The sequence below is a fragment of the Clostridioides sp. ZZV15-6598 genome (genome assembly GCF_020657705.1).
GTDB lineage: Bacteria > Bacillota > Clostridia > Peptostreptococcales > Peptostreptococcaceae > Clostridioides > Clostridioides difficile_F.
On sequence record NZ_JAGWCS010000021.1, the window covers coordinates 1 to 45,197 of the forward strand.

The following is a 45,197-nucleotide window of genomic DNA, read 5'->3' on the forward strand; positions in this document are numbered from 1 at the left end:
GTGATGGTATTATATATTTATTATTTATTAAATTAAAGTTATTATTGATGATACAATTATTTAAAGTTTCAAATCTGTATAGATAACACCCTTCAACTCTTGTAAATGTATTTCTATTACTATTGTCTCCCAAACCTAAAGTTCCATATCCATTGCTACCACACGCCCAGATACTAGCATCATTTTTGATTATAAATGTGCTACCAGCACCACATATTATTTCTTTAACATTATCTATATCAACTTTTATAAATACATTTCTATCAATAGTGTCCCCTAAGCCTAACTCCCCATAAGCATTTAAACCACATGACCAGATGGTGTTGTCATTTTTCAATATGAATGTATGATTCCTACCACATATAATTTCTTTAACATTATCTACATCCACCTTTGTAAATACATTTCTATCAATAGTGTCCCCTAAGCCTAACTCCCCATTGCTATTATAACCACATGCCCAGACTGTATTATCATTTTTAATTATAAATGTATAATTTTCGCCACTTATAATATCTTTAACATTATCAATTTCAGCTTTAGTAAATACTTTTCTGACAGTAGTATCACCTAGACCTAATTGCCCAGCAGAATTAAAACCACATACCCAGACTGTATTGTCATTTTTCAATATGCATGTATGGTTACCTCCACATACAATTTTTTTAACATTATCTATATCAACTTTTGCAAAGGCATCTCTCTGAATAGTATCCCCTAGCCCCAACTGACCATTAGAATTATTACCACATGTCCAGACTGTATTATCATTTTTAATTATAAATGTATGATATATCCCACATATTATATTCTTAACATTATCTATATCAACTTTTGTAAAAGTATTTTTATTATTTCTATTACTTAAACCTAAAGCTCCATATTCGCCTTGACCACATGCCCAGACTGTATTATCATTTTTAATTATAAATGTATGATACACCCCACATATAACATCTTTTATGTTGTCTATGTTGACTTTTGTAAAGGATTTTTTATTTTCATTATCACCTAAACCTAAAGCACCATAAGCACCTTGACCACATGTCCATAATGTATTATCATTTTTTAGTGCATAAGAAGAATATCCTGTTACCATTTTATAATTATTTACATTTTGGGGTAGGCTATTTTTTAATTCTATATCAACTTTTGTAAATACATATCTTTGGGTAGTGTTCCCTAAACCTAACTCCCCCTGTGAATTATCACCTGTGCAAAAAATCCCCCCATCTTTTTTAATTATAAATGTATGAGTACCTCCACATATTACATTTTTTACGTTGTCTACGCTGATGTAAGTAAATACTTTTCTGTGAGCAGTATCCCCTAGCCCCAACTGACCATTAGAATTATTGCCACACGCCCAGATACTAGCATCATTTTTCAATATGAATGTATGGTTACCCCCACATATTACCTCTTTTACGTTGTCTATGTTAACCTTTGTAAAAGTATTTGTACTAGTAATACCTTCTAAACCTAATTGCCCATAAGAATTTTGACCACATGCCCAGACTGTATTATCAGATTTTAATATAAATGTATAAGCTGCACCACATGCAATCTTTTTAACATTGTCTAGGCTAATCTTTGTAAATGCATTTCTTTGAGTAATACCTTCTAAGCCTAATTGCCCAGCAGAATTTTGACCACATGCCCAGACTGTATTATCATTTTTAATTATAAATGTATGATAACCTCCACATATTACCTCTTTTACGTTGTCTATGTTAACTTTAGTAAATACTTCTTTACGAGTACTATCTCCTAACCCTAACTCCCCATTGCTATTATAACCACATGCCCAGACTGTATTGTCATTTTTGATTATAAATGTATGGTGAATATCACATATTACATTCTTAACATTATCTATATTCACCTTTGTAAATACATTTCTTTGAGTGCTATCGCCTAAACCTAACCCTCCATAAGAATTATAGCCACTCGCCCAGATTGTGTTATCATTTTTAATTATAAATGTATGATTTTCGCCACATATAACATCTTTAACATTATCTACATCCACCTTTGTAAATACATTTCTGACAGTAGTATCACCTAGACCTAATTCTCCATTTCTATTATAACCACATGCCCAGACTGTATTATCAGATTTTAATATAAATGTATATTGACCCCCACATACTATTTTATCTTTTTTATTTATTATTAAATATTCACCATTATCTTTTAACAAATATGTGCCTATATTTATATTTACACTTTTGCTAAATCCTATATAATCATTATTTTTATACTCTTCAAAAGTTGTAAAATTATCTATATTATTAAGAAGGTGTTGACATCCTATTTGCCCTTTTTTATTATCACCTGTAAATAATATTTTATTATCAGTTTTTTTTATAAATGTATGATAATAACCACATATAACATCTTTAACATTATCTACATCCACCTTTGTAAATACTTTTCTGTGAGTAGTATCCCCTAGCCCTAGCTCTCCTTCATTATTATAACCGCATGACCAGATTGTATTGTCATTTTTAATTATAAATACATGATAACCTCCACATGCTATATCTTTAACATTATCTATATTGACTTTTGTAAAGGAATTTCTATTAGTAGTATCACCTAATCCTAAAGCTCCATGAGCATTGTAACCACATGACCAAATTGTATTATCATTTTTTATAACATATGTAGAATTATTAACTACAATCTTTTTAACATTATCTATATCAACTTTTGTAAATACATATCTTTGAGTAGTGTCCCCTAAACCTAAAGTTCCATTCGCATTGCTACCACATGACCAGATACTACTATCATTTTTGATTATAAATGTGCTACCAGCACCACATATTATTTCTTTTACATTATCTATATCAACTTTTGTAAAAGTATTTCTATTCTCAGCGTTACCTAAGCCTAATTGCCCATTGCTATTTAAACCACATGTCCAGATTGTGTTATCATTCTTTATTATAAAAGTATGATTGTTACCACATATGATTTCTTTAACATTATTTATATCAATCTTAGTAAATGTATTTCTTTGAGTAGTGTCGCCAAGTCCTAACTCTCCGTTATTATTATAACCACATGATAAGACACTTCCATCATTTTTTAATATGAATGTACTAGAATATCCACATGCAATCTTTTTAACATTATCTATATCTACTTTTGTAAATACATTTCTTTGAGCGTTATCTCCTAACCCTAACTGCCCCTGTGAATTATCACCTGTGCAAAAAATCCCCCCATCTTTTTTTATGGCAAAAGTGAAATTTCCTCCATATGTAATTTCTACAAAATCATAATTATCAAAATCTTTATCAAATTCATTAAAATATATGTCTGTATCTAAATATCTTCCACGTTGTAGAATTTTATTTTCTTTCATTAAATCATTCCTTTCTATTTAACTTCATAAGAATACTTTTCAAGTTCTATAGTATTTGTTCCAACCTCTGTACTGGTGTTTGAAATAGTTTCTATAAAATTATCATCTAGTTCATGTATGTATTTGACCTTATAACAAGAAAAAGGAATGTCTATTCTATTAAAAATAACATTCCCATCATTCCCAAATATTCTTTTTCTTTCTGTATCTAACCTCAATCCATAAATTGATAAAATACTTTTTGAATCTGTTAAATTATCATACCACTGACCTACTTCATCTACTGCTCCAGATTCTAATTCTAGGTAAATTAATATATCTAAAACTTTATTAGACAAAGTATCATATTTAGATTTCAAAGAGTCTATTTGCTCTTTTACATTTCCACCAGTTTCAAGAGCTTTTACACTAGCATCTAATTCATTTACTGCATCAGATATATTTTTAGATACTGTAGTTAACTCACTTGAACCTGTTTTATCTTGTATTAAATTTATTTTTTCTAAATTAGAAGCTATATTTGCTTTATTTTCATTTATTTTTTCTAAACTTTCAGATGCCTTCTCATCAATTTTTGCATCTGTTTTAACACTAGAATATGCACTATTTAGTGTTGTTATATTATCATTTATTGTAAACGGTGTGACTTCTTTATTGGTATTACCATTTACAACAGTCACTTTTACACTTATTGCTAATTCATTAAATATTTCTATTGTATTATTATCTATGATAGTATAAGAATTAGTCATACTCTTTTTAATTGCTTCATTAAGTATTGCTACATATATATTTTCTGTGACTAAGTTATGATTAACTATAAGTTTAAAGTATTCTTCATCAGCAATCCAATCAGATTCAGAATAAGATTTACTAAAAGCTATATTAGTTGCAGCCGAACTCATTTCAGCTATTTTTTCATATACTTTATCAAAATCATATGTAAATCTTTCTTTCAATGTATTTTTTTGAGTTCCATCGTAAGCTTCTCTTGTTTGTATTATTTCTCCTGTTGTATTTGTACTTTCCAACTCTTCAAATCTTTGTTCAAATTCAGTTAATTTATTAGATACAGTTGTTGTCATATCTGTTTTAGCAGTATCCACTTCAACAATCTTGTTGTCAACTTCAACTATTTTAGTATCTACTTCATTTATCTTATTATTAGTTTCAACTATTTTATCATCAATTTGTTTTTGTTGTTCTTTTAATTTATTATCTAGCGTTATATCAACCTCATTAAATTTTTCATCAGTTTTATCAATTAATTCTTTTTCCATTCTTTTTATAGAATTTTGCCTATCTATTTCTTGTGTTTTTCTTACTTCTTCATTTTCTTTTCTTACTAGTTCATTAGCTTCTCTTGTTTCTTCGCTTGTTTTTCTTACTTCTTCACTTTCTCTTCTTACTAGTTCATTAGCTTCTCTTGTTTCTTCGCTTGTTTTTCTTACTTCTTCACTTTCTTTTCTTACTAATTCATTAGCTTCTCTTGTTTCTTCACTTGTTTTTCTTACTTCTTCACTTTCTTTTCTTACTAGTTCATTAGCTTCTCTTGTTTCTTCGCTTGTTTTTCTTACTTCTTCATTTTCTTTTCTTACTAGTTCATTAGCTTCTCTTGTTTCTTCACTTGTTTTTCTTATTTCTTCATTTTCTTTTCTTACCAGTTCATTAGCTTCTCTTATTTCTTCCTGTTCTTCTATCAAATTTTCTAAATTTTCAACTCTAGTAACTAGAATATCATTGTCTTTTAAGACTTCTTTGACTTGACTTATTAATAATACTAAAACACCAAATTCATCTGCATTTTCAATATCATCATCATTTACAAGCCCTTCTTCTACTCTATAATAAAATCTTGGAGATTCTAAAGACCCCTCACTATTTATAGCCATAATTGTGAACGGGTTTATACCTGCACCCTTTAAAGCTTCTCTGGTAAGTGGGACTTCTACTTCTCCATCTTTTGCATTTAATATATTACATTGAGCATCTACCTTATTACCTGTATTCTTCCAAATATTTGCTATAACATCATAGTTACTTAAATCCATAATTTTTCCATTGTTTTTTAGCTGTACATTAATAAATGCTGTATTAATGTCATTTTCACTGTATATCATTTTTTTCACTACATTTTTTCTATTTTCGTACTCTGAAAAATCTATTTCTAAAAAATATTGTTTTACTTCATAGTCTCTGTTTCGCATTGTTCAACACCCTCTACATTTTCAGATAGTTTTTTAAGCGATATAATATTTTCTTCTAATTCTTTTATTTTTTTATCTTTGTCTTTTATTTCTATATCTTTTTGCATTGCTATACTCTTATAGAGCAACATATTAGACATACTCTTATTCAATTCTTCTTGTACATTCTCATACAGAATTTTAAAATCTACATCCATTTTTTATTCTCCTTTACTTTGTAATCCTATATTTTTTTCTAATTCTTTTATTTTATTTTCTAATTCTTCTCTTTTCAATACTTCTTCTTTTAACGCTGCTGCTATAATAGTTGTATATCCAGATACGCTAAATTTCAGCCCTTCATCGTTATAATCATAAACAAACATCTTACCAATTTTTGTATCTTTTATATCATTTGCTATAAATCCAATTTGTTGGTTATTCTCTTCTTCACTGAAATTTTTATAATTAAATGTAGCTATTTTTAAATCATTTTTTAAAAATTCCAGAAAAGGTGTTTCTATATTCATTGAGAAAGACCTTCTTTTTGTCATACTTATATAATTAATATTTTCCTTGAACCTGTTATCCGATGTACTTCTAACATCATCACACCTTAATGTATCGCAGTAAACATTTCTCCATGTGTTATAGCTTTGCCCTAAATCGGTTCGGCTTTGGTCTGGGAAGAATGAATATGGGTCATTAGTAAAACAAAATCTTGCATTTCCAGTTTTTATAAAAGCATCATCTTGTTTTACTTGTAACCTTACCTCTCCATCAACAAATATGTTTGCTCCATATCTGTTTATAAATAAATAGTTTTCATTATATTTTAATCTTACTGCACTTCCTTTTACAGCCCCATTGCTTTCTTGTGCATCTAAACATATAGTTGCACTGCTATCTTCAAACAGACGAATAATAGGGTCATGACCTCTTGGAGTTGTTAAGCAGTCACATGCTATAGAGCCATTCAAAATTGTTATCCCATCATAGTTAATAGTCACAGAAGCTGAACTTATTTTATTAAAAGCTATCCTTACACTATCATATTTTTGTTCTATTAAAGAACTAAATTCTCCTTTACTAACTTTTAATGCTATTTCATCAGACAATATTTTGATTTCAGATTTTATATTTTTTTCTGTTTCTTGTACACTCATAGTAATTTGATTAGATTTCATATTAAAATTCGCTAATTCTTCTGATATACTTCCACCTGCACCAAGCAAAATTATATTATCAATAACATTTTTTAATTCATTTATTTTTATATTATATTTAGAAAAAGCATTTATAACTAAAACCTTGTCGCTAGGAGTTGCGACACTATCTGCTATAGCTGAATTTATTACAGTTTTCAAATTGTCATGAGCTTCATTTAAAGCATTTTTAGCATTATTTATATTTAATTTTCCAGTTGTGTCAACATTTTTATCACATATTAAAATTACTTTTTCAATTTGCACGTATAGCAATTTTTTCTTATCATCAATAATAGTATTTTGAATATTTATTTCTGTTTTTTCTTCATTAGTTACTTTATCATCCTTGAAATATTCTGTTATCTTAGAGCTATACAAGCCAATTGCTGCATTTAATTCTATGATATTTTTATTAACATTTTCTCTTAGTTCATTTATTTCTTTATTATCTGTAAAATCTTTTCTAACACTTTTAACACTAGCGTCTATTTCATCAGATTTTAACTCTAATTTTGTTATATTTTCTTTTATCTTTGTATCTTCTTCTTTTAAATCTCCTATTGTCGTTTTTACTCCTGTTATATCTGTTTCTATAGAAACAAATCTTTTGTCATTTTCCTCATTTTTTTCATATAATCCATAAATGTGTTTTTCAATAGACTTTATAGAATCCCCATCAAAAGATATACTGAAATTTGAATCTTCACTTTGTGGAACTATATTATGCATACCATTTGTATTAGTTATTACAAGAAATTTCTCATTAGAATTATCAGATAAAATATCTGAATCTTCTAGTTCATAAGGATTCTTTCTATTCCAATATATATATTTCATACAAGAATATTTTTCTGCAACATTGTAAACTTCATCATAGTAATGCACTATTATCCCAGTTACACGAACATATGAAAAAGTAGGGCTATTATCTAATACAGCCAATAATTTTCACCCCTTTTTAGATATTTCTATTTTTTCTTATTTTATTGTATTTCTGTTGTATCAATAAGTATTTTTTAGACTCTAAAACTTGAAGTGACTCTTTTGCCATTTTTAGATAATCTGAGATAGTTTTTATATCATCATTTTTCAATTTTTTATTTGATAATTCTATTGTCAAACTATTAGGATTAAATTTTTGAGAGTAGCCTACAAAATATATTAGTTTTTTTATACTCTCTTTATAACTATAAAGTTCTATTACATCACCAAGTCCTAATATGCCATCCCAATGTTGCCTGCCATTATCTAAAATTCTATCTAAAAAATTTATTATATCTATCGACCATTCACTTGTTGGCTTACATTTTAATTCTAAAATTCTTTCACCAGCTTTTATTAAATCTTCAACTTTAATAAAAGCTGAATTAGTATATGTATCATAATACACAAACTCTTTCAGCTCTTCTAATAATTCATCATTAAATATTAATTTTCCACCTTCATCTGTTGCAGTTTCACGCTTACAAAGTAAATTTACATTATCTATACTTTTTCTTAGATTTTCAATTTCTTCTTCTAAATTTCTTACAGCAACTTCTAGTATTACTTTTTCATCATTTTTTTTAGTTATCTCTGCTATAATTCTAGCTAAATTAATATCATCTTTTGATGCTTCATATGCTCTCTTTTCACCTTGTAAACCTGTTATAAATGCATAAACAAGTTGTAATTCATTTTTTTTATCTGTCAATTCATTGCTTTTACTACTTTTTAAATCTGCTAATGCTCTCCAGTGTACTTTTCTTTTTTTTACCATTTCTTCATATACATTTATTGCTTCCATTAGTTCTGAACTCATTTCTCCATTTTCTATAAAGTAAGAATAATTTTCAATGTAGGGATACCCTGTTTCAGTAGCATCTATTATGTCCATTTCTTCATTTCCTTCAAGTTTCAACCTTGTTACTATATCATTTGTATTCAAAGTTTTTTCAATAGATTTTATGTAATTATCCTCCGTTAATGTTATTTTTACTTCATCTCCAAAACTATCTATATTATATAAATTAACTAGTTTATTGAAGGTATCAAATTCAATAACACAATTAAATTCTTCTTTTATATTTTTTGTAATAAAGTCATACCAATTTGTATTTACGCTTTCTTGCCATCTGATTTTTTCTTGTTTACTTCCATCTTCTAATACATCATATGCTATATCTTCATCTACATGACCTAGCTGCCATCCTGTTTCATTTTTCATGTAATCATTCAATGAAAATATTTCGTTTTCTTCCTCTGCTGTAAATAGCTGTATATTTATATTTTCTATGTTTATATCTACTTTTGATAATTTAATTTCTCTTGAATATGCTTTAACTACTTTACTTTTATAATTATCTTCTTTTATTTCTTTTATAACAAAATACTCTTTATTATTAATACATATAAATCTTTCGTTTTTAGTCATATCATATATAATATTTATTTTTCTTTTCAATGTATCTCTATCAAAAACATATTTTGTTATTGTAAATTCTAACTCGTCAATACCATCAATTTTCCTAGTCAGAGAATTTAAACAATATCTTGGTATTTGTCCAATTATATTTTTATTAACTTTATGTAGTGTTATATTATAATCTTTTTTAATTTCTTTTAAATTAATTTTCTCTCTTAAAATAAGTATCACCTCATTATTGATTAAGTTAAAACAGGATATTTTGACTTTATTGTTAGTTTACAATTACCTATAATTTTTAATTTATTTTCTCCTATTTTTAATCTTAACCAATTTCTATTACATTTTTCAAATCTACTTTTACCTTCTGTATTAATTACTGTACAATATAAATTATCTATTGTTACTTTTTCATTTTTTTCTATCCCTGCAATTTCAAATTGTCCATCTTCTATACTAGTATTTTTTATTATATTTACAGTAGATTCATCCCCTAGATTAGTTATTTCAAATATAGGCATATAATCTTCTTGCATATTACTTTTATTATTTATAATTATTTTTCTTTCAATATTTTCTTTTATTGTAATTGATTTAACATCTGATTTATAAGCAAAATTTGTAAATGGCTGGAATGTAACTTCAAGATAACCTTCCATATTATCAGTAAATTTCTTTGTTATTTTAGTTACTCTTACATAATAAGTAAGTTCAACATTATCTTCACTGATAAATTCTACAAAATCATCTGTTTTAATCCATGTGTAGATTTCTTCTATATCATAATCAGACCACCTTTTGGGAACATAATTTCCATCTACTAAACATATTTTTAATACTATTTCATTAGTATCTTTTTCCCCTTTAAAAAAAGTTGGATTATCATTATAACTTTTTACTTTTTCTATTGTTTCAGAGTACACAAATCCATAATCACTGAATATGTCATTATTTGATTCTGTAATCAAAATTACACTCATTGAATCACTAGTTCTTTTATTTAAAATAAATTTTTCTGAAATAAACAATTTTTATCTCCTTTTTTATTTAACAATTTCTTTTGCAAAATCATTTAGTGCTTCCTTTACAGTTTTATCAATAATTTTTTGTAAATCTGGTATGGAATCTTTTGTAGCATTTTCTATCACAATCAGCGGTTTACTAGGATTAAAAATAATTTGATTATTATTAGTAGTATTATTGTTTAGCATGCGACTAGTCGGTTGACTATATCTTTGAGAATTATAGTCTAAAGATTTTAAATTTGTATTAAATTCTTTTACTCCTAATTTTTCATTTATTTCTGCTATATTTTCCATTTTTTCAAGAGCTTCATCCAGTTTGTCTAGCCATTCAGTTTTTATTTTATCACCTGCGATAGTTAGACCATCTTGGTATTTGTTTATAAATTCAATCATGGTATCCTGTAAATCTTTTACATTACCATCTATATCCGTAAAAATTCCACTATCCAATACCTTTTTTACTATCTCCGCAAGCTTTGTATCAGAAAATTTTTCTTCAAGATTTTTGACTGTTTCTTCTACTTCATTTTCTAATCTTTCACTTTCTTTGTCAAACATATTATTTACTTGTTTATCAAGATTATCTTGCACTAATTTTTCTAGCTTTTTCTGCTCTTCTTGCAATTTTTTTTCTAAATCTTGTACTCTTTTTTGACCAGACAAACTTGTATCTTTTCTAGCTTTTTCTAAGTCTTTTTCTATTTTTGCAATAGCATCTTTTTGCTCTTTTTCATCATTCTTATAATTCATTTCTTCTCTTGCATCATTATAAGCTTTTTTCTCTTTATTAAGAGCATCTGTTCTTTTCTTTAATTCTTCATCAATTAATTTTTTTCTTTCTTCAACCTGCTTTTTATATATGTCTGTTATTTCTTTTTCTACATCTGTGATAGTGTTTAATTGTTCTTCATATAGCTTTTTTTGTTCTTCTTTTAAATCTGCTATTGCTCCAGTTATTCCTTCAAGCTCTCGTTGTGCAGATGGTATTTTTTCTAATAATAAATCTAAATACCCTTTTGCAAGTTCTTCCGCTTCTTCAAAATCTTTGTTTTCTTCTTTCAACTTTTGTAATTGCTGTATATAATTAGAAATATCTCCATTATCCCTAAATTCAAATCCTAATTTTTGTAATTTACCTTTAAGCTGATTTTGGACTTGTTTCATATACTCAGTTGTTTCAGTTAATTCTTTATTATACTTTTTTTGTAACTCTATTTTTTTCTTAATTATTTCTTCTTTTTCTTCTGTAGATGCATTTTTTAATTTTACATCTAACATATCTAATTCATTTTTCACTTGCTGAACATCTTTGTACATAGATGTCCATGTCGATTCCATGAATAATTTTTCTTGCTCTCTTTTTACATTTTTTATACTTTGTTCATTCTCTTTAATCTTTTGATTAAGTTCATTCCACTGACCTATGCACTCTGGTAAACTGGTTAAAGTAACCTTTATATATTCATCATAAAGTTTTTGTATTTCTTCCAGACTATTCTTTTCTTTTTCAGCTTTTTTTTGCAATGAATCACTATTCTTATCTTTTGCTTTTTCAGCTTTTTCTTCTAAGTCTGCAACTATTTTCTTTTTCTTTAATATTTCCTCTTCATAATTTGTTGAATTTCCGTCACTATTAAATTTTAGTCCTTTTTGTTCAAGTGCAGATTTATAATAATTTTTTTGTCTTATTAATTTATCTTCTAAATCTTTTTGTACCTCTGCCTGCTCTTTGTACAATTCATTTTGTTTTTGTAGATATTTTATTTTATCTGCATCAGTTGCATTTTCTGCTAACTTATCTAGTCTAGTTAATTCATTATTTATTTTTTGTAGTCTATTTTCTAATTCTTGCAATAAATTAACATCATATTTTAATGCTTCTGATATATCTTTCCCAGTTATTGCAATTGTTGTTGAATTAGTAAGTCCCCTCAATTGAGGTATTATATTTTCTCTTGTAGCTGGCATTGGCGAATCATTTAATAATGCAGGTGCAGGTATCGCTTTTTCTATTGGTAATGATGCAGGTTTCCCAGTCTCATTTTTTTCTGTTTTTTCTGTTGTTGTAACATTCTTATTAACTTGTACATTTGCTGTCATTGATGTTGTAAATGACCTTGCGTAACTAGCCTTATATGAATCTATCTTACGCATCAAGCCCGATATATTTTTAGCTGCTTGTGCTGTTTCTGCTCTAAATGTTGTTGTTATAGTTTTTCCACCATATTTACTTTTGTAACTAGCTACTTTTTTATCTAAACCAGTAACATTTTTAGCTGCTTGTGCTGTTTCTGTTTTAAATACTAATTGTTTAACTTTTACTTTACTAAATTGATTTATCTTTGTTATTAACCCACTTACATTTTTAGCTGCTTGTGCCGTCTTTGCTGTTATACTTATTTCATATTTACCGTTTCCTACTTCTTTTGCTTTAGTTGCTAATTGATTCAGTTGTTCAGCTGTACCTTCGACCCCTTTAGCTTCTACCGTCTGTACATGCTTCTTTCCATCATTTTTTGATGCTTCTTCATTTGTTTTTTTAGCATCCTTTTCACTTTTTTCAGCACCTTCAACTTTCATTTTTTGCGTAGAGGTCTGACCTTTATTTTTATCTACTTCTTGATTAGTACCCTCAGCTTTTTCTTTACTTTCCTCAGCACCTTCAACTTTCATTTTTTGCGTAGAGGTTTGACCTTTATTTTTGTTAGTTTCTTTATTGGTTTCTTTTGCTTTTTCTAAACCTTCTATTTTTATATTATATTTCTGTGCAATTTCTGGATTATCTTTTAAATATTTAATTATATCATCATAATTTTTTGCTTTATTAATCGCTTCTGTATTATCTAATATAAATTTCGTTCTAACATCTTCTGGTATTTTATCAAATATTTCTCCAACTAGTTTAACTTTATCAGAATTTATATCTCCATTTTCAATTGCAACATTAATTTTAGCTGATACTTTATCTTGTGCGAATTTATCTTTTATTTTTTGTTCAACATCATCTGTCTTGACATTTGATGTGTCAATTTCACCTTCTGTAATTTCCAAATCTTCTGTTACTTTTACTTTGTCACCTTTGAACAGCTTATCTGCTTCCGCCTGTAAATTATCAAAGTTAGGATTTTCTTGTTGTAGTTCAAACAATAAATCTGCTGTAAATTTTATAACTTCTTCCGAATTAGTTATATTTCCATTTGCATCTTTTTTTATTAAGCTATTTACAAAATTTCTAACATCTTCTGGTATGTTCTGGTCATTAGTAAAATCAATAACAGTCTGTATGTCTACCTCTTCTTTTCCTGTTATCTGTAGACCTTCAAGAGCAGCATTTAATGCTTCATATTGTTGTTGCACTGCAACAGCTAAACTGTCACCAGCTTCTAATTGCTGTCTGGTTCTATTGAACTTTTTAAGAAAAACATCTGTTGAATCACTAGTTTTTAAAAACTCTTTATCTAAAGTTGTTAGCAAACTTACCCAATCGCTGGATTGTGTTCCTGTTTTATCAGCAATAGTTTTAGCCAAATCTTGCATTTTTTTATTATAAGAATTTAAATTTCCATCTTTAGCTAATGCATTATTAGCTCCTTCAATTTCTTTTTTAACATCAGATAAATTTATTTTCCCAGCTGATGCTGATTTAAATAATTTATTCATAGCATTTTCTGCATTAGATAATTGTTCTTGTGTCTTTATTCCACTAAAATCTAAAATACCTTTTAGGTCATCAAACTGTTTTTTAGCATCATTATTTTCGCTAGACTTAAAACTACTACTAGACTTTACAGTAGCAAATACACCTTCTTCAATTTCTTGTGCTACTTTCTTAGCTTCTTCTAAACTTCTTTCATTTTCTTTTTGTGCATCTTGTGTCAATTTTTCTCTTTTTCTTAAATGTTCATTATATTTTTGTATATATTTTTCTCTGTCTTTGCCTTCTGAATTTCTTATTTTACCACGTAAAATTACACCATCTTTTTCTAACTTTGCAATATCATCATTGTACTTTTTTTGTGTAGTTATAATTTTTTCGCTATCTGTTTGGTATGAATCTGCTGCCTTCCCTGTAAGTTTATTACCATCTTTCCCTCTTTTACCAGCCTGTTTATCGACAGCAATTTCTGCATTATCCATTTTATCAAAATTTATAAGACGTTCTTTTTTCTCTATTGCTCTATCTAGTTCAGAACATAACTCTGTAGCTGAACCTTTCATTTTTAAAATTGGATTACCTTCCTCATCATATCCAGATATTAATTCTGGCATTATCTCAGCGATTTCTTTAGTTAATGTTTTTAACCTTTCAGCTTCTTCTGAACTTAATTTCGATTTGCCTTTTAACTTGTCATACTCTTGAGCTATATATCCAATTTTTTGTCGTGATTCTTCATAGCTTTTCTTTTCTCTATCTAATGTTTCAATATTCTTTTTTCTTTGTTCATATGCTTTACTATCTGCAACACTATAGTCATGTAAGGCTTTTGTAGCTAATACAATCCCACCTGCTGCTAACAGTGCAAAAGCACCTTGTAGAGTAAATAGCTTAGGAATTAAAGCTCCAACCTTTGCTGCTAATCCTCCAAAACCACTAGCCCCTAAAGCTGTTGTAGCTGCCTTAATTTGCCCCATTAAATTAGTTAAATGACTACTAACAATTATAAGTTGACCAAAAACCATTAAAACAGGTGCAAGTGCTACAGCTATAGCTGCCATTTTGACTATGTTTTGTTGGGAAGATTCTCCAAGATTAGTAAACCAGTTAGATAACTCAGTGATTTTTTGTATAAGACTTGCAAGAACTGGTTCCATTGCTTTAAATGCTTTTATTCCAGCACCTTCTAAAGCTGATTTCATATTTATAATTGAACCACCTAAATTGTCTTTCATGGTTGTAGCAACTTCCATCAATGACCCTTTAGAATTTTTCAAACTTTTTTCTAAATCGTCATATTCATCATTTACACCTGCCAGCAACTTCATTAATGTATCATATTGTGTCTTACCACCTATCATAGTTGCAAAACGTGTTCTTTCTTCTTCTGTTAATTTTGTTGTTTCATCAGATGTTACACCTAGTGCATTACTCATTTCTTTTAAAACTTTAACTGTATCTTTTTGTTTGCCCTCTGAATCAAATAAAGATATATTTAATGCATCTAACGCTTTTCCTGCTCGTCCATTTTCTCCTATTATATTTGAAAATACACTTATTAACGCATTTCCAGCTTCACTTGCTTTTGTTCCTCTATTAGCTAATATTCCAATTAATGCTCCAGACTGTTCCAATGGCATATTCAGATTTTTAAATATACCCCCTGCAACAACATATGCTTCTAGCATTTGTTGCATATTAGTATTAGATTTTCTTTGTGCTTGTGCTGTTATATCTAAATATTTAGTAAAATCTTGACTTGCAATTCCAGCACTTGCCATACTATCTGTAACCAAATCAGAACATAATGCTAAGTCCATACCACCAGCTTCTGCCGCCCTTAGAACAGGTTCTATCCTTGACAAAGATGTTTCTACATCCCAACCAGCAAGGCTTAAATATGTTAAACCATTCGCTGCTTGTGCTGCTGAAAATGAAGTTCTAGCTCCAAGGTCTTGTGCCTTTTCTTGTAGTTTTTGAAATGAAACACTACTTTTATCTGCAATTCCTGCTGTTGCTTGTAGTTTAGACATGCTTGTATCAAAGTTAACGCCTGCTTTTGCTGCTGCTATCCCTAACATCCCGAGTGGCATAGATACATACATACCTAGACTCATTCCAACGCTTTTCAAGTTTTGTCCAGCCGTTAGTAACGAGCGGCTTAACGTTGTGAAAGGCATTTGTCTAAGTTGTGCTGATAATCTTGTTATATTTGCACTAGTCTGGTTGAGTTCCGCTTGATAACCATTCAAAGCAGTTTCAGCTTGTTTTATTTCTATTTCTTGTTTATTATAAGCATCTTTTAATCTATATAATTCTTGTGTGAGTTGTTGTGCTTCATGTGAATTTTTACCATAATACGCTGCTACTTGGCTTAAAATACTTTCAGTTTTCCTAATCTCAGCACCAAGTTGTGCATGTTTTTGTTTATTTTGATTTAATTCATTATTTAATTTGTTAAATTCAGCTTGATATATTGCTAATCTAGCTTTATTTGATTGTATTTTACTTCCCAGCTGATTCATTTCATTCCCAAGTCTTTGAAAATATGACCCACTTTGTGCAAGTTCTGCCCCAAGTCTACCGAACTCTGATTCTGTTAATCTCGCTTGACTATTCAATCTACTCAGTTTTTGGTCAATAGTTAATGTTTTATTTCCAAGTTCTTGAAATTTTTGACCTGTTTGTGTTAATTCTGTTCTAAGTCTACTAATTGTACTTTTAGTTTGGTTTATATTACTTCCTAATCTACTTAACTTTTCAGCGTTTTTTTGTACAAGTTGAGCTTGTTTTTTCCATTCATTAGAATTTTTACCTAGTGTACTTTCTAAACTATCCAGCTTGGCTTTTTGCGTGGTTAAAGTAGATTGCAAACTTTTATACTGATTTTTTTGACTCTCTAATTTTTTATTATACAAATCAATCTGTTTTGCAAGCTTTTGCATCTTAGCACCAAGACCAACAAAACTATTTTCAAATTGTTTATTACCTTGTGCTGCTGTTTTAAATTCTCTATCTAAATTACCTATCTCTTTATTTATTGCACTGATTTGTTTAGTAAAGTTATTTGCTTCTAATGCTAACGTGACCGATAGCTTTTCTATCTCCTCTGACATTTAACCACCACCTTTTTTACATAAATTCTGTAGAATTAACAATCTCAACATTCTTTTTTTCTTTATCTACACCTTTAAATTTTCCATGTGCATCAAGTTGTGAAAATAATTTTTTTGGTGTAGTTTTTAAAAAATCTCGAACTGGTCTTTTTAATACTGTAGTCCACAAATATTCTAAGTACTCAAAGTCTCAATCATCTTGTTTTTCTTCTATATCCTCAATTTCATCTTCACCATTATTTTTTTCTTTTGCTGGCATAGCTTTCTCAAGTAACAAATTTAAATATTCATGTATTTTGGGCATTTCTCTAAACTTTAAATTTGTTATTATATCTTCTCTATTCAATTGTTTGTGACACCTTAATATAGACTGTATAATTAATTCATTTACCACCATAAAATCGCCTTTACCAACCCATTTCAAAACTTCTGGTACTGTCATAAAATCATTTCTTAACTTAAAAAAATGCTGTGTTTCTGCTATCGCTCCCATATCCAGCCTAGCATCATACACAACACTTTCTTCATTTAACTTAATTGTTATCTTATCATCTATCATATTTTTACCTTTCTGGAATTTGTATTTTTTTGAACCACTTATCTAAAATTTCTTTTTCTCCATTTTTTGTGTCCATCGAAAAAAAGGTTAATTTAAATTTTTTGTCAACAAACACATTAAAATTTAATTCTCTTTTACTACTACTTCTTTTTGCTGTATCTGTTTCAGCTAAAATACTATCTATATCAAAAATAACATTATATATACAGTAATAAATAATTGCTCCATCACGTCTTTTTCTTGTAAATAACAATCTTAAATTGTTTGGTTTTATACTATCTTCAACAACTATTCCATTTTTATATCTTTTAAAATTCCATATTAATTCTTCTTCATCTGCTGTTAATCCCAATAAATTCAGTTTCCCTGTGCCAGTTACTTTACCATAAAAAATTATGTTTTCATTTCCACCACATTTCATAATTTTGTAAGATTGTTTTAATTCTATACTTACAGAAATGCCACCTAATATTCTTTTAGGAACAGAATTTTCATCTATTTCACATAAATGTATGTTATCAAAACCATGTATAATTTTTTCTTTATAATTCATTTCTTCACCTTTAATTAAATATGGAGGGTTTATAAGCCCTCCATATTATTTTTATGATTCTGGAGTATTCTCCACTGTTTTTTTTGGAACTTGAACTGTTTTATACCAGTTTTCAATCATTTCTTGACTTACATTTTCATCTTTTGTATCTACTGTGTAATAAAAATAGTTTTTACCATCAACACTTGCTATAGCTGGTAATGAAGTAAAGTCTAATTCAACAATCTCCTTTTCTTTCTTTTCTTCTATCGTAGTAGCATTAATTCCGGTTGGTTTAAATTGTGTATTATATATTACATTTAAAATTTTCCCACCGTCTCTTTTTTGTTGTTCGAATAGAATCGCTAAGTTGGGCATTTGCATATTAGTAGACAGCCCCCATCCTCCAGACATATTATCTCCACCGAAAATTAATGCTTTTTCATCCATTAACAATCCCAAAGTTGACATTTTTCCAGAACCATTTGAAACATTCATATCGTTATCAACAGCCATATCGTCCGCATAAGTTATATCCTCATTTACCTCATATGTTGATTCGACTTTTTTTCCACCTAATATGGGAATTGGAACAGCAAAAGTTCCATCGTCGTTTACTTTTGCGACATGTATGTTTTTAAGACCAGATATTATTTTACTTTTATAATTTTTTTCTGCTTTTGGCATATTCTATTACCTTCTTCCTTTTTTATTTTTGCATAAAAAATGTGTCCAATTTGGACACCTCAACAATTTTATTATTATTCATCTTTTTCATATAAGAAGTCGAATGTTTTACCATAAAACTCGCCTTCTTTTCTATCTACTACTGATTTAAGATAAAAATCATTTTCTTTCATTTTATTTTTTATATCTTCATATAAATCAATATCACTAGGATTTTTGTACCAAAAAGATAATTGTATATTATATGTAGTAGCTATATAATCATCATCATACAAATTTTGTTCAAGTCTATTTTCATTGTAAATAGAAAAAATAACATACTTATCTTTCTTGCAATTGGCTTCCAAATAATAACAATTTATATTTAAGCTTTTCATTATTTTATGGATTAATTCATTTATCATTTTTTACTCCACATTTAACCTTTTAATGATTCTTTAAGTATTTCTTTTATTTTTGTACTTGCTTCTCCTATTTTCATTTTCCAAGCTTTTTGTATCCATCCATTTCCTGCCATCTTTTCAGTGCCATAATTTTGATAATACCCATATGTAGCTGACCTGTCTTTATTATGTGCTATTCCTATATCTACTTTTTTATCAGCTCCAGAACCTCTTTTATCAAAAACGCCTAGGGATTGCAACAGATTTCCTGTTAAAATAGGTACAGTCTCTTTCTGACCATTTAGAAGCACCTCTGAACCTCCATCTAATGCTTTGTCCACTACTTCATTACTTACTTTTTTCTCTAAATTTTCTAATTTCTGTTGTAATGTTGAAAAACCGTTTCATTCCATACTCATTTTATTCACATCCTACTAAGATACAAGTTTACATTTAAAGTCAACAAACGTATGTTTATTTTCAAAATCAGAAATATAAATTATATCATAATTTTTATTTTTATATTTAATTCTATATTTTTTAGTACTTTCTGCATCTTCTATTATCAATTTTACTTTTTCTGAATATCTTATAGTAAAAGTTACTATATTTTCGCTAGATGTAGCTTTTGCAGATATATATTCTTTACCACTTATAGCTTTAAAATCTGACCAACAGTTGTAATATACTTGCCAATCTTCAAGCGGGAATCCCATTTCATCTGTATCATTCTCAGAAATTTTTTCTATAGTTATTCTACAATCTAACATTTTCTTCTACTCTCTTTTCTAATTGCAATTGATTTATTATAGGGGTTATACCATATACAATTTCTGAATTTTTATTACTTACTATACCTTTATTATCATAAAAATGTAAAACTAGTTTCTTTATAGCTAAAAAATATAATTTATTTTCATAATCTTTTCTAACTCCTGCATTTTTCAAATATTCTTCGCAAGCTTCTTTCAGTTCTCTTATTTCCTGTTCTGAACAATCATCTAGCCTACAATATAATTTTATAGAATCTAGTATTTCACTTTCTTCCAACATGCCCACCTACTTTACTTCTTGTGTTTTTTTCATGCTTCTAGCTTTTAACATCTTAGTAATTTCTAGCTGACCTTCTCCTTCTGGAAGGTCTGGTCTAGGGTGTATTGCTTTTTACTGTCGCTAGTCTAAAAGCAGATTTCATTTTAATTTTATGGTCTAAATATGCAGTTAAAACAAAGCTTTCTATACCAGTTTTAACATTTTTATCTCTATCATAATACATTTCTAAATCATAATTGAAATGAGAATACCTAAAATCTCCTACTACTGGTATTGTAGCTAAATCACAAAAAATTACTGGCGCTCCTAATACTAATTCTGGTTGAGTTGTATACAAGCTTGAGTTTCCATTAGCTAAATTCTTGATTATTTTAAAATAATCAATTTTTCTCATAACAATACTAGCATTTTCTGAATAATCGTCTTCTAAATCTGCAAGACAACTTATTATTGACTCGAACATTGTGTCTTCCTCTATTGCTTTTATTAGAAATGGGTTTCCACTTTCTGTTGATTTTTTATAAAAAGAGGCTTCTGTTGGATTACTTATTTCAAAAGCCACCTTTTTTTCTTTTTTAGCTAAACCACTTTGTAATCCTGCATCCACAACTTGAACTAAATTTGTTTCTGTGCCTTTTAGAATTGTTTCTGTTATATCGCAAAAAACTTTAAATTTATTTCTACTAAAAGATACATTCGCTCCATCTGCTTTTAATTCTTTCGCTGATGCTGTATCTGAATCTAAGTAATCATCATCATCTAAAGAGAATGTAATTTTGGGTATTTCTAAATTAGTTATATTTGTCATTGTTGAAATTCCTCGCAATGGATTTTTTGCCAGTGGTTCATATAACAATTCATTTGTCATTGTAACAGGGAGCATTTTATTGCCTCCTCCAAGTGCTTCTCCATCCCCAAGTACATTTTTTATCTCTTTTGTTACTTCTTTGCCAGCCATTACATTTCTTATCAACTCTGCCTTTGCTTTTATTTTCTTGTCTTTTTCATTGTTACCAAAATTTTTATTTTTATTTTGAGCAGCAATTTTTTGAGCTTCTTTTTCATCCATTTCTTTTATTTTATTTTTTATACCTTCAAATCTTTCTTCCAAATCTCTTACTGTAGTTTCTTGTTCCTTTCTTTCTTGTGCTGTTGTTTTTACATCCACATACATATTTGTTAATTTGTCACTTTCAGTTTTTAATTGTGCTTTTACCCCTTCTTCCATCTGTTGTAACTTAAATCTATTCATTTCCATTATAAAATCACTCCTTATTTTGTTTTATTTTTTATTCTTTCTATTAATAATTTAGTTTCTTTACTCATGACTGGTAACATTGAATTATTATTAATCTCATTTATTTGATTCGGTATATTTCTGTACTTATTAAAATAGTCAGAAGAACATGCGACTGTATTTACAGTTCCTTCTAATTCTATTTCAAAATATCTAGCTGCTTCTTCTCCAGTTAACCAAGTTTCATTATTTATTAAATCATTTATTTCTTCTTCTTTGATATTTGATTTTGCTTTTGTCATATATACATTTAAAATTGATTTCTGACATGTGTCTAGTACCTCAATTTCTTTTTTAAAATCATCTGCATTGCCTCCACACCAACTTAAAGGTTTATGTATCATTAACAATGCATTTTCTGGCATAACAATACGATTACCAGCCATGGCAATTACACTCGCTATACTTGCTGCTAATCCATCTATATATGTAGTTATATTCGCATTGTATCTTTTTAATTGATTATATATAGCAAGTCCAGCGAACGCAGACCCACCACCAGAATTTAAATGTACATTTATGTTTTGTATTCCTTCTAACTCTTTCAAAAACTTACTAATATCGCTAGGACATTTATCATCCTCATAATATTCGCTTATCCAACTTTCAGAAACAATATCTCCATAAAAAAACAACTCTGCACTATTTTCATCTTGATTTTTTATTTCTATACTTCCAACATTCTTTAAATCATTAGATTGTAAATCTTTATTTTTTAATTCTAATATTTTATTTTTCATTTAATCACCTCCCCTCAAGTTATTTTTATTAGACAATAGTAAATGTAAATCTTTAATTTTTATTAAATCTCTACTTACCATCAAATCATCACCACCTTGTTTTGGAGGTCTATCTTCTAGTTCTCGTATTTCGTTAGGTGTTAATCCTCCACACCTAACCATTTTTTGGTAAAATTCGCCACGAGTTTTCATATCTGCTCTAGCAAATCCGCTTAAATTGAATTTGATTTCATATCTATTTCTATCAATAGTAGTTAAGCATTTTTTATTAAATTCTTGTTCATACATTCGTATAATTGGTAATATTGTATCAACTAAGTACTCTAAGTCTGCCTGTTCAGAACTTGAATATGTTTGTTTCCCAGCATATAACTTGTGTGCTGGCATGGTAAAAACTCTTGCCACCCTACTTACAGTTATTTCTTCAACTTCAAAAATTTTAGGGTCGATAAAAGATTTATTTTTTAACTCTTCAAGTGATTTTCCATTGTCTAAATATATAATTCCTTTGTCCATATAATTTTTAATCATTTCATGATATTCAGTTAATTTTTCTTTACTTAAATTACCAGAGATTTTAAAAGCATATTTAGCATCTATATTATTAGAAAGTTGTGCTAAACTTAATTCTTTTACTTCTCTATCATAATTCAAAGTGTTTTTTAAGACACTAATTGGACTTATTCCATGTTCTGAACCTTCTTTTATATGATTAACAGATATTATATGACTACTATGAAAATAGTTATCTCCATCTTTTGTCGATATTCTATACCATAATTCTTTTGTGTCTGTATCAAGAATAGGTGTTACAAAATCAGAATCTAATACCCAAATATCAGTTATGTTATCGTAATAATCATATTCTTTGATTGCATAAGCACTGCCTTTTGTATTTCTTATCACTTCCATTAATCTTATAAATTCAAACATAGTATCATTTTTGTTAAATCCATCTCTAAGCATACCAGCAATATAATGTTCGCTTGGTTTAACTTTTTCATAGCCATTTCTAAGACTAATCGGAACACTAGCAATTGAATTAGCTAACATTGTAATTGCTGCAAAGATAGTTTCATTACTTGCCAAAGTGTCATTGCAAAATGAAAATGGGCTGCTTTTATTTTTTTGTCCTATTTTTACACTTGGTGTTCCGAATCTTAGATTCCTTAACCAGTTCATTATTCCCACTTTTTCTTATTCTCCTTTAATTAATCTGGTACATATGCAATGTCCGCATTTTGTTTTACATCTTCAAAGTACATTTTCCAACCATCAACAACTGAATCTATTGGGTCTATTCTATTTTCTTGTTCTAATTTATCAACTTTTATTTCTCCAAAACTGTTTTTTGTTGTAGTTGCATTTATAGCACTCCATTTAAATAATTTATTTTTTCTATTATATAAAACTTGACCTGCTTTCATAGATAGTTTAAAGTCTACTGTTGCATCATTTAGTGACCTAGCACTTTGCGGTACATCTATCAAATCGCAACCTAGAAAATCTAAGTCTGATATAAAAGCACTTGCGTTGTGGTTATCATATGCACATTTTATTACATTTATTTCATAGTCTGTTAATATATCTTCTAAATGTTTTATTATAAATTTATAGTCTGTTTTAATAGCAAAAGCTCCTGTAGTTAGCGTTAAAAGCCCTTCATTAACCCACATTCGGTACGGTGCTTCATCTGTTTGTTCATGTTCGATAATTCTTAGTTCTGGCATAAATGAATGACTATAAATATAAACTTTTCCATCTTCAATAGGGAATATTAATGCTATAGAAGTTAAATCTCCACCACTTGACAAATCTATACCTAAATAACATTCTTTACCTCTCATATCTTCAAGAGTTAAGTCACATGCACATATTTCAAGCCATTTAGCATCAAGATATTTTCCATCTTTATATGTAACCCAAATATTTAACCACTTTGTCATGAAGTCCATGAGTTCGCTTCCACCTTTTTCTTTAGCATCTATTGCGACTTCACTCATTTTTGCAACTTCATACATGTTTATACTATCATCTTCATTTAAAAGTAATAATGGATTTGACTTTACCCAATTATGGTAATCCCATATATCATCCTCTTTGTCCATCTCAGCAATATATATAAATAAACTTTCTTTAGTTATAGCTCCAGATAATATTTTTTTACAAAAAGTATAATGTTCATAACAATAGCTGTTCAAATCAAAACCTGCTGTAGTTATAGCTAATATCAGAGCATTGTTGACTCTTCTTTGACCACCTAGAAGTAATTTATATACTTGATTAGTTTTATGTGCATGCAATTCATCTGGTATTGCTAATATCGAACGAAATCCATCCAAACTTTTTGTATCTCTTCCAATCGGTTTTATTGTTGTACCTGTCATTCCTGCAATTATTTCATAATCAGAACGTTTTATTTTATACATTTCTTTTAAATCTTCGTCTGCCAATATAAACTTTTCTATTTCTTCCCAAACAATTCTAGCTTGCTCTTTTTTGGTAGCTGCACAAATAATTTTCCCTTTTATATATGTAGAAAAATTACTTGTTTTTATACTTTTAGCTCCAGATAAAAAAGACTTTCCATTTTGTCTAGCAAGCTGGACATATGCTTCTCTAAATCTTACATATCCAGTTCTTTTTTCAATCCAACCTTCTAAACTGCCTAAAATAAAATCTTGAAATCCTCGTGTTTTTAAAGTTTGTACTTCATCGCCCTCTAAAATAGTAAGTTCATTGTAAAGGTCAAGTGCCTCTTCTGATGCTTCAACATCCCATTTATATTTAAACTCTTTTGTTTTACTTCTTTTTAAATCTTCTAAATGTCTTTTACATGCTAAAATAACACTTTCACCAGCTATTATTTTTTTAGCAACTACTTTTTTTGCATATTCTGTTACTCTATCCTTTTTTCTTTTTGACATTATGTTCCTACTTTTATGAATTTAGCAAATTTATTTTCCTTTGAATTTTCATTTTCTGGAACAACTAACTTTAATCTATCTGTAGTCGCTAAACCTAGTTTAGTAGAACATTTTAATATCAATTCAGCATATTTAAATTTCGCAGTTGCATAAGGACTTATTTTTTCTGTATCTTTTCCAGAAACAGTATGACCTGTTTTTTCTATATACTCTTTCAATTTAATATAATTACTATATGCATCACTGTACATCAAAACGATTGGTAGGTCTAAGTTATCCCATAAATCAATTTTTCCAGCTTCTTCTACTACTCTTGAAAACTCTTTATATGCTAAAATATCACTATTTAAATGTTCTGGGACTGTTACTAAATCATCTCTATCAAGTTTTATTTGTTTTTCTACATTTTGCCGAGTCTGTTTTTCTTTTTTAGTTAAATGTTTTTTAGTTGTAGATGTCATTTGTTTTTTTCTTCCCATTTTTACACCTCCAATCTTTTTAAATTTGTGCAAAAAAATAATAGCTATCAGCTATTTTCTAAAAATGATTTATTTTCTTGCAAGACATCCTGCATATTTTTTTACAAAAAAATCTTAAAAAGGGAAAATCTCCGTATATATATACCCCTGCTCGCTGTTTGAATCCCCTTTTCTTTTTTTCATAGGTAGGGGGGATAGTCTTATTCATTATATATTTTATGAAGTCTCAATATCTCTTTTAATTTCGCTTGAGTTTCTTTCTTTGTTATCTCATTTCTATCATATAATGCATGTATTTTTTTATGTGTTTTAGATGACAAAGGTACAAGATTATTTTCTTTTAATGAAAGCTCCTCAGCTTCTGACAACTCAATTATATGATGTACTGTATTTGCTGTAGTTATTTTTTTATTAATATAATAATCCCATAAATCCAAATACACATTTTTTTCTAATATATATTCTCTTGTTTCTCTCCATTCTTTTGCATTGTAAAATTTATCTCTTTCTTTATTTCTATTTTTAGAATTATATACTTTATTGCTCTGTTTTCTGCTTTTAATATATTTTTTAGCACACTCACTACATGCCTTTTCACTATAATCTATTGTTTTACCACACTTGCATATTTTTTTTAGTTTCATATACTTCACTTGGCTCTTCTCTTAATAATTCTTCCATATGTTTTTCTATGTCTTTCATTTCACAGTCTGTATTAAGATATTTATTACACACTTCTTTTAATGTATTTACATATGCAATCATTTCAGTAAAAACTCTTTCTCTTTCAGACTTTGTTGTTCTATCTGTAAATCCACTCTGTTCTTCATAAATAAGTTCTTTATATAATTCTTTCAGTTCTTTTAATGTTTCATCTTCATAATATATAATATATTTTTCTTTGCACTTTCTACATATAAAATATTTTATTTCTATATCTCCAATAGTTTCTGTTCTTACATCTTTATAAGCTACTTTAAATTTATTATTACATTTATCGCATACTATTCTTCTCATTTGTTTACTCCTCTTCTAGTGCTACTAGATAGTCCAGCTTCTCACAAATAGTTTCAACTACTTTTTCATATCTTTTTACTAACCTTTCTTGTTTCTTAGTTTCTTCTTCTGTCAAACTTTTTATTTCATCTTCTAGCTTCATGTTTTTATCAAATAATTTTGCTAAGTCTCTAAATGTATCTCTCATTTTAATCTTTTCTTCTCTATTATCATCCATATACTTTCACCTCTTATTTATATTAAATCAATTAATTCTTTTATCTTTTTATATACATCCTTATAGTCCATATCTTCATTTATTAATTTATCCAGCTTCATTGTTACAACTCTTTCTAGTGCTTGTATGTCGAATAGTTCCCCTTGATTCAATTCATCTCTCTTAATACCTTTTGGTATACTTAATTTCTTTCTAACTAATTCTGTGAAATGTTTGTAATACATTTCTGGTTTCTTACTGCCCCTTTGCATTGCATAATATACAAACTCTTGTATTTCATCTGTAAAATCTTTTCTAACTTTTTTACCTTCTGTTCTTATATCCAGCCACTCTTGGTCTTTTTCTGTAGCAATATAGTAACCATGTATTCTAATTTGTTTAAGTGTTTTAGAAACCCACTTTGTAAATAATTTTGCTTCTGGTTTATTACTTCTAAAAGAAATATTATATACTGCTTCCTCTGTAATAAAAATTTCCCCTTTATTATTTAAAGCTTTATCAAAATTTCGGATGTGCATTTCATGCATGTCTGAGTTCTTAAACTTCTTCTTATATTCTTTATCAATATTTCTTAATGTAGAGTTAATTTGAATTACTCCTAATTCCTCCCCTACATCCCCAGCATGAAACCAGACGTCATTACCATCTTTAGACCATATCATTCTTACATTCTTCTGGTACATTACCTTTAACATACTACTACCTCCTAAATTATTTATTAATAAATGATGTACTTAAACACCTTTATTTTCGCCCCCTCAACATGATGGGTATTAAATGTTTGTATTAAAAAAGACTCAGAAATTAATCTAAGCCTTCTATATAAAATTAAAAGAACCTAGTCTATTCGCTAGGTTCTTTTAAATACAAATATTTTTATTTAGTTGTTATATATAGTTTTTCCATATTATTATTATAACATTTTCTTTTCCCACTGATTTCCCTTTTATATATCAGAAGGACAATTCTACACTTTATATATTATCATTTTGTAATTGTTTTGTATATGAACACTTTTTGACATTTCATTTCCAATATTCTCATATTTTTATTATGAGATTTAATTCACTGGACATATTGAATTGACTTAAGTATGGCTATTTTTTAATTAGCTATCATAACATGTATCTTTATCAAAACATGACATTTATATACTATATTAGAACTTCTTTATACCATCTATGCCAAAGAAAAATACAGATAATTTTTCACAGGCTAAATTTATATCTCTATATACTGTTCTATTGTCTATATTTTCAGAATCAGCTATTTCCTTTATGCTCCATTTTTTTTCATCTATAAATCTTTTATATGTTATTCTATACTTTCTTTCTTCTAATTCTCCACATTGTTTACTATAAGCTTCGTAAATATTTATCATAGTATTTATATGAGATATTATTATATTTGTACGTGATACACTATTACTTATACTTTCCACGAATAAATTTTCTGTTATTTTAGAATCTGTTAATTCTTCTAATATTTCAATAGCATTTTCATTTATATTTGATACTTTAAAAATAGAATTATTAACATGTCTTTTAAAATTCTTATAATGTTTCAGTAACAACTTTGTATTCCTAAGTTTTCTATCATATGAATATTTAACCTCTTCTTTTCTTCTATTCTCGTATGTAGCTATAGCCTTCTCTGCTGCTATATTTATTACTTTTTCAATTAATGTATCAATATTTATCTTTTCATTCCCTTCTCCTATTTCCTTCAACATGTTTTAACTTCCTTTCTACTTTTGTTCTCTGATTAATGTAATAGCTGTTATCAATCTAATATTATATATAGTTTTCTTTGTATTTTGTAAATACCATTCTATATAATTTTTGTTTTCTTTATAAACATCATATACAGTTCTATCTTTGTATTTGCCACTTTTAAAAACAATTCTTTTTGCATCATCTATACTTATATCTCTAAAATAAGCCAATAAATTTTTTGATATGTGAGGATAGAAGTTATCTAATAAATATTTTATACAATTATAGCTTTTAGTTCTTTCTGATGTTATATTGTAATTTAGCTGGTTAACACCAATACTTGAAAAATCAAACTCACTACTATCTAAATTTCCTGCGTAATATGCAATACAATGTTCTAAATCAGTTTGCATTACATCATATATATTCTCACCTTCATATTTTGAATAACTTGAAAACTTTATAGTTTTAGCTTTATCTAGAGTATCAACCTTTTCTTCTTCTAAAATTTTAAGATATCTTTTCTCTTTAATATCCAAAATTAATTTATTTAAATATTCAAAGTTATTTAAGTATTTTTCAGCCCAAATTTCAGCTTTTTCAAACCCTGTTTCAAAAGATTCAACTTCTTCTTTTAGAATAATCTCTTTTAAATACTCAATATATAAATAATAATTTTCATTAAGTTCTTTCTGCCCATTATCTAAGAATTTAACAAATACATCTTCTTTTTTCACTCTAAAAGTAACTTTATTTTTAGTTACTTTGTAGTGAGTACTACTATCTCTTATTCCTACTCTATTATGATAATTTACACCTGCTGAATCTAATTTTTCATATTCGGGTATTTTTGTAGGTTTAAAATTAAGTTCCATTTACATAAATCTCCTTCGATTCATTCTACTTGTACATAGCTCCACTTTTTTTATTTCTAAGTTCTATTCTTCCTACTATCTCAAAACCTGCTATCTTAGCCATTTTTTTAATTAATTCAATCAATACATTCACTTCTTGTTTCTCTTTGTCAATTTTTTTTATAGCTTCATATGCTGTGCTATCTAAGTATCCACTTTTATTATGTCTTATATCTACTTTTCCATTTCTTGTGCTTCCATCTTTAACCACTTTATGCATATATCAACACACCCTTTTCCGTTTTTATCATTACATTCCATCGCAAAATCACAAAATGTTCCAGTTACATTACATTGTGAACAAATAAATTCTGCGAATTTTCTAATCTTCATATCTTTTAATATTTCAAAAATTGTTTTGAAAACTTTTCCTTCTTCTTTTTTATCTTCTATCGTTGCGACTGGAAAACTAATTATATTTTCAGTTTCTTCATTTTCTTCAACTTCATTTTCATCCTCTTCAATTTCATAAATTGTCAATTCATTTATTTCACTTTTTTCATCTTTGTTTTTTTCTGTAACATCCTTAATACTTAAACTTCCTTTGTCTTTGTATTCTTCAAATAAACTTTGTTGTTCAGCTTCTTCCAGCCTTGATAATTCATAAGCTGTTGATATATTTATCTCATTTCCTTTGAACTCTTCTTTAAATTCTGGAGTAAGATTTTTAGAAATACTTTCTAATCTAGCCACCTTGGATGATGATATTTTAATCATTTCAGCTATCAAATCTCTTGTTCTGCCAGTTTTTCCATAACCTTCTTCTCTTAATCCTTCTAATACTTCTTTTGTATCTTCCAATTCTTTCATCTTAGCATATTCTGAATACCCTCTTATCGTTGAATTTGTTGTGATTAGCAATAATCTATCTAATAATCTATCTACTTTAGTTATTTTTGATTTTTCTTTTTCTACTATACAAGGTACTAACTCAAATTCTTTTTTACCTTCATCAACTAAAAGATGTGATACTAATAATCTTCTATGTCCTGCTAAAACTTCATATTTATTATCTTTATCTTTTTTAACTACTAAGTTTTGTTTTATACCAAACATTTCCACTGAATTTTTAAGTTCTTGAGTTTTTTTATCTTCGACTGGATAAAAATTGTGTCTAGATGATTCCAAATCATAAATACTTATAAGTTTTATCTTAAAATCATTTTTACTAATTTCATCATTTTCATTTTTTTCTTGACTTTTTTTATTTTCTAAAGCTTCAAATATATTGAAATCACTCATTTTTATCAATCCTTTCTATGTGTCCAAATTGGACACATTTTTTATTCTATATTTAAATACTCTTTTACTAATTTTTTATAATCTATTGTCGCACCACATCTTGGATTATATTCTCTTAATGTTTTTTGATAAAATGTACTTTCAGATATACTTTTATTGAGTCTTATAACAACTTCAAATATTTTACATATTCCTTTTAGCAAATTCATGAACTGGTTATTTACAGCATTGTTTTGATAATGAGTTACTATACACCCTTTAAATTTTAATTTTTCATTTATATGTTTAGCATTTTCTATTTGTTCTAATAATTCTTTTATTGCCTTAAAAGAAAAATTATCTGCTCTTACAGTTATCATTACTTCATCAGATGCAACCAAAGAATTAATTGTTATTATGTCTGTGCTTGGTGCATTGTCGATTATACAAAAGTCATATTCATTTTTAACTTTTTCTAGCAATCTCTTTAATATACTAAATTTATCTTTTTCACTATCGAATAACATTCTATCAGCTTGATATAAATACATATTACTAGTTATAATATCTATATTTTTATTTTTAGTCTTACATATGTATTCATGTATGTTTGCATTATCTTCAAGCAACATTTCTGCTGTACCTTTTCCTTTTTCCTCAAATTTTGAGAAGTATTGTGATAAATTACCTTGTTTATCTGCATCAATTAACAACACCTTTTTCTTATGTACTACAGATAAAATATCTGCCATATTTGCACTTGTTATTGTTTTACCTGTGCCACCTTTAAAACTTAAAATAGATATGATTTTCATAACTTTACCTCCATTGTTTATATTTAATTTTCTTTTATTGTTACTGGCATCAAATAACCTAAGATGTGACCCTTCATAGAAATTTTTGCTGGAGACTTTGAGTCTATCGCTTCAACTTTATCAAATTTATCAAATACCTTTACGAATGTTTCATTTAAATAAATTTCAAAATCTGCACATATATATTTATGATATACAATGCCATGAACTGGTATATAATATTTTAAAACAACTTCTTGGTACCCAGTTTCTTTTATATCTCCAACTATTTTTTTAGCTTTTTCACTGTTAAACAAGAACATTTTAGGATTTAATAACATTTCCTTCTTATCAATTATGAATATACAAATCCCATCGGTTAAATAATATTTATCTCCTTTTTCAATTAACATTCTTTGTCTACTTTTCTTAATACAGTCTATAAAATGATTTATAACTTTCTTTTGCATTTACTCAGCTCCCCATTATTTTTTTTAGAAGCTTATTATATTCCTCTTCCTGTATAACTCCATTTACTTCTACTTTTTCTAAGTACTGTATAGCTTTTATTGTTGCTTCTAAATCTTCAACATTGTATAGTTCTACTATTTTACTTGCAAGCTGTATTATTTTATCTTTATTAGCTAATAACATAATAATCAACCTTTTTTATTCTAAGAAACTTTTTAATTCTAGTTCCTCGATAATTTTTTCTATTTTTTTCTTTATTCTAAACCTCTTCGTTCTTGCTTTTATAGCTTCAAGTCTAGTTATTTTACTATTTAGCATCTTTTTAAATTTTAATTCTATTTCTTTGACTTTATTGTTAAAAGTTTCTATTGTTTTTTTCAAAATCTCATTTTCTTCTTTTAATCTTTCTATTTCTTTTCTTAAAATTCCAGCTCCAGCTTCCATCCCTTTTTTTATATTTTTATCATTTTCACATCTAATTTTTAAAGACATCTTTTCTGTATGTAGTGCAGCGTTTTTATTTTCTAGGTCTGAAATTATTTTTTCTTTCTTTGAACATTTATCTTTTAATTCTTCTATTCTCCTAATAGCCACTTCATATTCTGCTTTTATTTCATCAAAATCTTTTTTAGTATATAAGTTTAAAAACATATTATCCCCCACCTTTTTAAATGCAATCTGTTTTATTTTCAATTTGTTTTCTTAATAAATTATAATTTTCTTTTAATATTTTTTTATCTTTAGTTACATAGTCTAAAAACAATACAGCTCCATTAAAAAATTCTATTTCAAATCTTTTTATATCTTCTTGTTTTACATATTGTCTACCAAAACAATTTTTCATATTTTTCCATACAAGAAAAGGTATGGAGTAAAATCTATCTTGTATACCTATACAAACCCCTGTTATCGCTCCCATGTGGTAATATCTGTCTAATGTTTCTAATTGTGTATTGGTTAAAACACTTCTTTTTATATTATCTTTAAGCGTGTATTTAGCTTCAAAGCATATACACATACCAGTCTTTAAAGCACCTTTAAAATCTGGCTGTGCATTAGCTATAAATCTACCTGTAAATTTTCCCATTCTATCTTTGTTAAGCACCTTGAAAGGTTCTGGTGTTTTATCTATTTCAGCTCTCTTATCGTTTCTATAAATTATACAAGCTGAATTTATGTAATTTTCAAAGTGCTGACCTTGTGCATTAGCAACCTTGTTTCTATATCTTTGTTGTAGTTTTTTATCATCCATATTTTATTTTCCTTTCTTATTATCTACTTATCTACACAGAATTTTATATTATAAATTATCGCTTAATTATTAATTAAACTAGATTACTTTATCTTTTTTTTAATTTCTTGGTATCTTAATAGCTTCTATTTTTTCACTGCAATCTTGAATTACTTTTTCTAGCATATTTATAACTTCTTTTTTTATATAATTTCTTGTTTCTTCGCTAACACTAAATTCTAAATTTTCATCCCAGCCAAAATCAAAGCTTATCATTCTAAAATTTGAAACATCATTACTTTCAATAATTTCTTTTATTTCTTTTGCTTCTTCTTTTGTACTAATTAACTCTTTGTATCTACGATATATTTCTTCTATTTTTTCAAATTCTTCATTAGTCATTTTTATCACCTTCTCTTTATTTTTATTTAACATTTATCTTTAAAAATTATAAAACTTTCTCCTATTGTAGTTGTTATTACTTCAAATTCCTTATTAGCTCCACATTTACTCTCTAATACACTTGTATCAATACCTTCCAAAAAACAATCTTTCATATTAATAAGCATATTATTTTTTATAATATAATCTATATTGTCATATATAGTTGACTCTTTTGTTCGTTTAAATATTTTTCCTTTGAAATCTGTTTCTTTTTCTAACTCTTTTTGCAGAGCTTTTTTAGTTAATATAACATCTCTTGAAAACTCCCCCAAATTTTCATCGAGATTATAAAGTTCTATATGATATTCACCATCTTCTTTGGCAAAATAAAAATTAAGTTCTCCCTCTGCTGCGAGTTCTTTGTAAGCTTCTAATTCTTTTTTTAGCATTTGTATTTTTTTCTCTTTATTTGAAATTATTTTTAATAATCTTGACAACAATCTTTTATCCTTGTAAATCATTTTTTATCACCCCTTTTTTGCCCCATGCATTTTCTTTTAACCAATCGTTGCAGGCTTCTTCACAATAAAGACTTTCACAATTAAATTTTATACTTTTGCATATATTACAAATCTCTTTAGAATACTTTTTATATGCTTTATTTTCTTTCATAGATATAAATTCTAGCATTTCTTTATTACTCATATTTTTAATAGATTTTTTGAAGCTAACAATTTCAAAATAATTATGAATACACTTTTTATTTAATGTATTAAGTTCTCTCTTAGCTTCTTTTTTAGTTCTATATATTTTTGCTCTATTTATATCCTTTACTATCACAGGGTATAAATCATAATTAAAAGTGTGTTTTTTACCTGTATAATAAGCATTTTTACCTCTTCGTTTACTATAATCTTCTTGGCATAAATCAACCAAAACAAAGCATTTTATTTTTTCTTTATTAGTCATTAATTTTTACTCTCTCCCTATCTGTAAATATCATTATTTGTTCTTTTCCCCATCCACAAATTCCTATTTTTTTATTATTTTCCTCACAGTAGGATTTAACTTCTTTCATACTTATATTTTTTAATCTAAAATCCATGGCAGTTATAAAATTACTCTTTTCTAGTAATTTTTCTATCTTACTTTTTTCTTTAAAGTGACCACACATACACCCATTTTTATTCTCTCTACAAGTATTATTAAATTTACATATTTTACAAATATACTCTCCAGCCTTGGCACATATCGCATCTATTTCTTTATCCATTTTTATTACCTTCTTTCTTTTCTTTTTTTCTCTCATTCTTAAACTTGTTTTTACAGACATAAGAACAATATGTCTTTGAATACAAATTTGTTTCAAATTCTTTCTTGCAACACTTGCATACTCTTAAATACATATAATCACCTCATTTTAATTTAATCTTCGCATTTTTATATATAAGCTAACTCCTGTTATCTCATTAAAACTAGCTTTACACTCTGTAAATATGTAACCTTTATATTGTTTTTCCCAAAATATTCTATTGTCTAAATCATTTCTTACTATATCCATTACTTTTCTTTTACTGTATCGACTATCATTACAAACTTGAAAAGGTTTCTTTAAATTTCGAGAAGAACTCCATCGCTTTTTACCTTTTGGGTCTTTCATCAAATAATTACATAGATTCTGTAATCCATATTCATTAGGTTGAAGCCTGTGTGTATTTATCCATCCAAGTTTTTCACCTTCTTTTCTACCTTTTTGCTTTTTAGACCAAAGGCTTTCTATTATATCCCTATCTAATCCACCGTTTATAATAATGTGGTGATGAACTCTTTTAGTTCCATCTTTCTTTTCTCCAAATTCTGTTATAAGCATATATTTTACTGGTTCAAGCCCTTCTTTCTTTCTTTTATAATCAATCCTTCTTATATAGTTTCTAACCTCTTTTTCAGCTTCTTCTAATGTTTCTGGAAGATATTCTGGTGCATATGTAGAATGTATAACTAAGTCTTTATTATTAAAATTTGTATTAACTGATTGTGTAAAATACCTTTTAGCATTTTTATCATTCAAATTCTTTTGCTTTGGTTTAGATATGTATTCTCTTTTGCCTCTCTTACCTTTTGTTTGTACATCTGTTCTTGGTATTATATCTACCTCTAAATAGTCATTACAATATATCTTTTTCTCTCTTATAAAACTCTTCATATAGCAGTACCTCTTTAGTCTTTTATTAGCATCTATATATTAGTATCTAGTGTTATATATTTGTATAGATACTTTTATATATCGTTATAATGTTAATACCTATTACAAGCTCGTTAATCGCTTCATTTTAGCGTATTTATTGAACTCTGTTGTCTTATCTGCTATAATAAAAAATAGATATGATTTTATAGCTTTGACAACAAAGTTATTTTGTGAAGTGTCTTATAATTCGTAGTTATAAGACACTTTTTGTTTACATAATTTTCAAATTTCAATTTAAATTACTTCCTTTTCTAACTTTTCCATTTCTTCTTTTGTCTTTTCTCTGTGTGTGATTTTATATTCTATTTCTTGATTGAACAATCGTTCTATCATCATTTCTTTAGCTCTTGCATATCCTTTACAAAACAAACCCATGTCCATTTTGTTTTCAAATGTTACCTTGCATGCCTTTGCCATATGTATTCCCCCAATCTTACCTATTTTTATTTATTGAATAAGAGACTTTTATCATAATATTCAAACTTTCTTTTACAACCTTCTTCAACATCAATTTCTCTTCTAAATTTTAAAATAAGCTTTCCATCATCATTATAGTGAAAATTAATGCTTATTGAATCTTCTGGCACTTCACTTAACATCGTTATCTCATTAGCTCCTATAAGTTCAGCTATTTCTTTTAAATACTGTTTTAAACTCTTATAAGAAATTATTGTATCTAGACAGAATGTTTTATCACTGTTATTAAATTTAAAACTTTTTTTAGTAAAGTTACCTCTATAGTTGTCCTCTTTATTTTCATTCCATTTTATATTTTTTCTTTTTTTATCTTCTTCTAATTCACATTCATAAAAATACTCTTCTTTTGTCAAATCACAAGAAATAACTATAACTAGTTCATCAATCACAACATACTTTTTTTCTATATCAAATAATGAATTATCATGTGAATCCAGTCTATTTGCTACTCTTAAATCTTCAACTTCATAATCTTCATACAATCTAAAACAAAACTCTTCTGCACCTAGAGAGTCATATACCAACTCTCCTTCCGTTTCTTCGTCAGTTGTAATCCAGTAAGATACATTTAGTTTTTCTGTTACTTTTTCAAAGTCTTTACCTTTTAATACAAACAACTTTATCACCCCTCTTAATTATTAAATGTTTGGTGTATCTGGCTCTTTCACAAGATTAGCACCTTGCATTATATAAAACATTTTCACTCTTTGTTCATATGGCATTTTTACAATTTCTCTCATTAAATCATCACTATCAATTTTTTTACTAAGAAATTCATTTGCTGAACTTCCTTTTATTTCAATTAGTTTTTGAGTTTTATTTTCAATGATTTTATTCATATTCGACACCTCTTTCATTTTATATTTTGTTTTGAAACTCTTTTGTTCTGTTTGAGTACATTATATTACACAAACGCAACTTAAGTCAATACATTTTTTTTATTTTGTTTACAAACAGAACTTAATTATGTTATTATATTTTAAATGGAGGTGATTAAATTTGAAAGTAACTAATAAATCAAAAAATTTATTTGAATTAAATGAAAGAGTGAAAAAAATAAGGGAAAAACTCGTTTTAAGTCAAAGTGACTTTGGGGAGTCAATAGGATTAACTAAGTCAAGTATTTCTAATATCGAAAATAACAGTCGTAATGTAACTGAAAAACATATTAAACTAATTTGTAATGAATTAAATGTAAATGAAAAATGGTTAAGACATGGTATTGGAGAAATGTTTATTGAAAATGATGATACAATAATTTCAGAACTATCTAATAAATATAATCTTGATAATTTAGATGTAAAAATACTTGAAAGCTATTTAAAACTTTCTGGAGAACAAAGAAAAGCAATAAAAAAATATGTATACTCACTTGTTGATACAATATTAGAAGATGATGAATTGTATCAAGACTATAGAGGTGAATATATCGAAGAAAATGCCCAGCAATCTGCTGCCAGAAATGGCAATACTGAAAATATAGAAGAAGCAATAAATTTATATGACAATTTAGATAACACTTTAGAAAGGTAACTTAAAAATAAATAATGCATAAATTTTTACGACAAATAGCTTACGAATTCATTTTAAGAGAAGAACTTACGACATTACCCTATTTGTCCTTTTCAGATTATTAGAAATAATAATTTGAAAGTTTATTCCTATGACGAATTTGCAAAACTGATAAGAAAAGATATTGATTTTATTATTGAAAAATATGACAAACAAGGATTTGTATTTTGGAGTAAAAGAGATAATACTTTTGTAATTTGTTACAATACGTATTATCCTTTCTACTCTGTACGATGGACACTTATACATGAACTGGCACACATTTTTCTAGGACATGCAACAAAAACTAATGTTTTAAAACTTCATTCTAAAAGCAACAAATTATTTGAAGTGGAAGCAGAAACTTTTACAAAATATATACTATGCCCTAATGCAGTATTAACAGAATGTAAAATTTTGGAAATTTCTGAAATCATGTACTTTTGTGGCGTGGATAAAAATGTCGCTCTTAAAAAAAGTGTTTCTTTGAAAAAAGGTAGAAATAATACTACCGGTTTAGATAATTTAGTTATAAAACAGTTTAATGTTTTTATTAAAAATTACATGAAATATAGAAAAAAAGGTACTTAGTTAACTAAGTACCTTTTTAATATTCTTTATAAATTTTTCCCATGCTTATATAAATCTTATTTTATATAATACATCATATACATTATGATGCTATAATTTTATTAACATGTTTTTAGGGAGGTTTTTATATTATGACTGAATATATTGTAGTTCTAAACAATTTAAATAATTGGGATTTGAAAGAATTTATAGATGAAAATAATACATATTCAATTTATAGCTCCACAGATAAAGAGATGGTTATTGACTATGCAAAAAGTTTAGCTTCTTCTATGAAACCAAGCCATTTAATTATTAAAGATGAAAACAATATTATAGAAAAAGATGAACTTTTTTTAAATAATAAATGTAGAAAATGTGGTAAACAACTTCCAGAAGATTCTGAGGATGATTTATGTTTGATATGCAAAGATGTACTTAAGATTCAAGCTAAAGAAATCTCTAAATTAGAAGAAAAGAAAAAAGAACTTGAAAAGTTAAAAGTTAATCCAAGCATGGTAATAATCTCAACAACACCCTTTCTTGATGGTTACTCAATAGAAGAATATATTTCTATAGAGGCAGCTGAGGTGGTTATCGGCTCTGGATTCTATGCAGATATAACAGCAAGTCTAACAGATTTTTTTGGTGATAGGTCTTTACCTTACGAAAAAAAATTAACTCAAGCACGAAAACAAGCATTTAACATATTAAAAGAAAAAGCAGTTGCATGTGGAGGAAATGCAGTTGTCGGCATAGATATAGATTATATGGAAATAGGAAGATTATTCTCTGTAATAGTAAATGGAACAGTTGTAAAAGTAATAGAAAATTCTAAATAAGTTATTTAAATAATACAACACGTGTTGACACGTGTTGTATTATTTGTTATAATATAAATATAGAAAGTTAGAGAGGAGGGAATAAGATTGAGAGTAAGAGAGATTTTAAAAATAGCTTTTGAAAATGGTTGGGAGATAAAAAGTCAAAAGGGTACTTCACACATAAAGTTGATACATAGAGAAACAAATAGAACTGCCATAATCCCAAAACATACTGGAGACATAAAAAAAGGAACTCTTCATTCAATTTACAAGCAGTTAGGGCTTAAATAGCCCTAACAGTTTATAAATTTACTCTCTCTAACTTATTTTTATATTTTATAAAGGTGGTGAAAATATGTATAAAAAAGAATATATATTTCCAGCAGTTGTAATAAAACATGATGAAGATGATTATGAAGTTAATTTTTACGACTTTAAAAATATTATAACTTGTGGTGAAAATTTAGAAGAAGCTTTTATTATGGCAGAAGATGCTTTAAAATTAGAACTATTTGATTTATATTCAGATGGTTTAGAAATTCCAAATTCTACGCAATTAAATAATATTAGTACTAAGGAAAATCAAACTGTTATCTTAGTAAAAGTAAATCTTAGAGAAACAATCAAAGATTTTGACAGCAAATCAGTTAACAAAACTGTCACTTTACCTAGCTGGTTAAATAAAGAAGCAGAAAAAAATAAGATTAACTTTTCTCAAACTTTACAAGAAGCTTTGAAAAATAAACTTAATATTAATTAATTTAACCATAGTGCCTAGTGTGTTTAACTAGGCACTAAACACATTTAACAAGGAGTGATTTTATAATGGACAATATAAAACGTGTTGCTCTTTATATAAGAGTGTCAACAGAAGAACAAGCGTTGCATGGTGATAGCATTAGAACTCAAACAGAAGCTTTAGAACAGTATGCAAAAGATAATGCTTTTATTATAATTGATAAATATATTGATGAGGGTTATTCTGCTACTAATTTGAATAGACCTAGTTTACAACGTCTACTTGCAGATATAAAAGAAAATAAAATTGATTTAATTCTATTAACTAAACTAGATAGATTCAGCAGAGGTGTTAAGAATTTCTATAAAATTTTAGATATTTTAGAAAAGCATAAATGTGATTGGAAAACAATATTAGAGGATTATGACTCTTCTACTGCTAGTGGTAGATTACATATAAACATTATGTTATCTGTCGCTGAAAATGAAGCTTCACAAACTAGTGAAAGAATAAAATTTGTTTTCAATAATAAAATTAAACGTGGCGAAGTTCTAAGTGGTAAAACTCCTTTTGGTTATGAAATTAAAAATAAGCAGCTAGTAATTAAAGAAGATGAAGCTAAAATTGTAAGAGAATCTTTTGATACTTATATAAAGTTTTCTGCTCTTACTAAAACTATTCAACATATCAATGATAAATTCAATATGAAACATATGTATAAATGGATGCAGAAAATGTTGAGTAATAAAATTTATATTGGTATATATGAAAGAGAAAATATTTTAATAGAAGATTATTGTGAACCAGTCATAAGCAAGGAGCAATTTTATTTTGTTCAATCTCTTTTAAAAAAGAATAAGCGAGTTTCTAAAAATAAATTTAATATAGATTATATTTTTGCAGGTATGATAATTTGTAGTTGTGGTAGGAAAATGTCTGGTTCATATGACTTGAATCCATATGGAAAACTTTATCTCCACTATAGATGTTCACTTTCTTATGGTGCAAAACTTTGTTCCAATACATCACGCCTAGGAGAAAAAAAAGTTGAAACTTTTCTCTTAGAAAATGTAAAAACAGAATTATATAAAACTATATTAAAGCATGAGTCAAATAATAAAAAAAGCTCTAATAAAAATGATACTGAAAAGCTTAAAAACAAATTAAAGAAACAAATAGATAAGTTGCAAGATTTATATTTTGATGATTTAATCAGCAAAGACAATTACAGATTTAAATACAAGAAATTAAATGATGATTTAATAGAACTTGAAAAGAAAGAAAACGAGGAAAAACTTGTTATTAATGACTTGCAAACAATGAAGAATTTTTTAAAAATTAATTTTGAAGATGATTATGTAAATATGAGTAGTATAGAGAAAAGAGCGTTATGGACATCGCTAATCGATAGAATCGAAGTACAAGAAGATGGTAATTTAGTCATTAAATTTTTATAGTAATTTGTCGTACTAAATTACCCTAACCATGTTGAAGAGTTGTTCCAGCTGTACCAATTGTCATCCCACCAATAGTACTTGCAAGTGTTATTTTCTCCCAAGCTTCTAAATCATCAGAATTATTGTATACATTTACTAAGCTTTCTGATATAAGTTCAATCCCATAGATAGCCTGTACATCTGCAAGAGGATTTCTTCCATTAGAAAGATATGCTTCTATGTTGTGAGCAAGTGCATCAAATCCAACTGATGCAATTATATGTTTTGGCATTGTTACCATAAGTTCTGGGTCAATTATTGAGGCCTTTGCATACATACTATTCTTTTTTATAGATTTTTTATCTTTAGTATCTGAATTTGTAAGCACTGCAAAACAATTCCCTTCGCTACCTGTGCCTGATGTTGTTGGGACTAAAACTATAGGTAGTGCCTCTTCACCTTGTTTAATTCCAAATATGTAATCATTTAAATCTCCTGGATTTTTATAAGAAAAAGCTATACTTTTAGCTGCATCCATTATACTTCCACCACCAAGACCTAAAACACAATCACATCCGGCTTCTTTTATAGCTTCTACTCCTGCATATATAGTAGTTATAAGAGGATTTTGTTCTACTCTATCAAAAACTTCATATTCTACTTTAGCACCTTTTAGTAAATCTATTGTCTTATCAAGTAACCCTGTTTTCTTTGTACTGTTTTTTCCAGTTACAATTAATACTTTTTTACCATATTTGGATACTTCTATACCTACATCATTAATTCTTCCTCTTCCAAATAAAATATTTACTGGTAAATTATAATTAAAATTCATGCTAAAACCTCCTATTTTTCTACTTTAGTAATGACTTTATTTTTTAATAAAAGTATAATTATGTATTGAAACATAATAAGTTATAAAATAATCTTTTACTTAATTATATGTATTATCTTCTTTCATATCAAGTTAACTCTATTTAATCAGATATATTTCTTGTTAAAATACAGTTAGCTACTTAAAACTTGACTAAAAACTATAAAAACAAAAAAGAGTTACCTAAAGACAATTTCAATCGCCTTAAGATAACTCTTCTCATCATTGTATCATACAAATTTTTTTAATTTTATTTCACTATATTTTAACTCTATAGCTCTATTAACATATTCATAAGTTTATTACTTCTTTGTACAAATGAATCTAATTCTCCTGGTTTTAGTTCTTTATTAGAAAGTAAAGCTAAGTCAGCTATTTGATTACATATAAGTGCTACTTTATCTTTCTTTTCTCCATCATCTTTAAGAGAAACTAATTTTTTGATAATTGGGCTGTTTTCATTTATTACAAGAGTCTTTTCTTCCTCAAAACTCATCCCTAAATCCATTCCAGCAAATCTTGACTGCATTTCTGCCATTCTAATAGATTGTTCAGATACTAAAATCATAGCTGGAGTTTCTTCGTTTTTTAATCCTTCTACAGAATAATTTTTCACTCTTTCTCCAACAGCTTCTTTAAATAATCCTTCTATCTTAGCTATCTCTTCTTTATTTTCTTCACTATCTTTATTTTCATTTTTGTCTTTTAATACGTCAGAAAGGTCTGCATCTATCCTGTTGAATTTAACACCATTTTCTTTGTATTCCATAAATGAAATAAAATGAGTGTCTATTGATGAATTTAATACCACAGCATTTAGGTCATATTCTTTAAATAATTTTATATATTGTGATTGTTGCTCTTTATCACTTACATAGAATACTTTATTTTCATGTTTTTCTTTACATTTTTCTAAATAATCTTGAAGTGTTATATACTCATCATCAATAGTTTTAAATAATATACATTCTTTCACTTTTTCATAGAAACTCTCATCTTTTAAGCAACCATATTTAATAAATATTTGTATATCATCCCAGAACTTGTTATATTCTTCCCTTTGATTTTTACAAAGAGATTTTAACTTATCTGCTACTTTTTTAATTATATGTTTAGAAATTTTACTTACATCTCTATCATTTTGTAAGAAGCTTCTTGATACATTTAGTGGTAAATCTGGGCAATCTATTACACCTTTTAATAAAAGTAAAAACTCTGGTATAACTTCTTTTATGTTGTCAGCTACAAAGACCTGATTGTTATATAATTTTACTTTTCCTTCTGTAAGTTCAAATTCATTTTTTAATTTAGGGAAATAAAGTATACCCTTTAAATTGAAAGGATAATCAACATTTAGATGTATCCAAAACAAAGGCTCATCAAATACATTGAATACTTTTCTATAAAACTCTTTATACTCATCATCAGTACAATCCTTTGGAGATTTAAGCCATAAAGGATTAGTATCATTTAATGGTTCAATTACCTTTGCATCTATAACTTCTTCTTCATTTCCATCTTCTTTTTGCTTCTTAGCTTTTTCTTCAGCTTCCTTAGCTTCTCTTTCTAATCTTTCAACATCTTCTAAATATATCTCTACTGGTAGAAAAGAACAGTATTTGTTTATTATTCCTCTTACAGTAAATTCATCTAAAAATTCCTTACTATCATCATCAATAAATAGTGTTATCGTAGTTCCTCTATCATGTCTACTATCTGATTCAGATATTTCATATTCTGTACCACCTTCAGATATCCATCTTACAGGAGTTGCTCCTTCCATATATGAAAGTGTATCTATTTGTACTTTTTTAGACACCATAAATGCAGAATAAAACCCTAATCCAAAATGACCTATTATGTCATTTGACTCTTCCATTTTATCCTTATATTTATTAAAGAAATCTTCTGCACCTGAAAAAGCAACTTGGTTTATGTATTTTTTTATTTCTTCCTCAGTCATACCTATTCCATTGTCAATAAATTTAAGTGTACCCTCACCTTTATTTACAGATACAGTAATTTTATAATCTGATGGATTATTTTCTGATATTTCTCCTAATGATATAAGTCTTTTGTGTTTACTTACTGCATCACATCCATTACTGATAAGCTCTCTTATAAATATGTCCTTATCAGAATATAACCATTTTTTAATTATCGGAAAAATATTTTCTGTATGAATTGAAATACTCCCTTTTTCAAACTCCATTTTTATCCCTCCTCATTTTATAATTACTATTTTAAATTTTTTAAAATAGTATGTCAATATATTATAAATAAATTATTTTAAAATAAAATAGTTTATTTTTCTTATTTATTTTTTTTATTCTTCTTTTAAAATTTCCTTTACCTTTGAATTATTATACATACTATTAGGAACCTTATTAACTAGTTTTTTTAATGTTGATTTAGAACTTTTTAAATCACCTTTATTATAATACATCATACCTAAATTATAATACGATTCATCAAAATAGGCATCTTCTTCTGAGTAATTTTCTACATACATTTTATAATATTCTTCAGCAGTACTATAGTCTTTTAATTTTTCACTAAGAATAGCTACTTGGTAAGTTGCCTCTGATGTGTTACCTTTATTTTCACCAGTATCTACTACCTTTTTATATAACTGTATAGAAGACTTTGTTTTCTTTTCCTTCTTTAAATTATTCGCTTTAGACATCAATTCATCTTCTGTAAATAAATCAGTATTTTTTTCACTTTCATTATCTACAGTATTTTTTTCAGAGTTTACATCTTCTTTTTCTTTGTCATCACTTCTATTATTATTATTTGCATTAGAAGTCTTATCCTTATTTTCTTTATCATTTAAGCTAGAATTTAGTTTTTCTTCATTTTTAACACCAGTATTTTCAGACATCTGATT

The 45,197-nt window shown here is 27.4% G+C and carries 50 protein-coding genes and 1 pseudogene; 6 read left to right on the forward strand and 45 right to left on the reverse strand.

Features of this window, described 5'->3' with window-relative positions; translation table 11 throughout:
* From KGF50_RS06220 to KGF50_RS06425, 42 genes and pseudogenes are all read right to left on the reverse strand, one after another.
* A partial coding sequence (locus KGF50_RS06220; RefSeq protein ID WP_413926795.1) for an RCC1 domain-containing protein occupies nucleotides 1–3,376 on the reverse strand: 3,376 nt, incomplete at its 3' end.
* A 14-nt stretch (nucleotides 3,377–3,390) separates the two neighbouring features.
* Nucleotides 3,391–5,583, reverse strand: a complete 2,193-nt coding sequence (locus KGF50_RS06225) for a BppU family phage baseplate upper protein (RefSeq protein ID WP_227847278.1) — start codon at nucleotides 5,581–5,583, stop codon at nucleotides 3,391–3,393.
* Nucleotides 5,559–5,780, reverse strand: coding sequence for a hypothetical protein (locus KGF50_RS06230; protein ID WP_021382691.1), 222 nt, complete (start codon nucleotides 5,778–5,780; stop codon nucleotides 5,559–5,561). The genes KGF50_RS06225 and KGF50_RS06230 overlap by 25 nt, the downstream gene beginning before the upstream one ends.
* 3 nt (nucleotides 5,781–5,783) lie before the next feature.
* Entirely contained in the window at nucleotides 5,784–7,712 is a 1,929-nt protein-coding gene (locus tag KGF50_RS06235) for a tail fiber domain-containing protein (RefSeq protein WP_227847279.1), read from the reverse strand.
* Nucleotides 7,713–7,728: 16 nt separating this feature from the next.
* Complete coding sequence (locus KGF50_RS06240; protein ID WP_227847280.1) at nucleotides 7,729–9,405, reverse strand: phage tail protein; 1,677 nt, start codon at nucleotides 9,403–9,405, stop codon at nucleotides 7,729–7,731.
* Nucleotides 9,406–9,416: 11 nt separating this feature from the next.
* Nucleotides 9,417–10,202 (reverse strand): phage tail domain-containing protein, encoded by a 786-nt coding sequence (locus KGF50_RS06245; protein ID WP_021382684.1) that lies wholly within the window; start codon nucleotides 10,200–10,202, stop codon nucleotides 9,417–9,419.
* Between the two features lie 15 nt (nucleotides 10,203–10,217).
* The gene (locus KGF50_RS06250; RefSeq protein WP_227847281.1) at nucleotides 10,218–16,970 is read right to left on the reverse strand and encodes a phage tail tape measure protein; all 6,753 of its coding nucleotides are present in this window, start codon (nucleotides 16,968–16,970) and stop codon (nucleotides 10,218–10,220) included.
* Between the two features lie 16 nt (nucleotides 16,971–16,986).
* Complete coding sequence (locus KGF50_RS06255) at nucleotides 16,987–17,139, reverse strand: hypothetical protein (protein WP_021382702.1); 153 nt, start codon at nucleotides 17,137–17,139, stop codon at nucleotides 16,987–16,989.
* Between the two features lie 21 nt (nucleotides 17,140–17,160).
* The gene (locus KGF50_RS06260) at nucleotides 17,161–17,529 is read right to left on the reverse strand and encodes a hypothetical protein (protein WP_227433298.1); all 369 of its coding nucleotides are present in this window, start codon (nucleotides 17,527–17,529) and stop codon (nucleotides 17,161–17,163) included.
* Between the two features lie 4 nt (nucleotides 17,530–17,533).
* Nucleotides 17,534–18,082 carry a major tail protein gene (locus KGF50_RS06265; RefSeq protein WP_227847282.1) on the reverse strand — a complete coding sequence of 183 codons (549 nt, stop codon included), beginning with the start codon at nucleotides 18,080–18,082 and terminating at the stop codon, nucleotides 17,534–17,536.
* Between the two features lie 51 nt (nucleotides 18,083–18,133).
* Entirely contained in the window at nucleotides 18,134–18,748 is a 615-nt protein-coding gene (locus KGF50_RS06270; protein WP_227847283.1) for a major tail protein, read from the reverse strand.
* Nucleotides 18,749–18,822: 74 nt separating this feature from the next.
* A complete protein-coding gene (locus tag KGF50_RS06275; RefSeq protein ID WP_227847284.1) occupies nucleotides 18,823–19,152 on the reverse strand; it encodes a hypothetical protein in 330 nt (109 codons plus the stop codon).
* A gap of 14 nt (nucleotides 19,153–19,166) precedes the next feature.
* Nucleotides 19,167–19,520: pseudogene (locus tag KGF50_RS06280) on the reverse strand (HK97-gp10 family putative phage morphogenesis protein); the annotation flags it as partial.
* A 45-nt stretch (nucleotides 19,521–19,565) separates the two neighbouring features.
* Complete coding sequence (locus KGF50_RS06285; protein WP_227847285.1) at nucleotides 19,566–19,901, reverse strand: phage head closure protein; 336 nt, start codon at nucleotides 19,899–19,901, stop codon at nucleotides 19,566–19,568.
* Nucleotides 19,888–20,181 carry a head-tail connector protein gene (locus tag KGF50_RS06290; RefSeq protein ID WP_227847286.1) on the reverse strand — a complete coding sequence of 98 codons (294 nt, stop codon included), beginning with the start codon at nucleotides 20,179–20,181 and terminating at the stop codon, nucleotides 19,888–19,890. The genes KGF50_RS06285 and KGF50_RS06290 overlap by 14 nt, the downstream gene beginning before the upstream one ends.
* A gap of 97 nt (nucleotides 20,182–20,278) precedes the next feature.
* On the reverse strand, nucleotides 20,279–21,442 hold the full coding sequence (locus KGF50_RS06295) for a phage major capsid protein (protein ID WP_227847287.1): 1,164 nt from the start codon (nucleotides 21,440–21,442) through the stop codon (nucleotides 20,279–20,281).
* A 14-nt stretch (nucleotides 21,443–21,456) separates the two neighbouring features.
* The gene (locus KGF50_RS06300; protein WP_227847288.1) at nucleotides 21,457–22,221 is read right to left on the reverse strand and encodes a head maturation protease, ClpP-related; all 765 of its coding nucleotides are present in this window, start codon (nucleotides 22,219–22,221) and stop codon (nucleotides 21,457–21,459) included.
* Nucleotides 22,222–23,403: a phage portal protein gene (locus tag KGF50_RS06305; protein ID WP_227847316.1), complete on the reverse strand. Its 1,182-nt coding sequence runs from the start codon at nucleotides 23,401–23,403 to the stop codon at nucleotides 22,222–22,224.
* A gap of 29 nt (nucleotides 23,404–23,432) precedes the next feature.
* Nucleotides 23,433–25,148, reverse strand: a complete 1,716-nt coding sequence (locus tag KGF50_RS06310) for a terminase TerL endonuclease subunit (RefSeq protein WP_227847289.1) — start codon at nucleotides 25,146–25,148, stop codon at nucleotides 23,433–23,435.
* Entirely contained in the window at nucleotides 25,148–25,627 is a 480-nt protein-coding gene (locus KGF50_RS06315; RefSeq protein ID WP_227847290.1) for a phage terminase small subunit P27 family, read from the reverse strand. The genes KGF50_RS06310 and KGF50_RS06315 overlap by 1 nt, the downstream gene beginning before the upstream one ends.
* A 200-nt stretch (nucleotides 25,628–25,827) precedes the next feature.
* Nucleotides 25,828–26,271 (reverse strand): HNH endonuclease, encoded by a 444-nt coding sequence (locus tag KGF50_RS06320; protein WP_227847291.1) that lies wholly within the window; start codon nucleotides 26,269–26,271, stop codon nucleotides 25,828–25,830.
* Entirely contained in the window at nucleotides 26,240–26,644 is a 405-nt protein-coding gene (locus tag KGF50_RS06325) for a hypothetical protein (protein ID WP_227847292.1), read from the reverse strand. Before KGF50_RS06325 ends, KGF50_RS06320 begins: the two co-directional genes overlap by 32 nt.
* A 4-nt stretch (nucleotides 26,645–26,648) precedes the next feature.
* Entirely contained in the window at nucleotides 26,649–26,861 is a 213-nt protein-coding gene (locus KGF50_RS06330) for a hypothetical protein (protein ID WP_227433285.1), read from the reverse strand.
* Between the two features lie 17 nt (nucleotides 26,862–26,878).
* The gene (locus KGF50_RS06335; protein ID WP_227847293.1) at nucleotides 26,879–27,556 is read right to left on the reverse strand and encodes a BRO family protein; all 678 of its coding nucleotides are present in this window, start codon (nucleotides 27,554–27,556) and stop codon (nucleotides 26,879–26,881) included.
* A gap of 464 nt (nucleotides 27,557–28,020) precedes the next feature.
* Nucleotides 28,021–28,593, reverse strand: coding sequence for a hypothetical protein (locus KGF50_RS06340; RefSeq protein WP_227847294.1), 573 nt, complete (start codon nucleotides 28,591–28,593; stop codon nucleotides 28,021–28,023).
* Nucleotides 28,594–28,608: 15 nt separating this feature from the next.
* Entirely contained in the window at nucleotides 28,609–29,451 is an 843-nt protein-coding gene (locus tag KGF50_RS06345; protein ID WP_227847295.1) for a hypothetical protein, read from the reverse strand.
* A 25-nt stretch (nucleotides 29,452–29,476) separates the two neighbouring features.
* Nucleotides 29,477–29,710: a hypothetical protein gene (locus KGF50_RS06350; RefSeq protein ID WP_227847296.1), complete on the reverse strand. Its 234-nt coding sequence runs from the start codon at nucleotides 29,708–29,710 to the stop codon at nucleotides 29,477–29,479.
* Nucleotides 29,665–30,732, reverse strand: coding sequence for a ParB/RepB/Spo0J family partition protein (locus KGF50_RS06355; RefSeq protein WP_227847297.1), 1,068 nt, complete (start codon nucleotides 30,730–30,732; stop codon nucleotides 29,665–29,667). The genes KGF50_RS06350 and KGF50_RS06355 overlap by 46 nt, the downstream gene beginning before the upstream one ends.
* Before the next feature lie 41 nt (nucleotides 30,733–30,773).
* Nucleotides 30,774–31,526, reverse strand: coding sequence for a ParA family protein (locus KGF50_RS06360; protein ID WP_227847298.1), 753 nt, complete (start codon nucleotides 31,524–31,526; stop codon nucleotides 30,774–30,776).
* Between the two features lie 23 nt (nucleotides 31,527–31,549).
* The gene (locus KGF50_RS06365; protein WP_227847299.1) at nucleotides 31,550–31,975 is read right to left on the reverse strand and encodes a hypothetical protein; all 426 of its coding nucleotides are present in this window, start codon (nucleotides 31,973–31,975) and stop codon (nucleotides 31,550–31,552) included.
* A gap of 4 nt (nucleotides 31,976–31,979) precedes the next feature.
* The gene (locus KGF50_RS06370) at nucleotides 31,980–32,159 is read right to left on the reverse strand and encodes a hypothetical protein (protein ID WP_227847300.1); all 180 of its coding nucleotides are present in this window, start codon (nucleotides 32,157–32,159) and stop codon (nucleotides 31,980–31,982) included.
* Nucleotides 32,160–32,174: 15 nt separating this feature from the next.
* The gene (locus KGF50_RS06375; RefSeq protein ID WP_227847301.1) at nucleotides 32,175–32,627 is read right to left on the reverse strand and encodes a hypothetical protein; all 453 of its coding nucleotides are present in this window, start codon (nucleotides 32,625–32,627) and stop codon (nucleotides 32,175–32,177) included.
* 16 nt (nucleotides 32,628–32,643) lie between these two features.
* The gene (locus tag KGF50_RS06380) at nucleotides 32,644–33,228 is read right to left on the reverse strand and encodes a Holliday junction resolvase RecU (RefSeq protein ID WP_227847302.1); all 585 of its coding nucleotides are present in this window, start codon (nucleotides 33,226–33,228) and stop codon (nucleotides 32,644–32,646) included.
* Nucleotides 33,229–33,327: 99 nt separating this feature from the next.
* On the reverse strand, nucleotides 33,328–33,609 hold the full coding sequence (locus tag KGF50_RS06385) for a hypothetical protein (protein ID WP_095897439.1): 282 nt from the start codon (nucleotides 33,607–33,609) through the stop codon (nucleotides 33,328–33,330).
* A 26-nt stretch (nucleotides 33,610–33,635) separates the two neighbouring features.
* Nucleotides 33,636–34,112 carry a hypothetical protein gene (locus tag KGF50_RS06390; RefSeq protein ID WP_227847303.1) on the reverse strand — a complete coding sequence of 159 codons (477 nt, stop codon included), beginning with the start codon at nucleotides 34,110–34,112 and terminating at the stop codon, nucleotides 33,636–33,638.
* Nucleotides 34,096–34,560, reverse strand: a complete 465-nt coding sequence (locus tag KGF50_RS06395) for a hypothetical protein (RefSeq protein WP_227847304.1) — start codon at nucleotides 34,558–34,560, stop codon at nucleotides 34,096–34,098. Before KGF50_RS06395 ends, KGF50_RS06390 begins: the two co-directional genes overlap by 17 nt.
* Nucleotides 34,553–34,864: a hypothetical protein gene (locus KGF50_RS06400; protein ID WP_227847305.1), complete on the reverse strand. Its 312-nt coding sequence runs from the start codon at nucleotides 34,862–34,864 to the stop codon at nucleotides 34,553–34,555. Before KGF50_RS06400 ends, KGF50_RS06395 begins: the two co-directional genes overlap by 8 nt.
* Nucleotides 34,857–34,997, reverse strand: coding sequence for a hypothetical protein (locus tag KGF50_RS06405; protein ID WP_021382722.1), 141 nt, complete (start codon nucleotides 34,995–34,997; stop codon nucleotides 34,857–34,859). The genes KGF50_RS06400 and KGF50_RS06405 overlap by 8 nt, the downstream gene beginning before the upstream one ends.
* Before the next feature lie 14 nt (nucleotides 34,998–35,011).
* A complete protein-coding gene (locus tag KGF50_RS06410) occupies nucleotides 35,012–35,794 on the reverse strand; it encodes a hypothetical protein (RefSeq protein ID WP_227847306.1) in 783 nt (260 codons plus the stop codon).
* A 276-nt stretch (nucleotides 35,795–36,070) separates the two neighbouring features.
* Nucleotides 36,071–36,253 (reverse strand): hypothetical protein, encoded by a 183-nt coding sequence (locus tag KGF50_RS06415; protein WP_021382679.1) that lies wholly within the window; start codon nucleotides 36,251–36,253, stop codon nucleotides 36,071–36,073.
* 26 nt (nucleotides 36,254–36,279) lie between these two features.
* Complete coding sequence (locus KGF50_RS06420; protein ID WP_227847307.1) at nucleotides 36,280–36,930, reverse strand: hypothetical protein; 651 nt, start codon at nucleotides 36,928–36,930, stop codon at nucleotides 36,280–36,282.
* A gap of 21 nt (nucleotides 36,931–36,951) precedes the next feature.
* Nucleotides 36,952–37,152 (reverse strand): hypothetical protein, encoded by a 201-nt coding sequence (locus KGF50_RS06425; RefSeq protein WP_021382744.1) that lies wholly within the window; start codon nucleotides 37,150–37,152, stop codon nucleotides 36,952–36,954.
* A 160-nt stretch (nucleotides 37,153–37,312) separates the two neighbouring features.
* On the opposite strand from KGF50_RS06425, the gene KGF50_RS06430 reads away from it, so the two are divergent.
* The 6 genes from KGF50_RS06430 (at nucleotide 37,313) to KGF50_RS06455 (ending at nucleotide 41,454) form a co-directional block, all read left to right on the forward strand.
* Complete coding sequence (locus KGF50_RS06430) at nucleotides 37,313–37,846, forward strand: helix-turn-helix domain-containing protein (protein WP_227847308.1); 534 nt, start codon at nucleotides 37,313–37,315, stop codon at nucleotides 37,844–37,846.
* Between the two features lie 114 nt (nucleotides 37,847–37,960).
* On the forward strand, nucleotides 37,961–38,455 hold the full coding sequence (locus tag KGF50_RS06435) for an ImmA/IrrE family metallo-endopeptidase (protein ID WP_227847309.1): 495 nt from the start codon (nucleotides 37,961–37,963) through the stop codon (nucleotides 38,453–38,455).
* A gap of 131 nt (nucleotides 38,456–38,586) precedes the next feature.
* Complete coding sequence (locus KGF50_RS06440; protein ID WP_227847310.1) at nucleotides 38,587–39,276, forward strand: YbjQ family protein; 690 nt, start codon at nucleotides 38,587–38,589, stop codon at nucleotides 39,274–39,276.
* 87 nt (nucleotides 39,277–39,363) lie between these two features.
* Nucleotides 39,364–39,549: a type II toxin-antitoxin system HicA family toxin gene (locus KGF50_RS06445; RefSeq protein WP_227847311.1), complete on the forward strand. Its 186-nt coding sequence runs from the start codon at nucleotides 39,364–39,366 to the stop codon at nucleotides 39,547–39,549.
* Between the two features lie 64 nt (nucleotides 39,550–39,613).
* Nucleotides 39,614–40,018, forward strand: coding sequence for a type II toxin-antitoxin system HicB family antitoxin (locus KGF50_RS06450; protein ID WP_227847312.1), 405 nt, complete (start codon nucleotides 39,614–39,616; stop codon nucleotides 40,016–40,018).
* A 65-nt stretch (nucleotides 40,019–40,083) separates the two neighbouring features.
* The gene (locus KGF50_RS06455) at nucleotides 40,084–41,454 is read left to right on the forward strand and encodes a recombinase family protein (protein ID WP_227847313.1); all 1,371 of its coding nucleotides are present in this window, start codon (nucleotides 40,084–40,086) and stop codon (nucleotides 41,452–41,454) included.
* Between the two features lie 22 nt (nucleotides 41,455–41,476).
* Here the strand turns inward: KGF50_RS06455 and KGF50_RS06460 are convergent, their stop codons facing one another.
* The 3 genes from KGF50_RS06460 to KGF50_RS06470 form a co-directional block, all read right to left on the reverse strand.
* The gene (locus KGF50_RS06460; protein ID WP_413926796.1) at nucleotides 41,477–42,268 is read right to left on the reverse strand and encodes an iron-containing alcohol dehydrogenase; all 792 of its coding nucleotides are present in this window, start codon (nucleotides 42,266–42,268) and stop codon (nucleotides 41,477–41,479) included.
* A 310-nt stretch (nucleotides 42,269–42,578) separates the two neighbouring features.
* On the reverse strand, nucleotides 42,579–44,519 hold the full coding sequence (htpG, locus tag KGF50_RS06465; RefSeq protein ID WP_227847314.1) for a molecular chaperone HtpG: 1,941 nt from the start codon (nucleotides 44,517–44,519) through the stop codon (nucleotides 42,579–42,581).
* Between the two features lie 114 nt (nucleotides 44,520–44,633).
* Nucleotides 44,634–45,197: tetratricopeptide repeat protein (locus KGF50_RS06470; protein WP_227847315.1), on the reverse strand; the 564-nt coding region annotated here is incomplete at its 5' end.

Coding starts and splice junctions, on each gene's coding strand:
- KGF50_RS06320 (WP_227847291.1), bottom strand. CDS start 26,271: ATGAAACTAAAAAAAATATGCAAGTGTGGTAAAACAATAGATTATAGT.
- KGF50_RS06360 (WP_227847298.1), bottom strand. CDS start 31,526: ATGAAAATCATATCTATTTTAAGTTTTAAAGGTGGCACAGGTAAAACA.
- KGF50_RS06260 (WP_227433298.1), bottom strand. CDS start 17,529: ATGATAGATGATAAGATAACAATTAAGTTAAATGAAGAAAGTGTTGTG.
- KGF50_RS06450 (WP_227847312.1), top strand. CDS start 39,614: ATGTATAAAAAAGAATATATATTTCCAGCAGTTGTAATAAAACATGAT.
- KGF50_RS06460 (WP_413926796.1), bottom strand. CDS start 42,268: ATGAATTTTAATTATAATTTACCAGTAAATATTTTATTTGGAAGAGGA.
- KGF50_RS06410 (WP_227847306.1), bottom strand. CDS start 35,794: ATGAAGAGTTTTATAAGAGAGAAAAAGATATATTGTAATGACTATTTA.
- KGF50_RS06370 (WP_227847300.1), bottom strand. CDS start 32,159: ATGTTATTAGCTAATAAAGATAAAATAATACAGCTTGCAAGTAAAATA.
- KGF50_RS06285 (WP_227847285.1), bottom strand. CDS start 19,901: ATGTTAGATTGTAGAATAACTATAGAAAAAATTTCTGAGAATGATACA.
- KGF50_RS06405 (WP_021382722.1), bottom strand. CDS start 34,997: ATGTATTTAAGAGTATGCAAGTGTTGCAAGAAAGAATTTGAAACAAAT.
- KGF50_RS06230 (WP_021382691.1), bottom strand. CDS start 5,780: ATGGATGTAGATTTTAAAATTCTGTATGAGAATGTACAAGAAGAATTG.
- KGF50_RS06315 (WP_227847290.1), bottom strand. CDS start 25,627: ATGGGAAGAAAAAAACAAATGACATCTACAACTAAAAAACATTTAACT.
- KGF50_RS06305 (WP_227847316.1), bottom strand. CDS start 23,403: ATGAACTGGTTAAGGAATCTAAGATTCGGAACACCAAGTGTAAAAATA.
- KGF50_RS06400 (WP_227847305.1), bottom strand. CDS start 34,864: ATGGATAAAGAAATAGATGCGATATGTGCCAAGGCTGGAGAGTATATT.
- KGF50_RS06330 (WP_227433285.1), bottom strand. CDS start 26,861: ATGGATGATAATAGAGAAGAAAAGATTAAAATGAGAGATACATTTAGA.
- KGF50_RS06365 (WP_227847299.1), bottom strand. CDS start 31,975: ATGCAAAAGAAAGTTATAAATCATTTTATAGACTGTATTAAGAAAAGT.
- KGF50_RS06265 (WP_227847282.1), bottom strand. CDS start 18,082: ATGAATTATAAAGAAAAAATTATACATGGTTTTGATAACATACATTTA.
- KGF50_RS06295 (WP_227847287.1), bottom strand. CDS start 21,442: ATGGAAATGAATAGATTTAAGTTACAACAGATGGAAGAAGGGGTAAAA.
- KGF50_RS06425 (WP_021382744.1), bottom strand. CDS start 37,152: ATGAATAAAATCATTGAAAATAAAACTCAAAAACTAATTGAAATAAAA.
- KGF50_RS06250 (WP_227847281.1), bottom strand. CDS start 16,970: ATGTCAGAGGAGATAGAAAAGCTATCGGTCACGTTAGCATTAGAAGCA.
- KGF50_RS06385 (WP_095897439.1), bottom strand. CDS start 33,609: ATGACTAATGAAGAATTTGAAAAAATAGAAGAAATATATCGTAGATAC.
- KGF50_RS06325 (WP_227847292.1), bottom strand. CDS start 26,644: ATGAGAAGAATAGTATGCGATAAATGTAATAATAAATTTAAAGTAGCT.
- KGF50_RS06455 (WP_227847313.1), top strand. CDS start 40,084: ATGGACAATATAAAACGTGTTGCTCTTTATATAAGAGTGTCAACAGAA.
- KGF50_RS06310 (WP_227847289.1), bottom strand. CDS start 25,148: ATGTCAAAAAGAAAAAAGGATAGAGTAACAGAATATGCAAAAAAAGTA.
- KGF50_RS06375 (WP_227847301.1), bottom strand. CDS start 32,627: ATGTTTTTAAACTTATATACTAAAAAAGATTTTGATGAAATAAAAGCA.
- KGF50_RS06340 (WP_227847294.1), bottom strand. CDS start 28,593: ATGTTGAAGGAAATAGGAGAAGGGAATGAAAAGATAAATATTGATACA.
- KGF50_RS06300 (WP_227847288.1), bottom strand. CDS start 22,221: ATGAAAAATAAAATATTAGAATTAAAAAATAAAGATTTACAATCTAAT.
- htpG (WP_227847314.1), bottom strand. CDS start 44,519: ATGGAGTTTGAAAAAGGGAGTATTTCAATTCATACAGAAAATATTTTT.
- KGF50_RS06345 (WP_227847295.1), bottom strand. CDS start 29,451: ATGGAACTTAATTTTAAACCTACAAAAATACCCGAATATGAAAAATTA.
- KGF50_RS06275 (WP_227847284.1), bottom strand. CDS start 19,152: ATGATAAATGAATTAATCCATAAAATAATGAAAAGCTTAAATATAAAT.
- KGF50_RS06270 (WP_227847283.1), bottom strand. CDS start 18,748: ATGCCAAAAGCAGAAAAAAATTATAAAAGTAAAATAATATCTGGTCTT.
- KGF50_RS06350 (WP_227847296.1), bottom strand. CDS start 29,710: ATGCATAAAGTGGTTAAAGATGGAAGCACAAGAAATGGAAAAGTAGAT.
- KGF50_RS06390 (WP_227847303.1), bottom strand. CDS start 34,112: ATGATTTACAAGGATAAAAGATTGTTGTCAAGATTATTAAAAATAATT.
- KGF50_RS06335 (WP_227847293.1), bottom strand. CDS start 27,556: ATGTTAAAGGTAATGTACCAGAAGAATGTAAGAATGATATGGTCTAAA.
- KGF50_RS06440 (WP_227847310.1), top strand. CDS start 38,587: ATGACTGAATATATTGTAGTTCTAAACAATTTAAATAATTGGGATTTG.
- KGF50_RS06395 (WP_227847304.1), bottom strand. CDS start 34,560: ATGACTAATAAAGAAAAAATAAAATGCTTTGTTTTGGTTGATTTATGC.
- KGF50_RS06355 (WP_227847297.1), bottom strand. CDS start 30,732: ATGAGTGATTTCAATATATTTGAAGCTTTAGAAAATAAAAAAAGTCAA.
- KGF50_RS06225 (WP_227847278.1), bottom strand. CDS start 5,583: ATGCGAAACAGAGACTATGAAGTAAAACAATATTTTTTAGAAATAGAT.
- KGF50_RS06415 (WP_021382679.1), bottom strand. CDS start 36,253: ATGGCAAAGGCATGCAAGGTAACATTTGAAAACAAAATGGACATGGGT.
- KGF50_RS06380 (WP_227847302.1), bottom strand. CDS start 33,228: ATGGATGATAAAAAACTACAACAAAGATATAGAAACAAGGTTGCTAAT.